Here is a 55,938-nt window from a genome sequence, read left to right as displayed (position 1 = left end):
GTCGGATAGTGCTGCCCGGCGGCGAGGTCGGAGATCTGAAGCATGAGCGCGGCGTGGAGGGAAAGGTCGTCATTTTGCCACGCGCTTGCCGCGTGCCATCGCGGCCGCGCGCCGACAACTTTTATGGAGGAACCTTGTCCAAATCGCTCGGCGATGTTTTCGAGACGCATGCGCTCGACTTTTTGCGGCGGCAACGCATGCGCTTCGTCGCGCGCAACGTGACGTGCCGCGGCGGCGAGATCGATCTCGTCATGCTCGACGAATGCGGCGCGCTCGTGTTCGTCGAAGTGCGCGCGAGAAAGGGCGGGCGCTATGCGAATGCCGCCGCGAGCGTCGATGCAAGGAAGCGCGCCCGCCTCGTGCATGCCGCGCAGCATTTCCTCGCGACATGGCGCGGCGCGTTGCCGGCCTGCCGCTTCGATATCGTCGCGTTCGATGCCGGCCGTATCGCGTGGCTGCGCGATGCGTTTCGCGCCGACGAGGCATGAGCGCGGTTCGCCGCGTGATGCATGCGGTAAACTGCGCAACAACCGGCGCCTTGAGCGTTCAAGCCACACACCGCAGCGTATGCCGCGGCCGATGATCGAGAGTCGATGTCAGTCGAACGTATTCAACAGCAATTCCGCGACAGCGCGGCACTCAAACTCGAAGCGCTCGACGCGCTGGCGGTGCCGATCGCGGCGGCCGTCGACACGCTCTTCGGCGCGCTCGCGAACGGCAACAAGATTCTCGTCTGCGGCAACGGCGGCTCGGCGGCCGACGCGCAACGTTTTGCCGCGCAACTGATCGGCCGCTTCGAGCGCGAGCGTCCGGGCTTGCCGGCGATCGCGCTGACGACCGATTCGTCGATTCTCACGGCCATCGGCAACGACTATGCGTTCGAGCAGATCTTCTCGAATCAGGTCCGCGCGCTCGGCCAGACGGGGGACGTGCTGCTGGCGATCAGCACGTCGGGGAATTCGGTCAACGTGCTCGCGGCGATTCAGGAAGCGCACGAGCGCGAGATGATCGTGATCGCGCTGTCGGGCAAGGGCGGCGGCGCGATGTCCGATGTGCTTGCCGAGACCGATATCCATATCAGCGTGCCGTCCGATCGCACGGCGCGCATCCAGGAAGTCCATCTGCTGATCATTCACTGTTTGTGCGACGGCATCGATGCGATGCTGCTCGGCGACGACTGAAACTGAAAAGGGGGAACGGAGTTGACGAACAAGACACGCGTCAAGGCGACGCTAGCCCAGGCCACGCTGGTGGTGAGCCTGTTGTCGGGAGTCGCATTGACGTTGCAGGGCTGCGCGCTCGCGGTCGTCGGCGCGGCGGCCGGCGGCACGTTGATCGCCACGGATCGCCGCACGCTCGGCGCGCAGACGGAAGACCGCGAGATCCAGATCAAGGCGACTTCGCGCATCAACGAGAATCTGCCCGATACGGCGCATGTCAACGTGACCGTCTTCAACCGGCGCGTGCTGCTGACCGGCGAAGTCCCCGATGACGCGTCGAAGCAGAAGGCCGAAGCGGTCGTGCGCGACATCAACAACGTGGGCAGCATCGTCAATGAACTGGCGATCCAGGGTGCGAGCTCGATTTCGTCGCGCGCGAACGACTCGTACCTCGAAGGCCGCGTGAAGACCGCGATGGTCGGCGAGAAGGACTTGCGCGCGAACTACTACAAGGTGGTGTGCGAACGCGGCGTCGTCTATCTGATGGGACTCGTCACGCAGGATGAAGGCGCGCATGGCGCCGATGTCGCCGCGCGCGTGCCGGGCGTCGAGCAGGTCGTGAAGGTCTTCCAGTACATCAAGCCGGAAGAGGCGCAGGCGCTCGAGGCGGCGGCCGCATCCGATGCGAGCGCGGTCTCGGCGGCGAGCGCGCCGGCCGAAGCGACGGTCGGCACGGTGCCTGATTCGGGCGTGAGCTCGCGTCCGCTGGACACGCAGTCGCCCGCGCCGGTGAAGAATTCGGATGTGCATCCGGGCAATCCCGCTCCGGCTCCGGCGGCGAAATGAGCGTGTTGCGTGTAATGTTGGGCGCGGCGGTGGTCGCCGCGTCGTTTGGCGCGGGCGCGGCGGAGCAGCCGGTTTCTTCCGCCAACGCGATGGCGATCGCGCGGGGCAATGCGTGCATGGGCTGTCACGCGATCGATCGCAAGCTCGTGGGGCCGTCGTTTCAACAGATCGCGGAGAAGTACAAGGGACAGCCGCAGGCAAGCGCGCAGCTCGAAAAGAAGGTGAAGAACGGCGGCGCGGGCGTGTGGGGGCCGATTCCGATGCCCTCGCATCCCAGAATGAACGATGCGGATATCAGGACTGTGGTCGCGTGGGTTCTGGCGGGGGCGCCGCAGAAGTGACGGGATGGGCAGCTTGCGCTGATGGCGATTTTGCTGTGGTACAATTTTGGTTCGTTGGGGGGGTAGCTCAGCTGGGAGAGCGTCGCGTTCGCAATGCGAAGGTCGGGAGTTCGATCCTCCTCCTCTCCACCACGAATTTGCTTTAGAAACAACGCACTACGTCTTGCGATGTAGTGCGTTGTTTCGCTTTCTATCGCACCTTTATGCACACGCGATGTGGCAGATTTGTGGCGTCGAGTGGTAGCGCAAGAGCCCACCGCCCACCGCTCACTGGTAGAAAACACTTCGCTTTTCTACCGAGACTTTAAAGATGCTTAAAGTCAACCTTGCATACATCAGCCAACCAACGCCGCTGTGTGCACAAATGTGACATGGCGCAAAAAACAGCCATGTCCATGCAAGCGCTACTTACGGTCGATCAACTCGCCGAGCATCTACAAAAGTCTGTCGCCAGCATCCGTAGCGATGCGACGCGAAATCCCCAGTCTCTTCCGCCAATCTGCCGACTTCCCAATACGAAACGCCTTCTTTGGCGAGCGGAAGATGTAGAAAGGTGGATTGGCCTGCACGTCGCCGATGCAGTGTCGGAGGTCGAGGTTGTTGGATTTGATGTGTCGGCGCTTGGGACCTCGGTGTGATGGGCTGGTCAGGTCGCAAAGCGGCACGTTCGACGCGGAAGCCGCGCCCGTTCGAGCTGGACATTAGAGCCATTCTGCGTGAGCGGCCGTTTGAAGCGGTCTTAGCAGCCGGTCAACCGGCGTATGTGTCGGCTCCGGAAGGTATGGATGGAATTTTGAAGGTGTATCCGGACGGTCGACGGGAGCTGGTGACATTTGACCTGCAAGGCGAGCATTTGATAGCGGTTTTGCCGAGCTATAAGGGACCGCGGCGCTATTCCGTCAAGCCCCGTCTCGGGAGACCGCCGGACGCGGCGGACGGAGGTTGACGGCCCGAAAGAAATAAGCTCCTCGGTAGAGGGGAGGGGTTGAGAACCCCACCCCTCTGCCGAGCGGCGAGCTGGATTAATAACGAAGGGTGATCGATGGTGGAGCGGGAAAAGCGTGAGCGCGTTCCTTGATTGCTGCGTCCGTCCAGAAGGACGCTGTAGACGACGCCTGTCGTTCATCTCCGCTTCGAATCGGCGTATCGACAAGGAGAAGACGGGCCCCACAGGAGTGGAGCCTATAGCAACTAACCCCGCCCCCGTACTGTCAACGTAGAGGCGGCGGCACGATTTTTCGCACGGCTCGAATCTACAACATCAAGGCGCGGTTGTTTTGGGGCTTTGGAGGCTCATGCCGGTCCCGTAAGGGCCTCGAAGCCGTGCCTCGCGGCTTGAGATTGTGCAAGAGGCCCTGAATCTGCGTGCGATGGCATCAACGGCAATGGCGCGTAAGGCCGTCAGCTCCGTTCATTGACAGTACGGGGGCGCGCGATTTATTCAATCCCGCAGACTTAGAACGGCGAGTTTGTGCGGAGCTGTAATCGAAGCGATGTGCCAGTGGACCGTGCGCAAGCGAGGCCTGACATGAACCCGGAACTAGCTGCTGAACTGGCAGAAGATGCGCAACTGAAGACGGCGATACGCGAATTGCGGAAGCTGAGGAAGGACAGCGAAGAGCTTAATCGTGCGTGGTCGGAAACGTGGGTGGCTCGTCAAAAGTACGAGCGAGACTACGCATTCATGGTCAAGCAACTCCGGGAACGGGAGGATCGTATCATGGACGAGCTCAGGCCCTATCTCGCAAAGATTGAGGAGCTTGAGAAACAAGTAAGGAAGCTGGACCGAAAAATTCGAAAGCGACACAGCAACAAAGGTCGTCCTGAAGCGGTATAGCTCTTTCAGAGTCTTACAGGCCCCCTTGCAGCTCAGCGCTAATATTCCCAGTGCTTTGGTGCTCAAACCTGGCGACAGCTTGCGACGACAGTCGCGATTCAAAGGCTAATCCTTCGCTAGTCGAACAGCGCACTGCCCTTAAGCTAATATCATGAACGCACCGCTAACGACCTACGGCCGATGCGAAGAAGCTGGCGAACTCGGCAGATTTAGCAGCTAAACTTCATTCAGCCTCGGAGGTGGACCTACTGTGAAAGACGACCAATTCAAAGGTCTGCCAGATGATACGGACGAGTGGATTCGTCTTCTGCAATCCGACGATGGCCGTGCAGCGCGCGAGCATCTTGACGCAGGAAGGGCGATTTACTACCGCGATGCGGATTCCCCTATCGGACTCTGCATTAAGAAATATCCGGACGGGCACCGGGAGCTTGTAAGATTTTCCGTGGAGCACGGAGAGCAATTCGTCTCCAGTCTTGATGTTCGCGATGACTTCAACGACCCCCTGCCGCCTGATTTACTCGACCTACTTGAGAGCGTTGCGAAATCTACAAAAGCAGCTAACGATGCTTTGGACGATGCCTTGGCTTTCATTGATGAGTCAAACGTTCGAATCGAAAGGTTATCGAAGGCAGAATGAATTCTAATGGCTGTCTCCGAGCGCCCAAACCCGATGCATCGGAGCGGGGCTGAGGCCCTTAGGTCCGCCCTGACAGTGGGTGGGCGCGTCAACCTCATTATCTGTTTCAAACACGCTGTCTCTATAGTTCTCTGTTTTGAGACCGGGGTATTGTGCGCACGTCGTGCGCACACGCCGAATGCTCGATGAGCGTTGCACCTATATGTGAGAATGTCCTTTATCGAATTAAGAATGGACTATCGAATGAGCACGACTGCTGCGCCTTCTACTCTGTTGCCTGCTCAGATCGAACGGCGTATCCGCGAGCTCGACGGACACATAGCTGAGTTGCGCGCCTTCGACGTCAGGACGTACTCCGACAACAACAGGTTCGCGCTCGTTGCTTTGCAGGCGGGGATCCGCGACACGCTTGAGAGATGCTTTGGTTACAACACTTCGCGCTACACGCACTTCCAGGCTGCTGGAAGTTTGTACGTGCCTGCGCCGCGGCCGGGCTTTTTCGCCAAGCATAGTGATTTAGAGGTGCGACTTAGGGAAGAAGTGGGCGAGAACGTAGACCGAGCTATCGGACTTCTACAGTCAGCAAGAACGTCAATGCAGGCCGAGCTCGCTGACGTCGAATATGCTCCTACTGAGGATAAGTCACGGAAGGCGCCGCTGTCGCGACGGGTATTTGTCGTTCATGGACACGACGGAGCTGCGCGCGAAACTGTCGCCCGCTTCCTCGAAAGAATTGACTTCGAGCCAGTCATCCTGCACGAACAGGCCAATCAAGGGCGCACGGTGATCGAAAAGATTGAGGCGCACGGCGATGTGCATTTCGCCGTGGTGCTGCTGACGCCCGACGATGCTGGATGCGCGAAGGGGAGCGAACCCGAGCCGCGAGCCAGGCAGAATGTCCTCCTTGAATTGGGCTATTTCATTGGGCGTCTCGGGAGGGAAAGGGTGTGTGCGCTCAAGCGCGGGACGCTGGAAATTCCCAGTGACTTTGCCGGTGTAGTCTGGGAAAAGATGGATGACAGCGGTGGCTGGAAACAGGCCTTGGGACGTGAACTTCAAGCGGCCGGCCATGAGGTTGACTGGAACAAAGTCATGCGGCTATGAACCTGCCCACCACGCTCAATGGCATCGGTGCGCCGCCTCTGGTCATTTTGGCCGGCGAGCGCGCGGGTACCGACCCGGTATTGTTGCGTTCATTCAACAGGCAGCGCTCGGCTAGTTCGGGGATTTGGAGAACCTTGCATGCCCAAAGATACCAATTCGGATAATACAAATGACCATCCGTCGCATAAAAGTCGAAAATGTAAAAGGCGCTAAAGAACTTAATATCGGCGGAAATCCTGCCAAACAAGCCGTCGCTATTAGTTGCACCAAACGGTTTCGGGAAAAGCTCTATAACGGCAGCGTTCGCGAGCTTAAACCAAGCGAGGCTGAAGTTAGACGACGACCCTCTTCATGAGGGCAACAAAGCCAATAAACCGATACTGACCATTGAGCTGAAGAGCGAAGATGGCCAAATCTGCGTTTTGACGGCGGATGAGGCGAAGAATGAAATTTCAAAAGTCCTCGACGTATATGTGATCAACAGCCGGCTACAAGCTAAAGCCGTGAAGAACAACGTAAGTGGATTCACGACTGCGTCGGCCTCGTTAAAAATAAATGAGGTGGTCCTCGTCGATAAAATTCCAGCAGCTGTGCATTTTGTTTATGGGATCGCGGAAACTCGCAAGGCATTCGGGAAGAATGGAAAATTTCTTGAGGGGATTGATTGCATATTGAATAACGCCGCCGCAATCGATGCACTTTCCAATGAGTACGCGACGCTGAACAAATTCTCTGGCGCCAGAATCCAAGATAAATGGGGAGTGATTGCAAGCGAAATTAATATCCAGAACGGGGACGCAAATGGAATTCGTGATTGGATCAAAGTAAACTGTGAAAACAGGCTCAATGAAATATCGTGCTTAAGCCGAATTGCTGATATCGTCATGCAGCATGTTCCGGAGATAAAGGAGCGCGTGGACAGTTTATTTGCTGCATATCAGCTATGTACTCTTTATGGAAAAGATCCAAAACGTTTTCAGGCCGCATGCGTGTATGCTCAATACGTGCGTGACAAAGAAGCGTACAAACAACTCATTTCCTCCTTCGATACGACGTGGAAGAAAATTAAACCGAAAGAGCGCAAGGGTATGTTGATTGTTGAATTTCCTAACGCGCTCCATATTTCAAATGGTCAACGTGATTCACTGACATTCGCGGCAATGATTCAGCGGATCAAGGGCAAAATACGTAAGCGCGATTGCGTCATCATAGTTGACGAAGTTTTTGATTATCTCGATGACGGGAATCTCACGGCTGTTCAGTATTACATATCGAATCTTATCGATGACATGAAAACGGCTGAAAAGCGGATCTACCCGCTCATTTTTACGCACTTGAATCCGGTTTATTTTAAGAATCACGCGTTCCAAGATCAAAAGATATATTTCGTCGACAAACGGGCGCCAGTTATAAACGAGCATTTAAAGAAATTAATTATTCATCGTGGCAACATTTCAATCAAGGCTGGCGTTGAAAGACACCACCTTCACTTCGATCCATCGTCAATAGACCTCCAAAAAGAATTCGCAGCCCTCGGTTTAAAAGAGACTTTGGGGAAATCGGTTAAATTTCACGCTTTCATTGCCGAGGAATGGGGAAAATATAGTAAGGGTGAGGAAAAATATGATCCATTTGCGGTCTGCTGCTACGTTAGAGTAAAAATAGAAGAATTTTATATGAGAAGATTAGCGACCCTGAATCCGGGCAAAGATTTTTAGACACAAACGGAACGCGGAAAAAACTCGATTTCGCGGTGTCTATCGGCACACACATTCCCGAAGTCGCATTTCTATTAGGCGTTATCTACAATGAGGGCTTGCATCTGAAACAACACGTAGACAATTCATCCCCTATCGTCGCAAAGCTGGAAAACTTGGTTATAAGAAAAATGATCCTTGATGCCACTAAACGTTAAGAGATTGACGGTTACATATCGGGCGCGCGCTCCCTACGCGTCATGAACGGTCGAATCAGTAGCACGATCTACAAACCGCTGTTGGTTCACACGATCTGCAAGACGTCCGATAGCTCGACTGTCTCTCGCCAAATTGCGGCGACGCTCGAGTCGTGATTTCTCAGGGCCGGCCGGTGCCCATAGGCGGCCGTAGGACCTAAACAACTCGGGGCATACGGGTACGGTCAGACCTTGGCGTGAAGAGGGGCCAGGTTTGCAGTTCCGTATGTTGGCGAATGAGGCAATCCGCCTCGTTCCACAACAGGAGTTCGATCGTGATGTCCGCAAAGACAAACGTCAGTTGCTGAATCGCTGGCTAATGGTGCGCCAGTCCACGCCACCATCTTCACCAGAGTGAACTTGCCTTGGCTTTGGGCAACGAGAATTCGACTTCCTTCGCGGCCAGCGTGTCTCGTGCTATCGCGACGCACGATGACCGCCCGCGGCGCACGCGGCGGGGCGCGGGCGGGCGCTGCATAGCCGAGGCTCGCGTTCAGAATGGGCAACCGTGAGGTTTCGGGACGTTGAGCGCTTTCTTGACTCCAAGTGAACTCTGCATCGACCAGCATTTGGGGAGCGATCCGGTGTTTGATGTAAGATCTTGTTACAAAGCGGCGCCAGGCCTGCCAAGAGCGACATCAGCTATTTTCGGCACCAAGAGAAGCACGGCTTGGGGTTGAAATTTGATGTCTACCCCGCACATCGGCGTTGCGGAAAGTTAATTTATAAGTTAAGTTCGGGGCTATGATTCGAGCACGCAAACTGACCCTAAAAGAGCTGATTGGCCTGATTGGAGACCCGGCTATCAACCTGCCAGGTCTCCAGCCGACGGCGGCGAAGCAGCGGTGGGATGTCGCCCTTATTTGTGGTGCGGGTGATTACACGGCCAGTCGTTTTTCGAAAACCGTTAAGGATTTTGTCGACTCGGCGGAGAAGAAGTCTAATTACTTGGTGATGGTGCGTGCATTATTTCATGCCGTTCAGGTCGATCATTATCAGAAAACCTTGAAGGAAGATACGCCGGTAAATGTCAAGGTCGCACATGATTTTAAGTTTCAATCCAAGACCGTAAATCTTTGGGAAATAAAGTATCAGAATAAGGATAGGATTTACTTTTATCCAGTTAGTTCTGGTGACATTAAGATAATTTTCCTGCTAATGGCATATCATAAAAAAGATCAAAATACGCCAAATGAGGTAAAGACGCCATGTACACGAGAGATCAAAGAGTTGATCACTGGTTTGGCGGAAATTAAGTTTATTTGAGAGGTGAGTAAAATGGCGAAGAGCAATGCGGAATTTGCTGCGGAAATTAAGGAAAAGGCCGCGATCTGGGGCGCTGTACGTAAACTCGATCCCATGCTTCAGCTGAAAACCGCCATGCGAAACAAAAATTTGAAGAATGTCGATATTGCGGAGCGGCTTTGCGTGTCCGAAGCCAATATTTCTCGAATTTTGAAGGGTCGGGGCAATGTGACTCTTGACACGCTTTATATGCTTGCTGATGCCGTCGAAACGGAGCTTTTCATTTCCATTGGAAATTCCGGCACTGTTGCGGCGGGCGATGGAGGGGAAACGCGCGAGGGCGACGGAGAGTTGATGACGATCGGTGCTGAAGGAAGTGGGGGTAGTGACGGAATCGAATTCTTCCAATCTCCCGATAACGTGATTAGACTGGTACCACGATGGAAGCAGGCTGAGCGTCATCGCGTACACCAAGAAACGGGTGATACGCAGGATGAAACCCGTGTTGCGTTTGGTTGAACGTGCCGAGTTTAATATGAAACCCGCTTCGCTTTCACTTGATCGGCTTGAATTCACCAAAATTCATGTCGCGGCAAATCCCAAATACGATCCCGGTTCGGAAGAAGCGAACTGTGCTTATCCACAAATTAATTTCAATTTCTCTGGAGTTAACTTCGTTCGTCGGACGCGGGTCAATTTTCCTGACGAGGAGGCAGCGGATCCGCGTCATTTCCAAGTCGTTTTTTCTATGACCGCCTTGGAAAAGGATCAAGAGAAGAAGACTCTCCCATATGAGTTTGATGTAGAAGTGATCGCCTATCTGACATATTTGGGCAGCGAAATGCATGGTGTCGATCGATTCAAGGCTGTGCGTTATTCCGCTTATCCGATGCTGTACGGTGCGATTCGGGAGATGCTCTCGACGACCAGTGCACGGAGTTCACATGGCATGTTGCAGCTTCCGAGCGCTGATTTCCGAAAGTCGGCGTTGTCCGATGCAGAGAAAGATGAAGAGCGACGCTTGGCTCTGCTGGAACCTAACGCGACGATGCCCGCTCAGGTAGCGGACTCTTCTTCGGCAGAAAAGAAAGTTGCAGTCAAGAAGTCGAGAAAAAAGCTGAGCGGGGACAAAAGTAGGAGCTGATAGCGTGGCTGTGAGCTCCAGACTTCCAAGAAGTGCAGCTTGAGGGGGACATTGCGCAGATCCACTATCACCTGTCGCTGATTAGGGATGCTGGCCTCGTCGATATTGGAGCGTGCGCCCGCTGGTCGGGTTCGGCTCCCGCACCTCGCGGGTTGGCCACGCGGCGACCGTTCGTTTCTGAAATCTGACAACGGAACTGCGACGGCTCTATCAATCGGATGGGCCGTTACGGGGGCGAAGCCGACGCCTGAACGTTCGACCGACGACGCCTGCAACCAGCGGCGTATGGCCGAATCCGCCCGACGGCGGGCGGTCCCAGCCGGTGACGCGTACATCCCTCGGTCAGATTGACACGCTAGAGGAGGAGGTCCGGCGGCTGGACCGCAACATACGCGAAGCGCAGCAAGCTGGTGAGCACAAGTCGGCCGCGCCGGCCTTACCGAGCACACGTACGCCTTCGTGCCCTTGAGCTGGTCTACTTCCCGCTGGTTATAACAGGCACGCCTGAAAGCGCAAGTATCGAGTGCTAGCCAAGAAAACGGTGGCTTTCTGAACACGGCCGAGCTATCGTCGGGTCGCCTCGTTACAGCCCATTCGTCTGTTAAAATTCCCATCAATTATTCAACGTCCGGCAACTGTCAATGAATCAACGGATCGGCTACGCCCGCGTTTCGACAGATGACCAAAACTTAGACCTGCAGCGCGACGCACTATGCTCGTCGGGGGTTGCTTCCATCTACGAAGAAAAGGCCAGCGGCACGGCCGCTGTTCAGCAGGAACTCGACCATTGTCTTAAAGCGCTGCGGGCCGGCGATACGCTCGTGGTGTGGCGGCTGCACCGGCTTGGCCGAAGTCTGCCCGACCTTGTGCGCATAGTTGCTGGATTAGCAGAGAAGGGGGTCGGCTTCGAAAGCATCACCGAAAAGGTCGAAACCTCCAGTGCGGCGGGGAAGCTGGTCTTCCATGTGTTCGCGGCGTTGGCAGAGTTCGAGCGCAACCTGATCCGGGAGCGCACACGTGCGGGCTTGAACGCCGCGCGTGCGCGAGGTCGTGCCGGTGGACGCAAGCCGAAGCTGGATGCGCGACAAATTAGGGAGATAAAGCGCCTGATGTCTGACCCGACAATTCCTGTCGGTCAAATCGCGGAGCGCTACAAGGTCTCGCGCACAACCATCTATAAGGTGGCACCCCGCATCCAGGGCGCAGCTGTTTAGCGCCTACACGAGTGCGAGCGCGGCGAGGCCTCACCGGCAAGATGTCTCATGAACAGAATAGAACGTCAGCAGGTGATCTGAAGCCGTGAAACTCATAAATAACAGTGGTTCAGACCGCGTCATCGACTTAATGCGCCCACACCTAGAGCCGGGGCATATGCTTGGCTGCGTCACGCCGTCGTTTTCGTTGTTTGCGTTTTCCGAGCTGCGCGACGCGTTGGCCAAGCTGGGTAGCGTGCAGCTCATCCTGCCTTCCGTCAATGACCAGCTCAATTTCCTTGGCGACGAGGGTGACCGCGCAGCGCGCAATCGGCTGCAATCACGCTGGCTGGCCAATCAGTGTGCACAATGGCTAGCCGGCAAGGTAGAGTTGCGCCGGGCACACAGTCGGGTGCCGCAGGGCGCTGCGGTCATGCGCGCGCCAAACGGCACTGCCGACCAAGCGGTGTTGGGTTCGTTCGCGTTCAGCACAGAGGGCTTGGGCCTGACGCCCGGCAACCCGCTGAACTTGATTCAGGCTTCCGAGTCGCCTGACGAGGCGGCTCAGCTAGCTCGATGGCTTGACCAGCAGTGGGCCTCGCTGCAGGCGCAGCCCGACAGCCGGCCAGCCTTAATCGAGGTCCTCCAAGACATGGGCCGGCACCGCGCGGCTTTTACGATATATGCCGCGATCCTAAATCACCTGTTCAGGGATCGGGGCGACGAGATGGACGAGGAGCGAATCGTCAAGTCGGCCACCGGAATCCGCAACACCGTCGTCTGGAAGAAGCTGTTTAAGTTTCAGCGCGATGGCGTCGTCGGTGCTATCGACAAGCTGGCCCGCTTCGGCGGCTGCATCATCGCGGATAGCGTGGGTCTAGGAAAAACGTTCGAGGCCTTGGCTGTCATCAAGTATCACGAGCTGCGTAACGACCGCGTGCTAGTGCTAGCGCCCAAGCGTCTGCGCGATAACTGGACGCTCTACAAGGCCAACGACAAACGGAACGCTCTAGCGGCTGACCGGTTCAATTACGACGTGCTGAACCACACCGACCTGTCGCGTGACAGCGGCAGCTCCGGTGACATCGATCTGACCCACGTAAACTGGGGCAACTACGACCTCGTAGTCATCGACGAGAGTCATAACTTTCGCAACAAGAAGTCCCCACGCCAAGGCACCGAGACCCGGTACGACCGGCTCATGCGCAAGATCGTCAAAGAGGGCGTCAAAACGCGCGTACTCATGTTGTCGGCAACGCCTGTGAACAATCGCTTAGCCGACCTGAAGAATCAGATCGCCTTTGTCACTGAGGGCGACGACACTGCGATGGCGGAGCATGGCATCGACAGCATCGAGCAGACCACTCGCCGGGCGCAAACCCAGTTTAACCGGTGGCTGGACATGGACGAGGACGAGCGCACGCCGGCCCACTTGGTCGAAATGCTGGGCTTCGACTACTTTACCCTACTGGACCACTTGACCATTGCGCGATCGCGTCGGCACGTCGAAAAGTATTACGGTACGACAGAGACCGGCAAGTTCCCGGATCGTCTGCCTCCAATTAACATCAAGGCCGACGTGGACTTGGCGGGCCAGTTCCACGCCATCAAGGACATTAACCTCGAAATCCGGCGTCTGAACCTGGCCAGCTACGCGCCGCTGCGCTATGTATTGCCTCACAAGCAAGCGGCCTATGACGCCAAATACAGCACTGAAATCAGGGGCGGCGAGAGCTTCTTCCGCCAAGCTGACCGCGAAGAGAGCCTGATCCACCTGCTGCGGGTCAATGTTCTCAAGCGCATGGAGAGTGCCGTGTCTTCGTTTTCGCTGACGCTTCAGCGACAGCTCAAAGACGTGGAAGCAGTGTTGGCTCACATCGGAAATCACGACGAAGACATCGAGGAAATCGACATCGCCGACGTGGACGTCGACGACCCCGCTTTTGAGTCCCTATTGGTTGGGCGAAAGGTCAAGGTATTGCTAAGCGACGTAGATCTGATCCGATGGAAGCAAGATCTCATAGAGGATCACAACCGCCTGGCCACGTTGTTGGCCGCTGCCCAACAGGTGGACACGGCGCGCGACGCCAAGCTGGCAAAACTGCGGGACATGATTGAGCAGAAATGCAGCCGACCCATCAACGCCGGCAATCGCAAAATCATCGTCTTCACCGCGTTTGCGGACACTGCGCAATATCTGTACGCCGACCTGGCGCCGTGGGCCAAAAGCGTGCTTGGCATCGACGTTGGCTTGGTCACTGGCGGTGCAGGTATTCAGACCACTTTGTCCGGCCTGCGCAAGAGCATGAGCAGCGTGCTTTCGGCGTTTGCGCCGCGCGCCAAGGAGAGGCCGGCCGATATGGAAGACGAGGGCGAAATCGATCTGCTTATCGCCACCGACTGCATTTCCGAGGGGCAGAACCTGCAGGACTGCGATTGGCTAGTGAACTACGACATCCATTGGAATCCCGTACGGATCATCCAAAGGTTCGGACGCATTGATCGCATCGGATCGCCTAATCAGAACATTCAGCTCGTGAACTTTTGGCCCAACATGGAGCTCGAGGAATACATTGGCTTGGAGCAGCGCGTCAGTGGGCGCATGGTGCTGCTGGATGTCTCGGCCACTGGTGAAGAAAACCTCATCGAGCAACAGTCGGGCAACCCGATGAACGACTTGGAGTATCGGCGTAAGCAGTTGCTCAAGCTGCAGGATACGGTCATTGATATGGAAGACCTGAGCAACGGCGTGTCCATTACAGATCTGACTTTGACCGACTTCCGCATCGACTTGGCGCAATACCTCAAGGAGCATCCCGGCCAGCTTGACACCCTACCACTTGGCACCTATGCCGTGACCACCAGCATTGATGCGGACATCGCTCCGGGCATAATCTTCTGCCTGCGCGCTGAGGGTGCTGTCGCCGCCAAGGGCCACCAATCGGACTACCCTTTAGCACCGATCTACTTGGCCCACGTTGGCGATGACGGCGCCGTGCTATTGCCCTATCCCCAGGCGAAGCGCATTCTGGATAGGCTCAAGCGCCTAGCGCTCGGGCGTGAGCTTCCTGACGACGGAGCTTGCGGCAAATTCGACAAGAACACCCGGCAGGGCGAGGACATGCGGCACACGCAGAAGCTACTGGCCGCCGCAGTAGCGTCCGTGGTGGGCAAAAACGAAGAGCGCGCCGTGGCTAGCCTGTTTTCTCCCGGTGGCACCCATGCGATGAGAGGCGAGTTTGCCGGTACCAATGATTTTGAGGTGGCCGCCTTCCTCGTAATTTTGCCAGAGTCAACTACATGACAGGGCAGGCGCTCACAAGCTTGCTGATTTCGGCGTTGGCGTTGCCGGTAAGTTGCCGCGTGAACCAACGTGTCCCGAAGAAGATGCTGATTGAGAATGGTGCACCGACCAGTGCCGACAAGCGTCTTATTAACGACACTATTGAGGAAGTTCAATGGGTCGCAGCGTTGAAACCGAATACGGTAGGCGTGGCCGAATATCGCGACAATGAGCGCGAATATTTGGAGGTGGCGGTGTTGAGCATTACTGCTCGTCATCCCGCGCAAGGCGACGGTAGAGGCGCAGCGAAGAGGCCCGCCAACGCGACTCGCCTGGCCGAGCTAGTGCACCGCGCCGTGCCTTATCCCGTGCTGTTACTGCTGGCCGCGCCGCAGGGCGTGTTTCTGTCTTTGGCGCACAAGCGCTGGGCGCAAAACGAGATCGGCAAAGTGGTGCTGGACGGCGAGCCAGTCACTGCGAACCTCACCCTTGATCTTGAGGCAGAACACCCCTTCGCTCAGGCTTTGGCGTTGGACCACCAACCCCAGAACAGTCTGCTGGTCCTTTATCAAGGCTGGCTCGACTGTGTGACCGACTGGCATGCCGCGCAGTACACCGGCACTTTCACGATGAGCGACACCCCCGCTCAAGCCGCTGCGCGCCGAGAAGCCCTCCGCAACTGCCAACGACTGGAATCGGAACGCGCCCGCCTGCGTTCGCTGGCAGCGAAGGAAAAGCAGATGGCTAGGCAGGTGGACCTGAACCTTGCGCTCAAGCGCGTCAATGCCGAGCTGGCATCAGCGCGAGAACAACTTTAAACACCAAGAGTATGACGAACCTGATGATGCAAAAGTTAGAAGCTACGAGCCCGGAGACCAAGTCTGCCGATTTGGTGGCTAGCAACATCGAACAGATCAAGGCGTTGTTCCCCGAACTGATCACCGAAGGCCTCCACGGCGTAGCCGTGAACGTGGATGCACTCAAGACGCTTGTGGGCGACCAAACTGTCACCGATGCTGACGAGAAGTATGGGCTGAATTGGCACGGCAAACGTCGGGCGCGTCAGCTGGCGCTGACGCCAAGCACAGGCACGCTGCGCCCGTGCCCGGATGAAAGCGTCAATTGGGACAACACCAAGAACCTGATGATCGAGGGCGACAACCTCGAAGTGCTCAAGCTGCTGCAAAAGAGCTTCTCAGGAAAGGTCAAGATGATCTACATCGACCCGCCTTACAACACTGGCAAGGATTTCGTCTACCCGGACAACTTCCAGGACAGCATCAAGAACTATCTTGAGCTAACAGGACAGGTTGACGGCGACCGAAGAATCAGCAGCAACGCAGAAACCAGCGGGCGATTCCATACTGACTGGCTAAACATGATCTACCCACGCCTCAAGCTCGCTCAGAAGCTGCTTGCCCCTGACGGAGTTATTTTCGTATCTGTGGATGATGCCGAGCAGGCCTCGTTGCGCAAATGCCTCGACGAGATTTTTGGGGAAGAAAACTTTATCGAGCAGTTTATTTGGAAGAAGAGCTACGGCGGTGGCGCGAAGGAGCGGTATGCCGTTACGCAGCACGAGTATTGCTTAATGTATGCGCGCGATATTGCATGTGTGGATCCACTCTGGCTTTCACCGGATCCAGAAGCTGAAGTGCGCTACTACGAAGGGCGAGACGAGCATTTCGAAACGAAAGGCCCGTTCCGTCTCAAGCCGCTCGAAGCAACAAAGAGTATGGATAGGCGAGAAAATTTAATCTACCCTGTACGAGCACCCGACGGCACAGAGGTTCTTCCCAAAAGGCAGTGGTGGTGGAGTCGCGCCCGAACAGAAAAAGTACAAGCAGAGGGCGGGCTTCATTTTTCTAAGCGAGCTGACGATTGGACGGTCTCCTACAAGCAATACTTGATTGGCGAAGACGGTGAGAAGCGTGGCGCAAAACCATTCTCCATCTTCGATGGACCTTACACGCAGCACGGAACAGCAGAGATACGTGCGATGTTCGATGACGAGGTTGTCTTCTCTTTCCCGAAGCCTACCAAGTTGTTGATGAAGTTGCTCGAGTTCGGCAGTGAAAAAGAAAGCATCGTTGTGGACTTCTTCGCCGGTTCTGGCTCTCTTGGTGAAGCTGTGATGGCACAGAACGCTCAGGATGGCGGCAACCGTCGGTTTATCCTGGTCCAATTGCCGGAACCGCTTGACCCCGATGCAAAGGAGCAGTCAGTTGCGGCCGCCTATTGCGACAAATTGCAACGCCCAAGAAAAATAACCGAACTCACGAAGGAGCGCCTAAGGCGTGCGGGGAGTCGAATCGCGGTTGATAACCCAATATTCACGGGGGACAACGGATTCCGGGTGTTCAAACTAGATTCATCGAACATACGAGCGTGGAATCCCAATCCTGCGGACTTGGACCAGACACTTTTCGACCATGAAGAGCATTTGATAGACGGTCGTGGCGAGGCGGATGTCCTCTACGAGCTTCTTCTAAAGCGCGGGCTTGATCTTTGTGTTCCAATTTCTTCTCACCTTGTCCACGGCAAGAATGTCTGTTCCGTGGGCGGTGGTGTGTTGCTGGCTTGCCTAGTGGCGTCAATCGGGGTTGACGAGGTGGAGGCATTGGCACAAGGCATCGTAATGCTGCACAAAGAGCTTGCTCCGGTTGGAGAGACGACTTGTGTGTTCCGCGACAGCGCATTCGCCGACGACGTGGCGAAGACCAACATCGCCGCGATCCTGGAGCAGAACGGCATCCAGAACGTGCGGAGTCTGTGAGGGGCGATCGATGAAACTACACTTCGAACCCAACCTCGACTATCAGCTTCAGGCCATCGAGGCCGTCTGCGACCTGTTCAGGGGGCAGGAGGTTTGTCGCACCGAATTCACGGTGACTATGAAGCTCCCGGATCAGCAATTGACGCTGGGTGTTGCGGAGACCGATCTTGGCGTCGGCAACCGGCTGACGCTTCTCGACGATCAACTGCTTCAGAACCTGCGCGACGTGCAACTTCGTGGTGGCTTGGCGCCATCCAGCGTGCTGACGTCTGGCGACTTCACTGTGGAGATGGAGACCGGTACGGGCAAGACCTACGTGTACCTGCGCACGATATTCGAATTGAATAAGCGCTACGGCTTCACCAAGTTCGTTATCGTCGTCCCCTCGGTTGCGATTAAAGAAGGCGTCTACAAGTCGCTTCAGATCACCGAAGACCACTTCAAGGGAATCTATGCCGGCGTGCCAGTGGACTTCTTTTTGTACGACTCCAGCAAGCCGGGACCTGTGCGCAACTTTGCCACCAGCTCCAACATCCAAGTGATGGTCGTGACGGTTGGCGCAATCAACAAGAAGGACGTTAATAACCTTTACAAGGACAGCGAGAAGACGGGCGGTGAGAAACCCATTGACCTGATCAAGGCGACGCGGCCTATCGTCATCGTCGATGAGCCGCAGAGCGTGGACGGGGGGCTGACGGGAGCCGGCAAGACCGCGCTGGACGCCATGAACCCGCTGTGCACGCTGCGCTACTCGGCCACTCACGCGAACAAGCACCACATGGTGTTCCGGCTCGATGCGCTGGACGCCTATGAACGCAAGCTGGTCAAGCAAATTGAGGTTGCTGCGGCAACCATCGAGGACGCCCACAACAAGGCTTTCGTGCGGCTGGTGTCAGTCAGCAACAAGCGTGGGACTATCAGTGCCAAGGTCGAGCTTCATGTGAAGACCGCTTCGGGGGTGAGGCCGCGCGAGGTGCTTGTCTACCACGGCGATGACCTACAGCAGTCCGCCGAGGGCCGCGAGATTTACGCTAATTTTCGCGTCGGCGAAATCAACACGGCGAAGGGCGAAGAGTTCTTGGAGCTGCGGTATCCGGGCGGCGAAGTCAAGCTGGCCGTCGGTCAAACGTTCGGCGATGTTGGTGCATTGGCGGTGCAGCGCGAGATGATTCGCCGCACCATCCGCGAACACCTAGACAAGGAGACGGTGCTCCGGCCGAAAGGTATCAAAGTACTGTCGCTGTTCTTTATCGACTCTGTGGAGCGTTACCGTCAGTACGACGCCGATGGCAATGCGGTGAAAGGCGACTACGCCCGCATCTTTGAGGAAGAGTACCGGCGCGCTGCCAAACTGCCGGCTTACCAAAGCCTGTTCGCCGAAGTGAACCTGGCCCATGCCGCAGAAGACGTGCACAACGGTTACTTTTCCGTCGACAAAAGGGGCGGCTGGTCTGACACGACCGAGAACAACGCCGGCAATCGCGAGAACGCTGAGCGGGCCTATAACCTCATCATGAAGGACAAGGAGAAGCTGCTTGCCCTCGACACGCCGCTGAAGTTCATATTTTCGCACTCGGCACTGAAGGAGGGTTGGGACAATCCCAACGTGTTCCAGATTTGCACTCTCCGAGAGATGGGCACCGAGCGCGAGCGCCGGCAGACCATTGGCCGGGGTCTGCGGCTGTGCGTGGATCAAAACGGTGACCGTGTGCACGGCTTCGAGGTGAACCGCCTGACGGTTATCGCCACGGAGTCTTACGAGCAGTTTGCCGAGAATTTGCAGAAGGAGATTGAGGCCGACACTGGCATTCGCTTCGGCGTGCTGGAGCAACATCAATTCGCCATTATCGCCGTCAAGGCGGCCGATGGCACGCTGTCGCCGTTGGGCGTCGATAAGTCCAAGTTCCTGTGGGATCACCTGAAGGCGACTGGACACATTGATGCAAAGGGCAAGGTGCAGGACTCACTGAAGCTGGCGTTGAAGAACGACACACTGGCACTGCCAGAGGCATTCGAAGCCCAGCGTGCGCAAATATCGGAAGTGCTACGCAAGGTATGTGGCCGACTCATCGTGGAAGACGCGGCCAGACGAGAAGCGGTGCCGTTGCGCAAGGGCAAGGACGGAAAGGCTGTCTATCTGTCTGAGGCCTTCAAAGCGCTGTGGGACCGCATCAAGCATCAGACGACTTACCGTGTGCAGTTCGACAACGCCAAGCTCCTCGATGACTGTATCGCCGGGCTGAAGAAGGCACCGCCGGTCGCCAGGGCCCGGCTGCAGTGGCGCAAGGCCGACATCGCCATTGGCAAGGCCGGCGTGCGGGCTACCGAGAAGGACGGCGCCGCCACCGTGGTGCTGGACGAGTCCGACATCGAGTTGCCGGACCTACTGACTGACCTTCAGGATCGAACCCAACTCACCCGCCGCAGCATCATCACCATCCTGACCGACAGCGGGCGGCTGCTTGACTTCAAGCGGAATCCGCAACAGTTCATCGAGCAGACGGCTGAGGTTATCAACCGCTGCAAGCGGTTGGCACTGGTGGACGGCATCAAGTACCAGAAGATTGGCGAGGAGCACTATTATGCCCAGGAGCTGTTCGCCAAGGACGAGCTGACGGGCTATCTGCGCAACATGCTGCTGGATGCGAAGCGCTCGATCTACGAGCACGTCATCTACGATTCGGACACTGAGCGCAAGTTTGCCGAGTCGCTGGAGACGAACGACGGCGTGGTGCTCTACGCTAAGCTGCCGGGCTGGTTCAAGGTGCCTACCCCGCTGGGATCTTACAATCCCGACTGGGCCATTCTGTTCGACCAAGACGGCGCGCAGCGGCTGTATTTCGTTGTAGAGACGAAGAGCAGTCTGTTCGCCGATGATCTGCGCAGCAAGGAGGAAGCTAAGATCGAGTGCGGCAAGGCTCACTTCGCTGCGCTGGATCAGGGCGAGAACCCTGCGCGTTATGTCGTGGCCGCTTCGTTCGGCGATGTGCTCAGGGCGATGGAGTAATCTCGTCGCTTTCAACGACTCCCCGTCCCAGCATTGGCGCGGGCATGACGCTCTGAAAGCTGTCGCGGAGTTACGACCGTCTCCTTGCTAGATCCTCGGCCCTTGGATGGTAGTAACGCATCAACATCCGAGGGTCTTTGTGGCCCGTTATCTTCGTCAGCTCGTGCATGGGAAAAATCGATGCCAAGCGAGAGGTTGCCTCGTGTCGGAGGTCGTGAAAGCGAAGGTCCGTCAGGAATTTGCCGTCGGGTCTCCGCTGGGTAGCCGTGGTCTCATCGATGTAAAGCTTTCGAGCGCGCGCTACTGCGCGCTCGAAAGCTCTCGTGACGGCGTCGCTGCGAATCTCGAACACTCGGTTGGCGTCGACTCCGTCGATTTCGCTTGTATCATCCTTGGCGCGATCCCGCGCGTCTTTCAGCGCTTGTAGAACCGCAACGGCGCGCGAAGATAGTGGTACGTCGCGGGCGTCTCCGTTTTTCGTCGACGGCAGGTGCACGACGCGTCGTTTTAGGTCCACGTTCGCCCACAATAGGGACACGATCTCACCCCGGCGCATCGCGGTTTCGACGGCCAACCAGATGATGGATGGAAGCAGCGCCGAACCGCTAGCCTTGGCGACCCGTTCGAGCTCGTCGTCTTTCGTCCCACGTTGCGAGTCAGACTCTTCTCCGTCTACTGTGCTGACAAATGCGTTGTTCACAGCAATGCGCCGTGTGCGAGCGTTGTTCGGCTGCGGCTTGCGGATCAGCTCGACCGGATTCGACAGGCTGTCCATGCCCCATTCTTTGCGGGCGATGTTGAACACATGGGACAGAACCGCCAAGCGGCGTAGGACTGTCGCGGGTTTATATTCCTTGAGCCACTCGTCCCTGAGCTTTGCTATGTCCGCGCTGCGAATCGTTGCTAGTGGCCGCTTTGCGAGGTCAAGCGCCTTGTAGGTCTTTAGAACGGACAATTCCTGCGCGGCCCCCTTCTTGGTCAGCGAGATCTCGTCCTCGTAGCGTCTCAGTGCCTCATACAGCGTTGTCGTCTCGGCCTCGCTGCGGCTAACCCATATTCCGCGCGACATTTCCGATTCGATCATTCCGGCCCAAGCTTCCGCCTCCGCCTTTGTATGGAAGGTCTTGCTTTGCGCTGGGTAGCCGCGACGGCGTACCTGCGCCTCCCATTGATATTGTCCACGCTTCCGTATGGTCGGCATTTTTCTAGGCGCTTGCTCATTCTAAGTGTGGCAAGATTGTGGCAAATATTGGTCTTTAACGCCATAAGCCATGAATAGTATAGCGCTGTTTTTACATTCGCAATGCGAAGGTCGGGAGTTCGATCCTCCTCCTCTCCACCACGAATTCTTATCTAACTGAAGAGCAAGGCAATCTTGCCCGCGTCGTCATCGGATTTGGCTTGGTGTCCCGAATGGGTGTCCCAACGCGATCCGGCGAATGGCCTTCAAACTTCCTGCACATCTTCACCGCAACCGCTACGGCACGCTGTATTTCCGGCTGACCGTTTAGACTTGCGCCCATTAATCGGACAGGCGGAGATTTACCGCAGTCTTGGCACAGCCAGCGTTCGGCATGCCGCCGATAGCGCTCAGACCCTCAGGATCGCGCTGCAGCGGCTTTTCGAGGAGTTGAAGGGGATGAGCGGGGAAGAGGTGAACGAGAACGTCCAAGCAGCGCTACGGGCAGTCATCGAGAGTCGAAAGCGGCGAGCGAGAGACATGGAGGCGCGGGAAGAACTGGAGCAGCGGATTTCTCAAATGAAGTCCGACCAGTTCCGCACAGAGGCCGAGCATCGCCGTGTGTTGGAGGTAGCGCAAGCTGCACATGCCCGCGCCGTTGTGCAAGCTATCGCATCGGCTACCGTGTCCGCCGAATCGAAACAGCGCGAGCAGCCTCGCGTCATGCTGTCGGCCGCGATCGAAGAGTTTGCTCGGTTCAAACTGGCTAAGAAAGAATGGCGAGGCAAGACGGAGGAAAAAATGCGGGCAGCGCTCGAACTGTTCCTGCGTGCGGTTGGTGACCAGCCCCTAAGCCATATCGGACAGCCGAAGGTTGTCGAATTTCTTGAGTTGCTGCGTCGTTTGCCGCCGAACCTGCAGAAACTAAGGGCGCTGGAGGGCAAGACGTTACACGAAATCGCCGCGCTGTCGTTGCCACCGATCTCTGAGAAGACTGTAGCGGATCGGTTAGACGCGGTGATTGCGTTCTTCAGGTGGTGCGTTCAGCGCGGCGACTGTAGGCTCGAACGGAGTCCCGCCGATGGTTTAGCTCTCGGGAGTCCCAAAAGCACTGAGCGGCTGCCGTTTTCGGATCAACAGTTACTGCGGCTCCTCAGTTCCGAAGAGTTTCAGCAGCGCCGGTTTCCAAACTGGTATTCGTTCTGGCTAATACCGATGGCCCTATTCACTGGCGCGAGGCTCGGCGAACTGTGCCAGCTTGAGCTAGCAAATTTCGTCTATGTCGACGACGTTTGCTGCATCGAGATAATGGATGCTGGAGAAGAGCAAACGCTAAAGAATCGCAACTCGAAAAGACTTGTCCCCCTGCATGATAAATTGATCGAGATGGGACTCATGCGGCACGTCGAAGCAGCCAAGCGTGAGGGTAAGGTCCGCCTTTTTCCGGAGCTTGACCTTAACGTAAGTGCCAGCCATGTTGCGTCGAAATTGTTTGGCCGTTACCGCGCGCGCTGCGGCGTCACGGGTGTTGAGGCGCCATTCCATTCTTTCCGTCACACGTTCATCACCCGCATCATGGACGCGGGCGGGAACCTGAGTCAGCTTGCGCCGATCGTCGGTCATGGGGAAAAGCTCATCACCGGAAATACCTATTGGAACAAGCGCGACGCGCGCGCCCGTCGCGAGGTCGTGCGGCTGCTGGCGGTTCCTGAGGAAATTGCGACGCTGCTTCCTGCGGTCGAGCAAGTGACGGTTGCGAAGTCTTCGAATTAGACCGGAATAGACGATGGTAGCCGCGCCAACACGCGCTGCAACTGTCCAAGGGTCCACCTACCGCCGCGCGCAGCCGTGACGCCGGTCCTGTTAAGCTCTTCAACGATCTGACGCTGTGTTAAACCGGCGGTGCGGTAACTCGTGATCGTGCGGGCAAGGTTCGCCGCAAACTCATCGGCCGCGCGCTGACGGTCCTGTATGTTTCGTTTAAGGTTGGCGGGGCCGGTCGCACCGAGCACCACGCCACGGGCTTTAGCGGCCGCGAGCGCATCGCGTGTTCGCTCGCTGATGCGTTTAGCCTCGTGCTCCGCAAAAGCCGCCATGATATGTATGGTCAGTTCGTTTGCCTCCGGCATGTCACACGCGACGAACCCTACCTTGCTTTCCATCATTCCCGCGATGAAGGCCACGTTCCGCGCAAGGCGGTCAAGTTTGGCAATCAAGAGCCGTGCGCCTGTCTTTCGGCAAAGCTCGATGGCGGCGCGCAGTTGAGGCCGCCTCGCCAGCGCATCCGCGCCCTTGCCGGTCTCCGTCTCTGTGAACTCCCCCACCGACTCCCACGCACCGCCATTCAGGTAGCGCGTGACTGCTTCCCGCTGCGCATCGAGACCTAGGCCGCTCACTCCCTGTCGTGCCGTCGATACCCGGTAGTAGGCGACGAATTTCCCATTTGCCATGCTCTGACCTCGTTGAAGGACGATCATCCTATGTGTACTCAATGATATCGTATTTGCCAATAAAGGCAATAATTGACGCTATAGGCAATAATTGCTATCGTCCCGATACTTACTGACTGACTTAAAGGGATTAGAAGTGACGAACGATAAGCAAGCCGACACCGAACTCGAGAGCGATCCTAAGGCGCGTGCACTTGAACTCGATGGTAAAAGGACCTTCATTCGGCTGGATTCGGCCACGTGGAAGGCTATCGACATGCTGGCAGCGCACTCATGCTGTGATTGGGATGAATGGGTGCGGCATGTTTGGGGGCAGGTGAAGGAGAAAATTGACCCGGACAAGCTCCCCTCAGTGAACCGGGCTGGCGCGCTTCGTTTCTTCGCGACGCATGGCCTCATTCGGCTGACCTCGAGCATGGCGGCAATGAATAAGCACCACCACGGAATGAGCGATGGGAAGATCGAGGTGGAGATCACGGACGGCGTTTCGCTGAGGCTCACTCGCGAGCAAGCTAGGGCCGTCGTCGAAAAGATCAGCTATTCGCTGTCCTATGGCGAGGTCGGGCGATGAAAGATAAAGCCGTAAGCTCAAGCGAGGCCGCGCACGTGGTGCGAAAGTTCATTGGACCTGTGCGAGCATGGGATGGCGCGCTGGAGGAGATGCGACGCAATGAGAGCGCCAACTATCTTGGATTGCGGCTAGAGCCATACGGCCGAATGCAGCGCCAAGGCTACCCCCGCCCAATTTACTTGCTGCGGGACGTGCTCGAATTCATTTGCCGAGCACGCGAGTTGACGACGCCACCAAGCAAGCCTGCCGAGATCGACGCCTTTGAAATCGAGATCGATCCAACGCTCCATTGCCCGTGGCGAGTGCGCACGGTGATGGCAGCGCCGCATTAAGGGTGGGGGGATGGAGCATAGCAAGTTCAAGTTCCGCGCCATGGTGGACTGGTTGAGTTTTCTCATCGAAACGACCAGTCCAACGAAGGGCGACGCCATCTATCGCCGGTTCCAATTGAAGAACTATGTGGAACCATTAGATAGAGGAGACGGCGGCGCGGCAACCCGCTTCATTGTGACCCTGCAAGATGTGCAGAGCTGGGAAGAGGCAAAAGTGCGGATAGAGTGCATCGAGAGAGCGTTCCCATTCGCCCGAGGCCCGATGCTGGTCGGATTAGAAGTGAGCTTCGACGCTCGGGCTCGGACTGCCACGAGGGACGAATTGATCGACCTTGCCGCGAATTTCTATAAATTCAGCGCCAGCGTTGTTAGTTCAAACCGGCGGTTTGGCGGACGGTTCAAGGGTGACGTGACGAGTATTACCCGGCATCGGCGCAATCGAGTCCTCATCGCCGCCGATCGGGTATTAAATATTGGCAACCAGACCGATGACCTAAGCCAGCGAGTCTATTTCAAGACCGTCGATGACAAGCAACCGCTACCGACGAGCGAACACCGTGCACGCATGGAGTTGACGCTGAAGGGCGGCGCGATGCCATTCGCCACGATTCGGGCGGCGCGTGAATTCGACTTCACGGCACTTTCCCCATATTTTAAGTTTCGCAGACTCAAGGGTCGCCTTAATCCCGTCCAAGCCATCCTTGCCGAGGCGTCACCGCAGATTGGCGAGCGGGTCTCGCGTCGCCGTCAATCGGACAGGAGCACGCGCATGTATTCAAGCATGACGCGCGCCGACAGCGCATTGAACAGCAGGGCGTGGAAAGCGCTTGATCGGCTCACCGAGCAGATGCGCGCGCCGATCTTCGAATATGAGCGGCGGCGGATTTTGCGACTTTTCGATCGGCCTAAGTCTTTGAATTGAAAGTCAGCTGCCATGTGACACTAAGACTACATCTACTGCTGTTAGTCGCCCGTTGGCGCACCTGGCCATCCCAGCGGAAACGACGAATTCACAAACGTTGGCTTGCCGTGCGAGTCGGTCCTCGCGCTACCACGCGCACATCAGGATCGGCGATACTATAATCAGACGAAAGCCGTCGGTTCGTAGACATTGCGGGGCTATTTCTGTCGCAAGCGAAACAAGCACGAAATATCAAACGCGCGCCTCCGACTTCGCAGGTGGTCACGTCCGGCTCTCGCTCGCAAGTGGCAATTGATCGCTATTACCTGACGAACGACCCGGCACAAGACATGCGCCCGGAACCAGCCAGACAAAATGCCGGCCTGCCATGAGGTAGGTGGTCTTAGAAAAATTGAGCGATGGCGCAGGGGGTCGTTAAAAATTTTTTCAGTGCCACAAAAAAAATCTTATACCGCACAACGAGGAATAGATGGCCGAGAGCTACCTGATAGTCATGGGAATTGCATTTGCCGTGTTGTTCGTGGGAGGATGCCTCAACTCAATGACCGGACAGTCGCAAGCGAAATCGTTGAATAGCAGATTCGTATCGCTGGGAAACATGGGGGGCAAGACCTACGACGACATTGTGTCGGTCGTCGGAGAGCCTAGGGCGCAGAGTTCGTCTGGCGGTATTACTGTTTGCACATGGGGCACTTCGCCGCTGCCCGGAGCGCAGCAGTATCAAGTGACGCTCGTGTTCGAGAACGACGTATTCACGCGGATCGCTGACGAGACGACTACCAGTCCATGACTCCCGCCGGGAGCAAGATCCTAGGACCGCAAGGGTGCAAGTCATGGGCGGGTGGCGTGCATCGATGGCTGACGCGTCTATTCCGCGCTATCACCTCGGGGCAACGACGACGCGAAGCGTTCCCTTTGGCGGACTATTTGGGCCGCCGCCATGACCACCTGCTTGGCCCAACGACTGGACAAGCGCATAAGTAAGCACCGTCCACGGCGTTTTCTCCCACGATTGCCCTGTCATCTGTTCGACGCCCGCATTCGACTCTCTCTCTGAAACCGAATCCGTTACGACCGTTACGCCAGCGGGCTGGCCGTCGACAGTCACGGCGGTTGGGCTTTGTAACGCGCCGGGTGATGCGCTCTGCAGAATTGGAGCGGGGGGCAACACATCCCATCGAGCGTCTTGCAAAGCGCGCCAGATTTGCTGGGCGACATCAAAACATTCTGGGTCGTCACGCAAATATACAAGTTCAACGCGTGCTTTGGGTTGGCCATTCAGAGCCGCCAAGAAAATGTCGCGTTTGAGCTGACGAGGGGCCACCTGCCTGCGCAACCGCTCCAGTCTTAATTCCGATTCCTTGGCACGTTCATTGGAACTGGCGGCCAGAGCTCTCGCTTCATCGCCTCGCGCGTTGGCTTCAGCGATCCGCTCGTCGGCGGCTTTTTGGCTGAGTTCTGACAATTGATGGCCGACAATGCCCGTGAAAAGGCCCGCGATTACGGCAATAGCCCTGCGAAACCGGAAATCCATATTCCGCAAACGCACAGTCGGTCCCAAAAATCTAGCGATTGACCCCACAGTTGCATCTTGGCGCACTCCTCTTGAACACTTGAATATCCGTCGCGACGTCGAGCACGTTCGCATTGTGTGCGGCGGTTTGGGCTAGGTTGCTGGATTGGGAGCGTCATGTTGCGGGCTGACATAGATGCTTTCGCCAAATGGCAGCCCCCAGATTTTCGATTGTGATTCGATACATGAGCCGATCTAAGGCGCTGACAAAACGTTCAGCGTCATCCAGTTTCTCACGGACGTCTTTGCAAGATATTCCAGGCAAGGTTCCCGTGTGCGCAAGCTGAGTGCGTAAGCTCCCCAATGACTTGAGCAACGCGACGGCATCTTGCTTCAAATGGGCGCTCAACTGTTGAAAAAGATCATTGATGCCCAAACGAAAAAACAGCTTTTTCAGATTGTCTTCTGACGGATATTTAAGGCTTCCATAAATATCCTTTCCAGTAATATGGGTCACAACCTTTTGATCAGTCATAATGTCCCCTGCCGATCCCTGCATCGCCGTCGTGAAATTTTTTAATAGATCTTTTTCGGAGCTGGCGGCCAGATAATTTCCGAAAATCTGTATGGCATTGGCTTTTGTCAAAAATAAGTGCGACCTAAGATTTCCTGGGAGGGAAGAACCCTTCAACGCCTTCGCCTTAATTCCTTGCGCAAATCCGGCAACAATGTCTTCGATAAAATTTTCGATCTCCGCGTGTGCAAGAAATATCGCTGCGGCAATTACATACTCCCTGATTACAGGGTCAATCACTTTCCGATCTGCAAGCTTGAGGCGATCTGAAATTTCTGAATAAACCGTGCTTAGTTGTGTCCGCGCGCGACTCTTCTTGTAGGCCATCAGTTCACTCTTATTTGGCGAACAACTTGCGAATAGCATTGACGCGGTATCTAACTTGGCTATCGTCACTAGTCGCGATGCTGATCGATTTGCGAAACTGTTCGTCCCCTTCTATCAAGCCGGCCAGCAATAGTTGCGCTTTCTTTGTCGATATCGCCGTAAGATCGTCTTTCGCCATGAGCTGAGCGACACCCAACATGAGAGCGTCATACAGAGCCGAGTTGAACGAGCTTTCTACACGAAGAGCGCGGTCGAAGATCCTAAAGGTCAAATCTCCCAGAAGCGATCTGACCGCGCCAAGAGTATTGGCAAAATTTCTTTTGAATTGCTCTTGTTCTTCGCTGGTTAGGCGTCGGTTTTTCTCTGAAAATGTGTTTATAAACGTTGCTAACGGTTTTCTGTAATTTTGAAATTCTGAATTGAGAGCCCAAAAGCGTAGCACAAGCTCCTCGGCCTTCATCCGCTTGTCGTTCTTTATTTCTAACAGAGCCAAAAGCTCACTTTCCTTTACTACCGCAGCGGCGAGCGTCATCAAATCGCCGAAATAGAGGCCATGACGTAACTCTTGTGGGGTAAGCTTTGCTGCTCCGGTATTTAGTCTTTCAAATACATCAAATTTTACTTGCGGATGCGTATCCTTCAATATGACAATGCATCGCAATGTTCGATTTTGTATGTGGCGCTGAAAGCGCGGGTCGAGTTCAAAAAATCGACTGCCTTCAAGTTCTGGGTAGGCGGTTAGCCCCTTCAACGCGAATTGATTTTCTATGAAGCGTTTGATCGTTGTAAGACGTTGATTGCCGTCAATTACGGAAAGTCGTTCGTCGTTCTCTTGATTGAGGTAAATGACAGGGATCGGGCATTGAATTATCAGCGATTCAACCAATCGGGAAGCCTGCGGTTCTGTCCAAACGTAACGCCGCTGGAAATGGGGGATATAAATGGATTCGTCCGCGAGTTTTTCCACGATAGTCTCGACGGTGAAGTCGTAGGTTTCGGTGTGAAGCTTACGTTGTTCAGGAGGAACCGAGAGTATCCCGTCTGCGAACTCTTGCTGTTCTCTAGCCTCGGGGAACAGGATATCAGCCAGTTGGTGACCGGTTTTCTTCGTGGGCATTTTTATCCAATTGTCGCCAGAAAGGGCAACGTGATTAAGTCATTGTTGCTAATTCGGAATGCAGTTCGTTTAGGCGACAGTATGCCGCGCTCGAGGGCCGGGGTCAAAGGCGTGTATTGCCATATGGCGGTGCAAGAGCAAGCGTCCACCGTGCATTAGGCGCCGTGAGCCGAGCCCATGCAGCAACACGCACAGCATGAGATTTGCTCGAACCTGAATGCGCAGGGTTGGACGTCTACGCGCCTCTGGACGGCATGTCGTCGCGTAGGCACTACAGGACTTTAATTCCCGGACAGTGCATGAGGCAGATACCCGACTAGGACTCAATCGAACGGGTAGCCGTGCGAGACGCACGCCTGCCGTAGCGCACGGAAGACCGTCGAATGGGCCGATTGGCTCCACGTGACAGGGTCGGCGTCGAGTTCTCGGCTTACGAGTGCGACAATTTGCTGATTGTCGAGATTCAGACTCAAGAGACACGTCTGTAACTGGTTGGGGCGTCGCTCGGGCGCCCCGAACATTGGCGATAAGAACAATCCGTCGACGAGACCCATGACGTAGCCCTGCTGAATGGCAGGTTGTGCGTCTCGGAACGCCTTACCTGTGAGGAAACCGCTATTGATCGTGTGAACATCGCGTGAGGGTTGCGCGAACGCCCACGTAGCAACGACAAGCGGCAGAAAAATGAATCTTTTCATTGCGGCGCTCGCTCAGAGAGTGTCTTGGGCGCAATTGTAGCGCCGAGCTCAACACGGACGAGCTCGGCGCTCGCCAGTGCCCTTGGTGTCGGCCTGCGTGGCCGGTAGAGCCGCAAGTGGGCGGGTTGTTCAATTTGGACCGGCGCAGAGCCACATATCTCTTCCAGCTATTCCCGCGCCCCCTTGCTAGAATTTCCCGTGTCGGTGTCCCAAATGGGCGCCGGCGCAGTCCAAGCCAAACGCGCGGCGCACTCGAATTAGGGATGATGGCGGAAGACATGGTCGGGAGTTCGATCCTCCTCCTCTCCACCACGAATTTCCAAGGGCCTGGCCACCCACCAGGCCCTTTTCCATTCCCGCAACACCCTCATCCCCACCCCCGTCGCGCTAAACTGCCCTCACATTCACGCGCGAGGCCCACATGCACTTCAACATCCGTGAAATCGATCACGTCGTGATTCGCTGCCTCGATCTCGACAACATGATCCACTTCTACCGCACCGCCCTGGGCTGCCCCATCGAAAAAGAGCAGCGCGACCTCGGTTTAGTGCAGATGCGCGCCGGCCGTTCGCTCATCGATCTCCTCGCCGTCGGTGCAAAAATCGATCGCCCTGAAAGCGGCGCCCCCGACGCGGGCCGCAACATGGACCATTTGTGCGTGCGCGTCGAGCCGTTCGATCCCGATGCCTTGCGCGCGCACCTCGAACAGCACGGCGCGCGCATCGGCGAAGAAGCGCGGCGGTATGGCGCCGAAGGCTTCGGCCCGTCGCTCTATCTGTTTGATCCCGAAGGCAACATGATCGAGCTCAAAGGGCCGCCCGAAGCCTGAGCGTTACTGCGCGCCGGCTTTGAGGACGTTCCAGCGAATCGCGACAGGGTCGACACGTTCGCTGCTCAGCGACGCGTCGCCGTCCTGCATCATCAACTGCAAACGCATCGTCCGTTCGGCCAGCTTGCCGAGCGCTTCGGCGACGCCATCTTCCAGCGACCAGACCGTCACGTTGCGCAAGCGCTCGACCTTGCCCTTCACGCCCTGCCACCAGATATCCGCCGTTCTGCCCGCATAAGCGATGACGATCACGCGCTCCGAGCGGCCGCTCGCCTTCGAGATGCGCCGCTCATCGGGCTGGCCGACCTCGATCCATGTCTGAATCTGCCCGGTGAGATCCTTTTGCCAAAGGTCGGGCTCGTCGGTATCGGAAAGGCCTTTGCAGAACTCGAGACGCTCGTCGGCGAAGAGGCCGAAGGCGGCGACGCGCACCATCATCCGTTCATCGGTCTCCGATGGATGACGCGCGATGGTCAGGGAATGATCGCCGTAATAGTGGCGATCCATATCGGCGACCTGGAGGTCGGCCTTGTAGATCGTGGATTTGAGAGCCATTCAGCATCGAACGCCGGTTCTTCGCCGGCGACAAGAATTGTCGATACGCACGACGACGTCGCGCGAAACCGACATTGTGCGTTGAATCGATGCTGATTTGGAAGACGCCAACGCGCGCGCCCGCTGGCGGGCACGCGGCATAGCTGACGGTTATTTATCGAATCGTCAAAAACCGCTTATTGATCGATAAAGCGAGCCGCGGTCCACATACCTTGCGTGTCGTTATTCGAGGCGTTGACGAATTCCACGTCATGTCCCACCACGCGAATCACGCGAAAATGCGATTCGACCGGAGTCGAAATGCATTCGAATCCCTCGAAAAACTGCTGCATCTTTTGATGCTCGCCGGCTCTCGCATGCTGATCGGCCGAATCGAACTTGTCTTTAGACAAGCAGCCATAAGAATTGGGCCGGAAGGTGAACGTCTGCTGAGGCTGAACGACTGCGTCCTGGGCTTGCGCTACGGAAACGACTGCAAACAACCCCATCATCGCGAAGAGAGCACTGGCGCGTTTCTGCATGTATATAGCCTCCAAACGTAACCGTTTCGACATTAGCTATGTATTTAAAAGCGGATAACCGCAAGACTCATGCTAATTGAGTATCTCGAAGTTGCAAGCATATGTTGTGTGCGATCGCAACACGTCAGAATGTCGCAGGGACGGTAACCAAATAGATCACGCTGTGGATTAAATGAAATTCGTTGAAAAGGCCGCTTTGAGCGAAATGAAAGCCTACGTTTTCGGTCGCAAAGGTGCGGCAATTTGCCTCTCGACGGAGATTGTTGCGCCGCATTAGGCGAACGTGCGCGCAAGCGAACAGGCCGCGCGACGTCAAGCTGGCTGAACGGCCTATTGCAAGCCCTGCGCGTTCGTGGATAAATCCACTCATCGAACACAGGAGACCAGCATGACCCTCGCTCAATGGCTGCCGTTCGCGATTGCGTCGGCGATTCTCGTCGCGATTCCCGGGCCGACCGTATTGCTCGTCGTGTCCTACGCGCTCGGCCACGGCCGCAAGTATGCATTTGCGACGACCATCGGCGTCGCGCTCGGCGATCTCACCGCGATGACCGCATCGATGCTGGGCCTGGGCGTTCTGCTCGCGGCATCGGCTGAACTGTTCATGATCGTGAAGTGGGTCGGCGCGGCTTATCTCGTTTATCTCGGCTTCAAATTGTGGCGCGCGCCGGTCATCGATACGGACGCCGTGCAGCCCACCGGCGAGTTGCGAACGGGCCGCATCATGGCGCATGCCTACGCCGTCACGATGCTGAATCCGAAGAGCATCATTTTCTTCGTCGCGTTCGTGCCGCAATTCGTCGATCCGCACGCGGCAAGCGTGTCGCAGATCGCGATTCTGGAAGCGACCTTCGTCGGACTCGCGGCGGCCAACGCGTTCGCGTATGCGTTGCTCGCGTCGGGCGCGCGCAAGGCGATCCGCAAGCCTTCGGTGCAGCGCGCGGTCAACCGCACGGGCGGCGCGCTCCTGATGAGCGCGGGCGTCTTCGCCGCGGCATGGAAGAAGGCGGCATGAGCACGCCCGACGACTGGAGCGCGAGCGCACGGCGCGTCTACTTCGGCTTGCTGGACGACTGGAACCGGCAGGACGCGTCTGCGATGGCGGCGCGTTTCGCCGATCGCGGCAGTCTGGTCGGTATCGACGGCAGCGCCATCGACGGGCGCGCGTGCATCGAGGCGCACCTTCAGCCGATCTTCGCCCAGCATCCGACGCCGCGTTTCGTGGCAAAGGTGCGCGAGGTGAGGCGCATGGCGAACGGGCAGACGCTGTTGTTACGCGCCGTCGCGGGCATGTGGCCGCGCGGGGCGACGGCGCTCGAACCAAGTTTGAACGCGGTTCAGACGATGGTGCTGTCGCTCTGCGATGTCGCGTATCGAATCGAGATGTTCCAGAACACGCCGGCGGCGTTTCATGGGCGGCCGGAAGAGAGCGAGAAACTCAGCGCAGAGTTGCGCGAGGTCGGCAAGCCAGACGGTGCGTAGCGCAGCGTCGCTTTATTTTCCGATACAAAAGCGGCTGAAAATCACGCCCAACAGGTCATCCGACGTGAATTCGCCCGTGATCGCGTTGAGGTTGTCCTGCGCGAGCCGCAGTTCTTCCGCGAAAAGATCGAGCACTTGCGAGTGCTGATCGGCGTGTTCCGCCGCCAGCGCGAGGTGATCGCGCGCTTCGCGCAGCGCAATCAGATGACGTTCGCGCGCGAGATAGACGCTTTCCGCGCCGGCTTGCCAGCCGGCAATCTTGAGCAGTTCGTTGCGCAGCAGCGAGATGCCGTCGCCGGTTTTCGCTGACAAATTCACTTCCCGTGCGTGACCGATGCTGTCGTGTACGGCGGCGGGCGCTCCTGCGAGATCCGTCTTGTTCATCACCCGCACGACCGGCACGCCCGATGGAAACCGCGCGGCGATCACGTGATCTTCCGGTGTTGCGCCTTCGCACGCATCGAGCAAATGCAGCACGACGTCGGCGCGTTCGATTTCGCCCCACGTGCGCTCGATGCCGATGCGTTCCACTTCGTCCTGTGTATCGCGCAGCCCGGCCGTGTCGATGATGTGCAGCGGAATGCCTTCGACCTGAATCGTCTGCGCGACTTTATCGCGCGTGGTGCCGGCAATCGGCGTGACGATCGCGAGTTCCGCACCCGCGAGCGCGTTCAGCAGCGAGGACTTGCCTACGTTCGGCTGTCCCGCGAGCACGACCGACAAGCCTTCGCGCAGCAGCGCGCCCTGACGCGCATCGGCGAGCACCGTGTCGAGCCGCTCGCGGATGCGCGCGAGCTTGCCGCGCGCATCCGCTGCTTCGAGGAAGTCGATCTCTTCCTCGGGAAAATCCAGCGTCGCTTCGACGAGCATGCGCAGCGTAATCACGTCCTCAACGAGCGCGTGAATCTCGCGCGAGAACGCGCCTTCCAGCGAGCGGCCGGCCGAGCGGGCCGCTGCTTCCGTACTCGCTTCGATCAGATCCGCGACGGCTTCGGCTTGCGCGAGGTCGAGCTTGTCGTTGAGAAACGCGCGGCGCGTGAATTCGCCGGGTTCGGCGAGCCGCAGACCGAAATCGCGGCCCGCTTCGATGGCGCGTTGCAGAATCAGTTGCAGCACGATCGGGCCGCCATGTCCCTGCAGTTCCAGCACATGCTCGCCCGTATATGAATGCGGCGCGGGGAAGTAAAGGGCGATGCCGCGATCGAGCGCTTCGCCATTGCCGTCGACGAACGGGACGTAACTCGCATGACGCGGCGCGAGCGCCTGGCCGCACAACGCGTGCATCGCCTTTTGCGCGGCAGCTTCGCCCGCCCGGCCGAACGACAGACGCACGACGCCGATACCGCCGCGTCCCGGCGCGGTGGCGATTGCGACGATCGGATCGGTGTCGTTGCTCAGCATGACGGATAGGGGGAATGGTGGCTTCGGAGTGTCGGCATTGTATCGCGGAGCCCGCCGATCGCTGCCGCGCTAGAGGCGCAAAGCGGTCGCCTTCATTATCTTTTTTGAGATAAAGTGGCGAGACGAGGCCGAAGAAGAAACGTTGCGTTGGGACGGTACGCCAGGCCCGACCAGCTTGCGAGAGCTGCGCGAAGTATGTTGCCTTAAGGCAACAATCTCTCACACTTAATGAAGATAAAAGCCGGCAGCATCGAGATAAATCGAACCTAGTTGGTTGATTTGTAAGTGGCATTTGCCTTGCACAATCCAGCCCATGCCTACACCACAAGAAAAAGCCGATTTCTCCGAGCGGCTTAAATTCTCGATGACTCGCGCGCACGAAAAAATGCGCGGCGCGACTGATCTCGCATTGCAATTCAATTTGCGCTATCAGGGCGAGTCGGTTTCGCCGCAGACCGCGCACAAGTGGCTCACCGCGCGTTCGATTCCCACCGTCGATAAGCTGCAGACGCTCGCGGAATGGTTCAAGGTCGATCTGCATTGGCTGCACTACGGGCCGCCGCCGAGTGGCAATCCACAGGCGACGCCGAAACCGCTCGCCCGCGACGAACAATATCCGGCGACAGAGGAGACGCTCGAACTAGCGACGAAGATCGAATCCTTGGCGCCGCATCATCGCTATTTACTCGAAGAGCTTGTCGAGCAGTTTTATGGGGCGGTGAAGCGGTGAATCTCCTTCAGGAGATTTTTCGTAACTTTGGGATAAATCTCCGTGGACTGAATCATCGGCCAAACCGTTACCGCGCAAGGCTCGGGACAAGCGTGGCGATTCCTGTTTGCCAAGCGGCATTTGGTGCGCCAAAAGGCTTTTGGCCGATAGAGAGAGACATTCGCGCATTCTGCACTCTATGAAACGTACTCACTCGCTTACCGTATTCAAGAAGCGGCTCCGCGAAGCGTTGATCGCGAAGCAGCCGGACTTTAATAAGCTTGCGCCTTTTCGCGGCGAAGCATTCAAACCAGGAAGCGGCAAAGCCGTGGCCACTGCCATATATGCGACGTTTGGCGTTCGACTTACGGATGCGACTGCGCAGCGCTGGATTAACGGACAGGGATTTCCGTCAGACAACAATTGGCCGCTCCTAACCGCGCTCGTTGGAAGGTCTCGTGATTGGCTCACAGGCGCATCAGACGCCTTCGGAAATGGCGTCAACACTCTTGAAGCGAGAGAGGCGGTCCATCCGTACGGCAAACTCTCCCCGAAAGAACGGCTGCTGGAGTTCCTTCGAGGGGCGACTCGCATTGTCGATGAAGAATTCTGACGTACAACAAAAACGCCCGGCAAGCCGGGCGTTTTCACATTCAAACCATTCCAACCGCAGCTTTACGCCGCCTTCACCTTGCTCTTGCCCATCATGCGCGTGATGTAATACTGCTGCGCAATCGACAGCACGTTGTTCACCACGTAATACAGCACGAGACCCGCCGGGAAGAAGAAGAACATGACCGAGAACGCAATCGGCATGAACATCATCATCTTTGCCTGAACGGGGTCCGGCGGCGTCGGGTTCAGCTTGGTCTGCACGAACATCGAGACGGCCATCAGCACCGGCAGGATGAAGTACGGGTCCTGTTGCGACAGATCGTGGATCCAGAGAATCCACGGCGCGCCGCGCATTTCCACCGACGACAGCAGCACCCAGTACAGCGAGATAAACACCGGAATCTGCACGACCACCGGCAGACAGCCGCCGAACGGATTGACCTTTTCGGTCTTGTACAACTCCATCAGCGCGGCATTCATCTTCTGCGGATCGCTCTTCAGGCGCTCGCGGATTTGCTGCATGCGCGGCGTGATTTCCTTCATGCGCGCCATCGACTTGTAGCTCGCCGCCGACAGCGGGAAGAACACCGCCTTGATCAGCACCGTGAGCAGCACGATCGCCCAGCCCCAGTTGCCGACATAACCGTGGATCTTTTCGAGCAGCCAGAAGAGCGGCTTGGCGATGATCGTCACCATGCCGTAGTCCTTCACGAGCTCCAGACCCGGCGCGATGCCTTCGAGCATGCGCTCTTCTTCCGGACCGGCGAAGAGGCGCGCATCGACATTCACGCTCTGTCCCGGCGCGACCGTCTGCGCCGGCAGCGTGACGCCCACGCGATACAGATCAGGATCGATCTTCTGCACGTAGATGTCGCGCTTCACGCCCTGCTGCGGAATCCACGCGGACGCGAAGTAGTGCTGCACCATCGCGATCCAGCCATTGTCCGAAGACGGCTCGAACGATGCCTTGTTCTTGTCGATGTCGGAGAAGTCGATCTTCTGGAAGTGCTTCTGCTCCGTATAGACCGCCGGCCCGATGAACGTATGCGAGAAACGCGGCGTCTCGACCGGCGTGTTGTCGCGCACGAGCTCCATGTAGAGCTTGGGCGAGACCGGCGCGGTGCCGACGTTCTCGATCTTCGTGTCGACGTTGATCACATAGCTGCCGCGCGTGAACGTGTAGGTCTTGATGACCTTCACGCCGCCCTTCACCGGCGATTCGAACGCGATCTTCAGCGTCTTCTCGTCGCCCGTCAGCGAGGTCTGGCCGGGCACCGGCGTGAAGACGTCGTTGTGGTTCGGGAAGTCGCCGCCGAGCAGGCCCGTGCGCGCGAGGTACGTGTGGTTCGCCGTGTGATCGAACAGCGTGATGTACAGGTCGGGCTGCTTGCCGTCGCCTTCCTTGATCAGCGAAAGCTTCGAAAGCGTGCCGCCGCGCGTGTCGATTTCACCGGAGTACACGTCCGTCGTGAATTTGACGAGTTGGGCCTGCGCCGTGGCGGGCGGCGTCGCCGTGCCCGGAGCGGCTGTGCCCGCGGGCGCGTTCGGCAGCTCGGACGGCTGCGCGCCCGGCGTGGCGGAACCCGGTGCGGGATTGCTGGCGGTCTTAGCCGGCTGCGTCGCGCTCGGGAAGAACATCGACGGGCGCCCGTGGTCGCGTTGCCAGTTGTCGAACAGCAGGACAACTGACACGAAGAAGATGACCCATAGGACGGTGCGTTTGATATCCATGCGTTGTCTCAGTGTCGATCGGAAAGCGCTTCAGCGCCGTTTAGTGTTGAAAGCTTGTCTTGCTCGGGGCTTTTAGCGTCCGCGCGCGATTCATGTGCGTTGGGAGGCGGCACGAGATCGACGCCGCCGGCCGAAAAAGGATGGCAGCGGCAAAGCCGCTTCACGGCGAGATACGTGCCATGCGCGGCGCCATGATACTGGATTGCTTCGCGCGCGTAGTCGGAACAGGAAGGATAAAAGCGGCACCGGTTGCCGAGCAGAGGGCTCACAGCAACCTTGTAGAAGCGCAACAACGCGATGAGTGCCGTTTGCATAAGCTTCGCGCCGCGCGCCGGAATCGCGATCCGTGGAAGGCAAATCCGGCGCAGTCCGCGCTTCATGACCCAGACGGGCCGGGTGTTTCGTCGACGGCGGGCGCATGAGGCGCCGCCACGGGTTCGGCCGAGCGGCGCAGCGCTTCGCGCACGGCACGGTCGAGCAATGCCTCCAGTTCGCCGCCGATGAGCGCCCGAAGCGGCGGTGAGCTTGCGCTCGGCATCGCCTTTCGGTCGATCTTCATGTGCAGCCGAATGAGGATATCGAATCCGTTCAACTGCCCGCGGCGCAACCGGAACGCCTCGCGCGCAAGCCGTTTTATCAGATTGCGCGTGACGGCGCGCGGCGCCTGCTTCTTGCCGATCACCAGACCGAGCCGCGCTTGCATCCCCGACGGCTTGCCGTACAGAACGAAGTGCGGCGAGCGACGCCAGGGGCGCAAACGAAAAACGGATGAGAACTCATCCGTTTTCAGCAGCCTTGCGGCCTTGGGGAACGCGGCCTGCGCCGGCAACTGAACGATGTCCTGTCTCAAGACTTCTGTGCGGCGCGTGAGCGGCTCGCTGACTGATGAATCCGACCGCGAGCTGCCATCGGCAGGCTTAGACTGCCAGGCGCTTGCGGCCCTTCGCGCGGCGAGCGTTGATGACCTTGCGGCCGCCAGCGGTCTTCATGCGAACGCGGAAACCGTGGGTGCGCTTGCGGCGCGTAACGGAAGGCTGGTAAGTACGTTTCATGGTGCTCTCACTTGAGTTGATCGACCGCGCGGGCTAAGGCTCCAGTGGGGTCACTGCAAGCGCGATGGCCGGAGGTTCAGGAATTCTGTTTTCGCGGAACCCGCTATTTAAACCGTTTTCCTATTGACCGTCAATAGTTTAGCCCCAGCGAACCCATATTCCGATACAAATCCGTCCCGCGCGGCGCGTTGATTTGACCCTGTGGATAACTCGCGCGACACCCTCGTTTGGCGTTAGAATCTCGCCTTACTCCCAAATATCCGCCCGCTGCTTCGGCCCGCCAGTCGCCCGCAAACCCTTGCGGCGTAAGCCTCCGGAGCATGCCTGCTCGGCTGTGCCGGGACTTGCCGAACGTTCGGCAAGCACGGCCCGCAGGTGCGGAGCAACCATAACGACCGCATTCGATGAACGATTTCTGGGAACACTGTTCCGCACTGCTCGCGCGCGAACTCACGCCGCAGCAGTACGTCACGTGGATCAAGCCGCTGACCCCGGTCGACTTCGATGCCGACGCGAACACCCTGCGCATCGCCGCTCCCAATCGCTTCAAGCTCGACTGGGTGAAGAGCCAGTTCTCGGGCCGCATCACCGATGTGGCGCGCGACTTCTTCAGCGCGCCCATCGACGTGCAATTCGTCCTCGATCCGAAAGCCACCGCGCGTAACGCGATCGGCGGCGGCCCCGCCGCGGCGCCGCGTCCGACCGCGAGCGCACCGGTTGCGCCGCGCGCCCCGGCGCCGTCGGCGGCCGCGCCGCAGCCGCCGAGCGTCGTCGCACACGCGAACGCCACCGCGCACATCAACGCGCTCGCAGCCGAGGCGGCCCAGCAAGCCGCCCAAGCCACGCAGGAAGACCAGGCCGATCTCGACCTCCCGAGCCTCGACGCGAACGAAGCCGCCGCGGGCCGGCGCACGTGGCGCCCGGGCGGCGCGCCGTCGTCGGCCGGCGGTGAAACCGATTCCGCCTACGAGCGTTCGAAACTGAATCCGGTGCTGACCTTCGACAATTTCGTCACCGGTAAGGCGAACCAGCTTGCCCGCGCTGCCGCGATTCAGGTCGCGGACAACCCCGGCATTTCGTACAACCCGCTCTTTCTGTATGGCGGCGTGGGTCTCGGCAAGACGCACCTGATCCACGCCATCGGCAATCAATTGCTGATGGACAAGGCGGGCGCGCGCATTCGCTACATTCACGCGGAACAATACGTGTCCGACGTGGTGAAGGCGTACCAGCGCAAGGCGTTCGACGACTTCAAGCGCTACTACCATTCGCTCGATCTGCTGCTCATCGACGATATTCAGTTTTTCTCCGGCAAGTCGCGCACGCAGGAAGAGTTCTTCTACGCGTTCGAGGCGCTCGTCGCGAACAAGGCGCAAGTGATCATCACGAGCGATACGTATCCGAAGGAAATCTCCGGCATCGACGATCGCCTGATCTCGCGCTTCGATTCCGGCCTGACGGTCGCGATCGAGCCGCCCGAGCTGGAAATGCGCGTGGCCATTCTCATGCGCAAGGCGCTCTCCGAAGGCGTGAGCCTGTCCGAAGACGTGGCGTTCTTCGTCGCGAAGCATCTGCGCTCGAACGTGCGCGAGCTCGAAGGCGCTCTGCGCAAGATCCTCGCGTACTCGAAGTTCCATGGCCGCGACATCACCATCGAGCTGACCAAGGAAGCGCTGAAAGACCTGCTAACGGTGCAGAACCGGCAGATTTCCGTCGAGAACATTCAGAAGACGGTGGCCGATTTCTACAACATCAAGGTCGCCGACATGTATTCGAAAAAGAGGCCGGCTAACATTGCGCGCCCGCGCCAGATCGCGATGTATCTGGCAAAGGAGCTGACGCAAAAGAGCCTGCCGGAGATCGGCGAGCTTTTCGGCGGACGCGATCACACGACCGTGCTGCACGCGGTGCGCAAGATCGCGGCGGAGCGGGGCAACGACGCGCAACTGAACCACGAACTGCACGTGCTCGAACAGACGCTGAAGGGCTGACGAACGCGCGGGGCGGCGTCGAGAACGCACGCGTCATTTATTGCGCCCGAAAGGCTGTTTTTTGACGAAAACGTCCCCATTTTTAGGGAGCGGTTCCGTTTTGAGGCACAATATAGGTTTAGCCGTCCAAGGCCTGGGCGGCTTTCGAGCGCAAAGCTTTCGCGAGTGACCGGCGGGGGGCCGGCAACGCGTGTTACGAGGTTGTCCGTCGGGCAATTCTGGTGGCGAAACCGGCGGACAGGCCGTCACATCAACGAAGGAACTCTATGCAACTGGTCAAGACCGAACGAGATAATCTTCTAAGGCCGCTGCAAACCGTGAGCGGTATCGTAGAACGCCGCCATACGTTGCCGATCCTCGCAAATCTGCTCATTACCAAGAACGGCGCCGACGTGTCGTTCCTCTCGACCGACCTCGAACTCCAGATCACGACCCGCGCCGATTTCGGCGTCGGCAGCGACCAGGTCGCCACCACGGTCGCCGCGCGCAAGCTGCTGGACATTCTCCGCGCGATGCCTTCGGGCGAAGTCGTGCTCGACCTCTCCGACAAGCGCCTGACCGTGCGTTCCGGCAAGAGCCGCTTCGCGCTGCAGACGCTCGCCGCCGACGAATTTCCCACCGTCAACCAGGCTACTGACTTCGGCGCGAGCCTTTCGGTTCCGCAGAAAACGTTCCGCCAGTTGCTCGGCATGGTCTATTTCGCCATGGCGCAGCAGGACATCCGTTACTACCTGAACGGCATGCTGCTTGTGGTGGACGGCGACCAGCTCATGGCGGTCGCGACCGACGGCCACCGTCTCGCGTTCTCGTCGATGAAAATCGAAGGCTCGTTCGCGCGTCAGGAAGTGATCATCCCGCGCAAGACGATTCTGGAGCTCCAGCGCCTGCTCGAAGACATCGACGACGAACTGAAGATCGACATCGCCGCGACGCAGGTGAAGTTCAGCTTCGGTCAGGTCGAACTCGTGTCGAAGCTCGTCGAGGGCAAGTTCCCCGACTTCCAGCGCGTGATTCCGAAGGCGCACAAGAACTCGTTCGAAATCGGCCGCGAGGAATTGCAGCGTTCGTTGCAGCGCGCGGCCATTCTGACCTCCGACAAGTTCAAGGGCGTGCGCTGCCTCGTCGAGCCGGGCCAGCTCAAGATCATGTCCACGAACGCGGATCAGGAAGAGGCGCAGGAAGAACTCGAGATCGCTTATCAGGGCGATACCGTCGATATCGGATTCAACGTCACGTATCTGCTCGACGTGCTCGCGAATCTGAAGGTCGATACGCTCCAGGTGAGCCTCGGCGACGCCAATTCCAGCGCGCTGATCACGATTCCCGAGAACGAGGAATTCAAGTATGTGGTGATGCCGATGCGCATTTGAAGCGCGCAATACCGAAAACACTCCAAGGGGCGGCGCGCCCCTTTGGCGTTTTTAAGGTGTTTTGAAAAGTTCGAGCAGTAATCGCAGCAGTGTCGAAGCAGTGACGCAGAACCGGAAAAATTCCATGACTGAAAACACAAATTCGCAACCCGACAACAAGCCTGACAACAGCTACGGCGCCTCGTCGATCCAGATCCTCGAAGGTCTGGAGGCTGTGCGCAAGCGGCCGGGCATGTATATCGGCGACACGTCGGATGGCACCGGTTTGCATCACCTCGTTTTCGAAGTGCTGGACAACTCCATCGACGAAGCGCTGGCGGGCTATTGCGACGACATTCACGTCGTCATTCACGCGGACAATTCGATTTCCGTCACCGATAACGGCCGCGGCGTGCCGACCGGCCTCAAGCGCGACGACAAGCATGATCCGAAGCGCAGCGCCGCCGAAATCGTCATGACGGAGCTGCACGCGGGCGGCAAGTTCGACCAGAACAGCTACAAGGTGTCGGGCGGCCTGCACGGCGTGGGCGTGTCGTGCGTGAACGCGCTGTCGGAATGGCTGCGCCTCACCGTGCGCCGCGACGGCAAGAAGCACTTCATGGAGTTCGCGCGCGGCGTCGTGCAGAACCGCGAGATCGTCGAGGAAGACGGCGTGCAGTATTCGCCGATGCCTGTTGTCGGCGACACGGAAAACCGCGGCACCGAAGTGCACTTCCTGGCGGACGCGACCATCTTCGGCAATGTCGAATTCCACTACGACATTCTCGCCAAGCGCATGCGCGAGCTTTCGTTCCTGAACAACGGCGTGCGTATCCGCTTGACGGACCAGCGCACCGGCAAGGAAGACGATTTCGCGTTCGCGGGCGGCGTGAAGGGTTTCGTCGAGTACATCAACAAGGCGAAGCAGGTGCTGCATCCGACCGTGTTCCACGCGATCGGCGAGCGCGAGAACGTGACCGTCGAAGTGGCGATGCAGTGGAACGACAGCTTCAACGAAAGCGTGCTCTGCTTCACGAACAACATTCCGCAGCGCGACGGCGGCACGCACCTCACGGGCCTGCGCGCGGCGATGACGCGCGTCATCAACAAGTACATCGTCGATAACGAGATCGCGAAGAAGGCGAAGGTCGAGACGACCGGCGACGACATGCGCGAAGGTCTTTCGTGTGTGCTGTCGGTGAAGGTGCCGGAGCCGAAGTTCAGCTCGCAGACGAAGGACAAGCTGGTGTCGTCGGAAGTGCGCGCGCCGGTGGAGGAAATCGTCGCGAAGGCGCTCGAAGATTATCTGCAGGAAACGCCGAACGACGCGAAGATCATCACGGGCAAGATCGTCGATGCGGCGCGTGCGCGTGACGCGGCGCGCAAGGCGCGGGAAATGACGCGCCGCAAGGGCGTACTCGACGGCATCGGCTTGCCGGGCAAGCTCGCGGATTGCCAGGAGAAGGACCCGGCGAAGTCGGAGATTTATATCGTCGAGGGCGATTCGGCGGGTGGATCGGCCAAGCAGGGGCGCGACCGCAAGTTCCAGGCTATTTTGCCGTTGCGCGGCAAGGTGCTGAACGTCGAGAAGGCGCGCTTCGACAAGCTGATCTCGTCCGAGCAGATCGTCACGCTGGTGACGGCGCTGGGCTGCGGCATCGGCAAGGACGATTACAACCTCGACAAGCTGCGTTATCACCGCATCATCATCATGACCGATGCGGACGTCGACGGCGCGCACATCCGCACGCTCTTGCTGACGTTCTTCTATCGGCAAATGCCGGAGATCGTCGAGCGCGGGTATATCTATATCGCGCAGCCGCCGCTTTACAAGATCAAGGCGGGCAAGGACGAGCGGTATATGAAGGACGCGCACGAGCTGAATCAGCATATGTTGAGGCTCGCGCTGCAAGGGTCGGAACTGACTGCGAGCGAGGGCGCCGATCCTATTTCCGGCGACGCGCTCGGTGAGTTGGCGCGCGCGTACTTGCTGGCACAAGCGGTGGTTGACCGCCTGAGCCGTATTTACGACGCAACGGCGTTGGAAGCGGTGATGGACGGCGTGATCATCGATTTGTCATCCGAGGAAGCGGCGGCTACTTCGGCGAAGCGGCTGGAAGAGCGCTTGCGTGCCGATCCGCTGAAGCCGGAAGTGTCGGTGGAGGCCGCGTACGATCAGGTGCGGGAACTGCGTTCGCTGCGTATCAAGCGGCGTCATCATGGCAACGTGAAGGTGTCGGTGTTCGATGAAGACCTTCAACTGACCGCCGACTACAAGCAACTCGTTTCGACGGCGGATACGTTCAAGGGATTGATCGGCGAAGGCGCGTTGATCAAGCGCGGCGAGCGGTCGATGGCCGTGAACGACTTCAAGAGCGCGATGAAGTGGCTGATCGCGGATGCGGAGCGGAATGTTTCGAAGCAGCGCTATAAGGGTTTGGGTGAGATGAACCCCGAGCAGCTGTGGGAAACGACGATGGACCCGAACGTGCGGCGTCTGTTGCGCGTGCAGATCGAAGACGCGATTGCGGCGGATGGTATTTTCACTACGCTCATGGGCGATGACGTGGAGCCGCGCAGAGCGTTTATCGAGAGTAATGCGTTGCGGGCGGGGAATATTGATGTTTGAGGCGTAAGTCTCTCCGCTCCATCAGACCCGTGTTCGCGAAGAGCGTCACGGGTTTTTCTTTGTCGTCGATGGCTTGTTCGACTAATGAGCACCTCCAGTCTTCCGGAAGTTCTTCAGCGTTTCGCGCATCTGAATACCTGGCAACGCCAGGGCGAGCGCGCGCCTCATAAGCCGCTTCTTGTTTTGCTGGCGCTCGGTTTGTTCGCCCGAGGTGTCAAGGATGTTCCCTTCCGCGAGTTCGAGGGCAAACTGTGCGAGCTTCTTCGCGAATTCGCGCCCGCACGTCGCACGCTCTATCCCGAGATGCCGTTCGTTCGGTTGAGGAACGACGATGTCTGGGAGGTGACGGTCGACACGGCCCCCGAGGTCATCGCGCGCCGAAATGATCTGACGAAGACGCAACTGCGCGGAATGAACGCGACCGGACACTTTTCGGACGACGTACAGCAACTTCTCCAGCATGATCCGAAGGCGATCAATGCGATCGCCCGCTTGCTGCTCGCCGCGCACTTTCCCGAGAGCATTCACAACGACATTCTGGATGCGGTCGGCCTTGCGCTCGATGACGAAGCAGCACTTACGGCCTGCGATGGCATCAACGTCGCACGCCGGCGACGCGATCCCGAATTCCGCAGCGACGTGCTCACTGCGTATCAATATCGATGCGCGTTATGCGATCTGGATCTGCGCATCGGGAACATGACGATCGGCCTGGAAGCGGCGCACATCATGTGGCATCAGGCGAACGGGCCGGACGTCGTGGAGAACGGCATCGCGTTGTGCTGCCTGCATCACAAGCTCTTCGATATCGGCGCGTTCACGTTGAGCGATGATCTTCGTGTTCTCGTTTCAGAGAAGGCGCACGGCAGCCAGCGCTTCGACGAGGTCTTGCTCAGACACCACGGCAGGCCACTGAACGCGCCCGTGCGACGGGAGCACCACCCGGAACAGCGCTTCATCGATTGGCATCGCGAGCAGGTGTTCAAGGGCGGTGCGCGGCCGCTCTGACGTTACGCGGCTTGTTTCAACCCCACCCAAATCTCCGTCACCAAATCCGCCGGTGCCGTCTCCCTCGGATCGTTGACGTACACCTCGAAAACCGGCGTCTCACCCGTCTCGCGTCCCGACTTCGGCAGCCATTCCCCATACAGCCACTGATACGCGAAACAAAGCTGCGCATACGGCCCGACGTGCGTCAGCACAGCGAACTCACCGCCCGCGACCTCCACGCGCGACACCGGCGCTTCGAATGTCACGTCGCCGGGAGAGAACAACTCGCAACACGCCATCGAACGCAGATCGTCTTCGGCAACCGCCGCCGGATCGTCGAAGTAAATGCCGAGCGAGCGCGCCCGAGGGTCCACCAACCCGCGCACGGCGAGCCAGTGGAACAGCATCTCGAACGCGCGCCCGATTTCCATGTACGAGCCGCGATGCTCCATCGCCGCGACGGTAAAAGCCTCTTGAGTGCGAATATCAACCTGATGCATCGCCGTATCTCCTGATCGAAAGTCATCGAAAGAAACGAACATCGACGCGCCGCCTTCGTTGCGAAACTGCCCCGGCGCCATCCTGTAGCTCGCCTGAAACGCCCGCGAAAACGCCTGCACGCTGCTGTAACCGGCGCGTTCGGCAATCGAATCGATCGGCACCGCGCCGTGCACGAGTTCATTCGCCGCGCGATGCAGCCGCAGCCTGCGCACCGTCGCCGCAGCCGTTTCGCCGTAGAACGCGTGATAAATCCGATGCCAGTGATACGGCGACAAACACGCCACCTCCGCGAGCCGATTGAGATCGAGCGGGTCATCGAGATGATCGTGGATATATGCGACCACGCGCGCGAGCCGCGTCTCGTAAGGCTTTTCGCTCATCGCCAGCTCCGAAGAATTTCAACTCGACTGGCAAGCAAAGTAGCACGACACGCTTTAGCTTTTCTTGCGGACTTTGCGGAACACGGCGCGCTTGCTCTCAGGCCGCGGCCGCTCCCGATGCGAACCGCTCGCTGGCGAACTGCTCGGCAGGCAGGTTCGATGCAGCGGCCAACTGCTCGGCCGCCCGGATCAACGCGGGTGGTCCGCAGACGTAAATATCGGGCTGAGCATTCGCGCTGGCCAACGCCGCGTGCAGCGCATCGACCGGCGTGCCGCGAAAACCTTGCCACGCATCGCCCGGCCTCCAGACGCACAACTCGACCGAAAGTTGTGGCATCAGCGTACGGAGTTCTTTGAGTTCGTCTTCGAGGAACAACTCGCTTTCCTCGTTCACGCCGAAAAATAGCCGCGCGTCCTGGATCTCCTGAAAGTCGGCCATGCGCCGCAGCATCGAAAGCATGGGCGCCACGCCCGTGCCGCCGGCGACGAACCAGCGCGGTCGAAGACTGCCCTCGCGGATGCCGAAGCCGCCCAACGGACCGCGCACGACGATCTGCTCGCCGAGCCGCGCGCGCTTACGCAGAAAAGTGGAGAAGCGTCCGTCCGGCTGCAATCGGATCATGAATTCGAGCCGTCCCTCCCAATTGCTCGTGTTCGCGAGCGAATAAGGACGACGTTCGTCGGTGCCCGGAATTTCCAGTTCCATGAACTGCCCGGCTTCGAACTCGGCCGCGCAGCCGCCCTCCGCGTCCGGGGAAATTTCGAGCACGAGGCGCACGGTGTGCCGCGCAATCGTGTCGAGGCTCACGATCGTCGTCGTCCGGCGCGGCACTGGCTGGCGCAGCACTTTCGTGTGATCGTAGGGCAGGCTGACTTGCAGATCGCTACATGGCATCGTTCTGCACATGAGCATCGCGCCGGCTTGATCGCGCGAAAGTGCCTCGGCGCTGTGGTCGCCCATGCGGAAATCGCCGTGCGTCACGACGGCATGGCACGCACCGCAACTGCCTTTCCTGCACTGCGAGGGCAGCACGATATCGGCCGCCGCCGCGGCGGTGAGCAGGTCTTGATCGGGCGCGCAGTCGAAGCTCAATCGCTGCGCGTCTCGTGCCGTCAAATCGATGCGGAAGGTCATAGCAACGCGATAGGAATAGCCGGACGCGTATGCCGCATCCGGCGAGGGGCTTACGCGGCCTTGGCGGAAAGCGCGGCAGCGAGGTCGGAGCGCGCATCGCCGATCGGCTGAATGGCGAACTTGTCGACGAGAATCGCGAGCATGTTCGGCGTCAGGAACGCGGGCAACGTCGGCCCGAGCCGGATATTCCTGATTCCCAGTGCGAGCAGCGTCAGCAGGACGGCGGCCGCCTTCTGCTCGAACCACGAAACGATGAGCGACAGCGGCAAGTCGTTGACGCCACATTCGAACGCGTCGGCAAGCGCGGTCGCGATGCGGATCGCGGAATACGCGTCGTTGCACTGGCCGAGATCGAGCAGCCGCGGAATACCGCCGATATCGCCGAACGCGTGCCGGTTGAAGCGATATTTGTTGCAGCCGAGCGTCATCACGACGGTATCGTCCGGCGTCTGTTCGGCAAACTCGGTGTAGTAGTTGCGGCCGGGCGCGGCGCCGTCGCAGCCGCCGATCAGGAAGAAATGTTTGATGGCGCCGGTTTTCACGGCGTCGATCACCTTGTCGGCGACACCGAGCACCGCGTGGCGTCCGAAGCCCACGGTGATGGTCTGCTCCGGCGCGGTGTCCGCGAATCCCGGCAACGCCTTCGCAGCCTGAATCAGCATCGAGAAATCGTGGTTCTCGATATGGCGCACGCCAGGCCAGCCCACCGGTCCGGTCGTGAAGATGCGCTGACGATACTGAGGCCGCGGCTCGATGATGCAGTTGGACGTCATCAGGATCGGGCCGGGGAAATTCGCGAAATCCGACTGCTGATCCTGCCACGCGCCGCCATAGTTGCCCGCAAGATGCGCGTATGACTTGAGCCGCGGATACGCGTGCGCGGGAAGCATCTCGCCGTGCGTATAGATCTGAACACCGGTTCCTTGCGTCTGCTCCAGCAGCGCGTGCAGGTCGCCGAGATCATGACCGGAGACGAGAATCGCCTTGCCCGCGACCGGTGTCACGCGCACCGCGCCCGGCTCCTGAGGCCCGAAGCGGCCCGTGTTCGCTTCATCGAGCAGCGCCATCACGTCGAGATTCACGGTGCCGAGTTGCAGCGCTTGCGCGAGGAGCGCATCGACATCGACGGGATCGGTGGCGAGGAAGCAAAGCGCCGCCTCGACACCCGCGTAGATCGCGTCGCTTTCCTTGCCGAGCACCTGCGCGTGATGGGCGTAGGCGCTCACGCCCTTAAGCCCATAAAGCACCAGCGCACGAAGACCGATGACATCCGCGCCGACCGTCTCGATGCAGGCGTCGATCCCCACGGTCTGTGCCTGTGCGAGCAGGCCCGCCAGGTCGTCGGCCGGCTGCCATGCGGCTGCGCCCGTCGGAGTCTGAACCGGTCGGCCCGCCGCACCGGCGATGTTTTCGTACGACGCCCGCACGCGGTCGCGGTGCTGCGCCGCTTCTCGAAGCAAGACGACGAAGCGCGCGGCATTGAAGTTGACGTTCGTGAGCGTCGTGAACATCGCGTAGAGCATGAAGCGATCGGCTTCGCGGTCGACATGACCCATTGCACGGGCCAGGCTGGTGTATTGCGCGATCCCCTTCACCGCATGCATGAGCAGGTCCTGCAGATCGGCCGTCGTCGCATCTTTTCCGCAATTTCCCTTCGCGGAGGCGCAACCCGGCTGCGCGCCCGTCCGGTCAGTCTGCTCACATTGATAACAAAACACGGTGACTCCTTTTTCATGTCAGTCGTTGATCGGGCAACGAATCACGTCGCAGTAAGAGGTATGGTAAATGCATCTTTAAGTGCGATGACCGCGTGTCGGCGCTTCAATGACGGCCGTCATCGGAAGCGATAAAAATCTGTGACACAACGGCGCGGGCACGCTGGCCGCCGACCCCGCGTACACTCTCGCCTTTGAACCGATCAAACGCGTCACGCATGGAAGAGAGCCACCAAATGTTCACTTGTCGAAATCAATCCTGCGGCGCGGAATGGGAACTATCGGACGTCGTCATCAAGAACGAGGGCCAGGGATTGCTGTTCCGTTGCCCGATGTGCGGCGCGCGTAACTACGTGACGCGCCACACGGCCGACGACGGCGCGACCACGTACGAGCAGATCACCGACATCCCGCCGCACGGAACACGCTGAAATCATGACGACCGACACCTCCTTCGCCAGCCTGCCGCTTTCGCCCGCGATGCAGTCGAACCTGCAGCAACTCGGCTATCTGTCGATGACGCCGATCCAGGCCGCGAGCCTGCCGCCCGCGCTCGCGGGCCACGATCTCATCGCGCAGGCGAAAACCGGCAGCGGCAAGACGGCGGCGTTCACGCTGCCGCTGTTATCGAAACTCGATTCGAGCCGGTTCGCCGTGCAGGCGCTCGTGCTCTGCCCGACGCGCGAACTCGCCGATCAGGTCACGCAGGAAATCCGCCGCCTCGCGCGCGCGGAGGACAACGTGAAAGTGCTGACGCTATGCGGCGGCACGCCGATGCGCCCGCAGATCGCGAGTCTGGAGCATGGCGCGCATATTGTCGTCGGCACGCCGGGCCGTATCATGGATCACTTGCAGCGCGAGACGCTCTCGCTCGATGCCGTGCGCACGCTCGTTCTCGACGAAGCCGATCGCATGCTGGACATGGGCTTCTTCGACGACATCGCGTCCGTCGCGCGGCAGTGTCCGAAGGAGCGTCAGACCTTGCTGTTCTCGGCGACATATCCGGAAGGCATCGCGAAACTGAGCCAGCAGTTCCTGCGCAATCCGCGCGAGGTCAAGCTCACCGAACAGCACAGCAACGCTAAGATCAAGCAGCGCTTCTATCAGGTCGAGGATCACGAGCGCCTGCATGCGGTGGGGTTGCTGCTCGATCACTATCGCCCGGTGAGCACGCTTGCGTTCTGCAACACGAAGCAGCAATGCCGCGATCTGCTCGACGTGTTGCGCGCGCAAGGTTTCGAGGCGCTGACTCTGCATGGTGAGCTGGAGCAACGCGAGCGCGATCAGGTGCTCGTGCAGTTCGCCAACCGGAGTTGCTCCGTGCTCGTTGCCACCGATGTCGCCGCGCGCGGTCTCGACATCGCGCAGCTGGAAGCGGTGATCAACGTCGACGTAACGCCCGACCCGGAAGTGCATGTGCACCGCATCGGCCGGACGGGGCGCGCGGGCGAAGAGGGCTGGGCGCTGTCGCTCGCGAGCATGGACGAGATGGGCCGCGTCGGCGCGATCGAAGAGGCGCAGCGCAAGGAAGTGGAGTGGCATCCGCTCGACGAGCTGACGTCGGCGGAACCGGGACACCTGAAGCCGCCGATGGCGACGCTGCAAATCCTCGGCGGCCGCAAGGACAAGATCCGCCCGGGCGACGTGCTCGGCGCGCTCACCGGCGAAGCGGGCTTCGACGGCAAGCAGATCGGCAAGATCAACGTGATGGACATGGTCACGTACGTGGCCGTCGAACGAACCGCCGCCGATGACGCCGTGCGCAAACTGAGCGTGGGGAAGCTAAAAGGCCGCAAGGTGAAAGTGCGGCGCATGTGAGCTTCACGCCTTCCGGGAAGGCTCCACCGCGATTTTCTCCGATGCCGCCTGCGACGGCTCGCGCGTGACGAGCCGCAAGCCGCTCGCGACGCTGCCCGCGCCCGCGAACGCCGCACCGAGCGAGAGCGCGAGCGTCGGACCATGCTTTCCCGCGATGCTGAAGCACAACGCGACGAGCGCCGCGCCCGTCGCTTGCCCGATCAGACGCGATGTCGCGATCGTGCCGCTCGCGCCGCCGCTTCGTTCGCGCGGCGCGCTCGACATGAACGCCTTCAGGTTCGGCGACTGAAAGAAGCCGAAACCCGCGCCGCAAATCGCCATGCGGATGCAGATTTCCAGCGCATGCGGCTCGGCGGGCAACATCGCGAGCGACACCATCCCCACGCACAGAATGGCCAGTCCGACGCCGCCCAGCAAACCGGGCGAGTGACGATCCGACATGCGTCCCGCGATCGGCGCCATCACCGCGACGAGCGCGGACCACGGCGTCATCAGGAACCCGGTTTCGACCTGACTGCGGCCCAGCACGCTTTCGAAGAAAAACGGCAGCGACACGAACGCGAGCCCCTGCGCGGCGAACGAGCAGATGGCGGTCATCGTCGAGAGCGCGAACATCGGACGGCGAAAGAGATCGACGGGGAGCATCGGCGCGGGGTGGCCGCGTTCGCGTCGCAATAGCAGCGCGCCGGCGACGACCGCGATGCCGAACGACGCGAGCACGATCTGCGTGCTCGCGCGCTGTGCCGCCTCGCCGAGCGCGAAGATCAGCGACGCGAACGTGACCACGTTGAGCAGCGCCGCGATGCGATCGAAGCCGTGGGCGGCGCGCTTGGTCTGCGGCAGCGAGCGCCACGCGATCATCAGCGCGAATATGCCGACGGGCAGATTGACCGCGAAGAGCCACGGCCAGGTGCCGAGCGAGAGGACGATCGACGCGACCGTCGGCCCGACCGCGAACGCAATGCCGACGACGAGCGCGTTCAGCCCGACGCCGCGTCCGAGCCGATGCGGCGGAAAGATCGCGCTGATCAGCGCCGCGTTGACGCTCATGATCGCGGCGGCGCCCAGGCCTTGCAGCAGGCGCGCGGCGACGAGCGTCGGCAGCGACCACGAGAACGCGCAGACCGCCGACGCGACGAGAAACACGATGAGCCCGGCGAGATACACCCGCCGATGGCCGAGAATGCCGCCGAGCGCGGCGAGGGGCAGCAGCGTCGCGACCATCGCGAGCTGATACGCGTTGATGATCCAGACGGAGGCGGCGGGCGTCGCGTGCAGATCGGCGGCGATCGCGGGCAGCGCGGTGTTGGCGATGGCGGTGTCGAGCGTCGCGAGCGAGACCGAGAGCAGGATCGCGGCCATGCCGCGGCGCTCGAGCGGGGTCATCGGCGCGTCGGGATCGCGGGCGGAAGTGTGGGGGCGTTCTTCGATGGGCACGGCGGCGATTCGGATGTAAGCGGAAGGAGAATAATCCGAAACGATACGGGAAGTTCGTGCGGTCCGCTGAGCGTGAGCGCGGGAGCTTTCAAAGCGATATCAGCGGTTATGCTGTGGCGTGCCTGTTTATCGAAGGAGACCGATGATGGCGATACGAATCGTGCGGCTCGGGACGCCGCGCGCGGAGAACGAGGGCTTGCGGATCGGCACGGTACGCCGGCCGCCGCGCGGGGTGCCCAAGGCCGAGTTTGCCAAGCGCGATTTTTATGACGTGTGGTATCCGGTTTTGTCGCCGACGCAGGCGTTGGTGACGGAAGCGCTGCACGCGGAGAGCGATAAGGACTGGCGCGCGTTCGTGAAGAAGTTCAAGGCGGAGATGGCGGAGCCGGATGCGAGCAGGACGCTGGATTTATTGGCGGCGTTGTCGCATGGCGCTAACTTTTCGGTGGGGTGTTATTGCGAGGATGAAGGGCGGTGTCATCGGTCGGTGTTGCGGGAGTTGTTGGTGGGGCGGGGGGCGGAGGTGGTGGGGTGATGGTTGAATGCCTTAGTATGTCTCGTCGGCGCGTGCCCTTAACGAATTGGTGAGCAGGACACCGAAAATATCTTTCCTTCACCCTTTGCGCGCGTCGTAGGATCATTGCCTTTGTTCTATCGTATTGGATGATTTTGGCCTATCAACATGGCTTTCTTCGTTAATCTGTTCAGCCCCGAAACACACGCCGCCTTTGCCGCTTCTAACCGAAGCGTTTCGGGATTTCGTGAATCCCGAAAAGGGTCGGCGCAGAAGGTGAAAAAGGGCGACGTGTTCGTGTGCTATGTGACAACTGCGTCTCGCTGGTGCGGGTTGTTAGAGGTTGTTGACGGTCCTTTTGAAGATCACACTCCGCTCTTCCTGGCGTCGGACGATCCATTTTCTGTCCGCTTTCATGTGCGGCAATTAGTCTGGCTGGATATTGAACGTTCGATTCCCGTTCATGACTCTGCGCTTTGGAGCAATCTCTCGTTCACACGAAGACTTGCGCTCGACTCGCTGAAGTGGACCGGGACCATCCGCGCAAGTCTCACACGCCTGACTGACGACGACGGCATCAAGCTCACAAGAGGCCGTGCAGGCGCAAGCTATCTCCCAGCTCGTTTATGAACTCGACGATTCACTCAAACGCAAGATCGAGACGCACCGTGTTAACCGAGCCGACAAGGTAGTGACGGTGAGCGTCCCGCAGAAGGTCGATGAGGTTGACGGCAACGAGACTGCTCCAGTTCAGACGCTAAGGGAATCGCATCAAATTCAAGCGTTGCTGGCTAAAGTCGGTGCGCAGATGGGAATGTCGATATGGGTACCTGTGAATGACAGAGCGCCCGTTCTGTCCGAACAGCCCGAAGTTCGTCGATCCCTGCTTGAGCGACTTCCGCTTAACTACGATTCGACCACGTTAAGAACGATCGAGCAGATAGATGTGCTGTGGATTCGCGGACGCTATATCGTTAGGGCATTTGAAGTCGAGCATACGACCTCGGTGTATTCAGGCATCTTGCGAATGGCGGATCTGCTTGCGCTTCAGCCGAACGTAGATATCCGGTTGCACATTGTCGCGCCGCTTGAGCGTCGTGAAAAAGTGTTTCAGGAAATTCGGCGGCCAGTCTTCTCGTTGCTGGAGAAGGGCCCTCTGGCGGAAAGCTGCACCTATATTTCGTACGACAGCCTGCGCGAACTCGCCTCGCAGAAGCACCTCGCTCACTTTTCCGATTCGGTTCTCGACGAATACGCGGAGGGCGAGGACGAATAGCAGAGGAGACAAAGCAAAAAACCCGGTCAGCTTTCGCTAACCGGGCTTCCAAATACTTGGTGGGGCGTGAGTGACTCGAACACTCGACCTACGGATTAAGAGTCCGCTGCTCTACCAACTGAGCTAACGCCCCAACAGAAGCGAAATTATAGCGTCTGCTTTTACAGATGCGCAAGCCCCCGCAACGAAAATTCTTAACTTTTTGAAGAACCCCTCCTACACAACCAACGAGCAGCTCCTCGACGGCCCGGTATCATGGCGCATCCAACCCGGCACACAAAAATGGACGAAACCGCAATCCGCGCCTTGCTCGACAGCATCCTCGCCCCGTGGGTCAAAGAGTTGCAGCTCGCCCCCGAATCCGTCGGCGAAAACACCGTCACGCTGCGCCTGCCTTACTCCGACCACCTGCGCCACGCAGGCGGCGTCATCTGCGGTCAGGTGTTCATGGCCGCGGCCGACACCGCGATGGTCGTCGTCGTCTCGCATGCAATGGGCGGTTTCCAGCCGATGACCACCGTCTCGCTCAACACGACTTTCATGCGCCCCGTGAAAGCCGGCGACGTCCTCGTGACCGCGCGCATCCAGCGCCGCGGCCGCAATCTCGTCTTCGGCGATATCGAACTGCGCGACGCGCAAGGCGAACTCGCCGCGCACGCCACGACAACCTACGCGCTCATCGCCAAGTAAATGTTCGATCAGGTCGTATTCGCCGGCGGCGGCAACCGCTGCTGGTGGCAAGCCGGATTCTGGGACGTCATCCAGCCGGAGCTGAATCTCAGGCCGCGCATCATCGCGGGAATATCGGCGGGCGCGGCCACGGCCTGCATGCTCTACACGAACGAATCGCGCTGGGTCATGCGCTACTACGCCGAGGCGCTGCGCGAGAACAAAAGAAACGCCTACTGGGGCAATTTGCTGCGCGGGCAATCGGTGTTTCCGCATTACCGCATCTATCGTCAGGCCTTGCTCGATATCTTCGCGGACCGCTTTCACGATCTCGCGAAAGCGCCCGAGATCCGTATCGGCGTGTCGCATCTGCCGCGCTGGCTCGGCGCGCGCAGCGCGGTCGCCGCGGGTCTGATCGCGTACAA

General features: G+C 58.8%; 57 protein-coding genes, 2 tRNA genes and 1 pseudogene (2 of these 60 running past the window's edge). 41 read left to right on the top strand and 19 right to left on the bottom strand.

The window, feature by feature from the left end; all coding sequences use genetic code 11:
- Nucleotides 1-44: the beginning of a 16S rRNA (cytidine(1402)-2'-O)-methyltransferase gene (rsmI, locus tag AWB70_RS02680; RefSeq protein ID WP_053567235.1), read on the bottom strand. The gene continues 847 nt to the left of window position 1, outside the view; the window shows 44 of its 891 coding nt (coding positions 1-44); it begins with the start codon at nucleotides 42-44; its stop codon lies off the left edge, out of view.
- 30 nt (nucleotides 45-74) lie between these two features.
- Between rsmI and AWB70_RS02675 the strand changes: the two genes are divergently transcribed.
- From AWB70_RS02675 to AWB70_RS02585, 19 genes are all read left to right on the top strand, one after another.
- Nucleotides 75-488, top strand: a complete 414-nt coding sequence (locus AWB70_RS02675; protein WP_053567572.1) for a YraN family protein — start codon at nucleotides 75-77, stop codon at nucleotides 486-488.
- Between the two features lie 105 nt (nucleotides 489-593).
- Complete coding sequence (locus AWB70_RS02670; protein ID WP_045451627.1) at nucleotides 594-1,181, top strand: phosphoheptose isomerase; 588 nt, start codon at nucleotides 594-596, stop codon at nucleotides 1,179-1,181.
- Nucleotides 1,182-1,202: 21 nt separating this feature from the next.
- Complete coding sequence (locus AWB70_RS02665; RefSeq protein WP_053567236.1) at nucleotides 1,203-2,006, top strand: BON domain-containing protein; 804 nt, start codon at nucleotides 1,203-1,205, stop codon at nucleotides 2,004-2,006.
- Nucleotides 2,003-2,347: a c-type cytochrome gene (locus tag AWB70_RS02660; RefSeq protein ID WP_053567237.1), complete on the top strand. Its 345-nt coding sequence runs from the start codon at nucleotides 2,003-2,005 to the stop codon at nucleotides 2,345-2,347. Before AWB70_RS02665 ends, AWB70_RS02660 begins: the two co-directional genes overlap by 4 nt.
- A 56-nt stretch (nucleotides 2,348-2,403) precedes the next feature.
- Nucleotides 2,404-2,479: transfer RNA gene (locus AWB70_RS02655), tRNA-Ala, on the top strand.
- Between the two features lie 239 nt (nucleotides 2,480-2,718).
- Nucleotides 2,719-2,985, top strand: a complete 267-nt coding sequence (locus AWB70_RS02650; RefSeq protein ID WP_143281600.1) for a hypothetical protein — start codon at nucleotides 2,719-2,721, stop codon at nucleotides 2,983-2,985.
- 890 nt (nucleotides 2,986-3,875) lie between these two features.
- Nucleotides 3,876-4,184 (top strand): hypothetical protein, encoded by a 309-nt coding sequence (locus tag AWB70_RS02645; protein WP_053567238.1) that lies wholly within the window; start codon nucleotides 3,876-3,878, stop codon nucleotides 4,182-4,184.
- A gap of 250 nt (nucleotides 4,185-4,434) precedes the next feature.
- Nucleotides 4,435-4,824 (top strand): hypothetical protein, encoded by a 390-nt coding sequence (locus tag AWB70_RS38935; protein ID WP_063786665.1) that lies wholly within the window; start codon nucleotides 4,435-4,437, stop codon nucleotides 4,822-4,824.
- 243 nt (nucleotides 4,825-5,067) lie between these two features.
- The gene (locus AWB70_RS38930) at nucleotides 5,068-5,928 is read left to right on the top strand and encodes a TIR domain-containing protein (protein WP_053567573.1); all 861 of its coding nucleotides are present in this window, start codon (nucleotides 5,068-5,070) and stop codon (nucleotides 5,926-5,928) included.
- Between the two features lie 169 nt (nucleotides 5,929-6,097).
- Nucleotides 6,098-6,283, top strand: coding sequence for a hypothetical protein (locus tag AWB70_RS38175; RefSeq protein WP_143281599.1), 186 nt, complete (start codon nucleotides 6,098-6,100; stop codon nucleotides 6,281-6,283).
- 148 nt (nucleotides 6,284-6,431) lie between these two features.
- Nucleotides 6,432-7,646: a hypothetical protein gene (locus tag AWB70_RS02630; RefSeq protein WP_143281598.1), complete on the top strand. Its 1,215-nt coding sequence runs from the start codon at nucleotides 6,432-6,434 to the stop codon at nucleotides 7,644-7,646.
- Nucleotides 7,647-8,626: 980 nt separating this feature from the next.
- The gene (locus AWB70_RS02625) at nucleotides 8,627-9,148 is read left to right on the top strand and encodes a hypothetical protein (protein ID WP_053567240.1); all 522 of its coding nucleotides are present in this window, start codon (nucleotides 8,627-8,629) and stop codon (nucleotides 9,146-9,148) included.
- A 12-nt stretch (nucleotides 9,149-9,160) separates the two neighbouring features.
- Entirely contained in the window at nucleotides 9,161-9,646 is a 486-nt protein-coding gene (locus AWB70_RS02620) for a helix-turn-helix domain-containing protein (RefSeq protein WP_053567241.1), read from the top strand.
- Nucleotides 9,621-10,271, top strand: coding sequence for a hypothetical protein (locus AWB70_RS38170; protein WP_152979130.1), 651 nt, complete (start codon nucleotides 9,621-9,623; stop codon nucleotides 10,269-10,271). The genes AWB70_RS02620 and AWB70_RS38170 overlap by 26 nt, the downstream gene beginning before the upstream one ends.
- Nucleotides 10,272-10,912: 641 nt before the next feature.
- On the top strand, nucleotides 10,913-11,485 hold the full coding sequence (locus AWB70_RS02605; RefSeq protein ID WP_053567244.1) for a recombinase family protein: 573 nt from the start codon (nucleotides 10,913-10,915) through the stop codon (nucleotides 11,483-11,485).
- Between the two features lie 85 nt (nucleotides 11,486-11,570).
- A complete protein-coding gene (locus AWB70_RS02600) occupies nucleotides 11,571-14,768 on the top strand; it encodes a helicase-related protein (protein WP_053567245.1) in 3,198 nt (1,065 codons plus the stop codon).
- Nucleotides 14,765-15,565, top strand: a complete 801-nt coding sequence (locus AWB70_RS02595) for a DUF4391 domain-containing protein (protein WP_053567246.1) — start codon at nucleotides 14,765-14,767, stop codon at nucleotides 15,563-15,565. Before AWB70_RS02600 ends, AWB70_RS02595 begins: the two co-directional genes overlap by 4 nt.
- Nucleotides 15,566-15,588: 23 nt before the next feature.
- Complete coding sequence (locus AWB70_RS02590; RefSeq protein WP_200826396.1) at nucleotides 15,589-17,523, top strand: site-specific DNA-methyltransferase; 1,935 nt, start codon at nucleotides 15,589-15,591, stop codon at nucleotides 17,521-17,523.
- Between the two features lie 10 nt (nucleotides 17,524-17,533).
- Entirely contained in the window at nucleotides 17,534-20,530 is a 2,997-nt protein-coding gene (locus AWB70_RS02585) for a type III restriction-modification system endonuclease (protein ID WP_053567247.1), read from the top strand.
- Nucleotides 20,531-20,600: 70 nt separating this feature from the next.
- Here AWB70_RS02585 and AWB70_RS02580 read toward each other — a convergent pair whose 3' ends face one another.
- The gene (locus AWB70_RS02580; protein WP_053567248.1) at nucleotides 20,601-21,731 is read right to left on the bottom strand and encodes a site-specific integrase; all 1,131 of its coding nucleotides are present in this window, start codon (nucleotides 21,729-21,731) and stop codon (nucleotides 20,601-20,603) included.
- Between the two features lie 216 nt (nucleotides 21,732-21,947).
- Between AWB70_RS02580 and AWB70_RS39675 the strand changes: the two are divergent.
- A pseudogene (locus AWB70_RS39675) lies at nucleotides 21,948-22,154 on the top strand (DUF6538 domain-containing protein); the annotation flags it as partial.
- A 15-nt stretch (nucleotides 22,155-22,169) separates the two neighbouring features.
- A complete protein-coding gene (locus tag AWB70_RS02575; RefSeq protein ID WP_143281596.1) occupies nucleotides 22,170-23,483 on the top strand; it encodes a site-specific integrase in 1,314 nt (437 codons plus the stop codon).
- Here the strand turns inward: AWB70_RS02575 and AWB70_RS02570 are convergent.
- On the bottom strand, nucleotides 23,480-24,160 hold the full coding sequence (locus tag AWB70_RS02570) for a recombinase family protein (RefSeq protein WP_053567575.1): 681 nt from the start codon (nucleotides 24,158-24,160) through the stop codon (nucleotides 23,480-23,482). The two genes, AWB70_RS02575 and AWB70_RS02570, sit on opposite strands and share 4 nt — an antisense overlap.
- Nucleotides 24,161-24,296: 136 nt before the next feature.
- Between AWB70_RS02570 and AWB70_RS02565 the strand changes: the two genes are divergently transcribed.
- From AWB70_RS02565 to AWB70_RS02550, 4 genes are all read left to right on the top strand, one after another.
- A complete protein-coding gene (locus tag AWB70_RS02565) occupies nucleotides 24,297-24,731 on the top strand; it encodes a hypothetical protein (RefSeq protein ID WP_053567250.1) in 435 nt (144 codons plus the stop codon).
- Nucleotides 24,728-25,063: a hypothetical protein gene (locus AWB70_RS02560; RefSeq protein WP_053567251.1), complete on the top strand. Its 336-nt coding sequence runs from the start codon at nucleotides 24,728-24,730 to the stop codon at nucleotides 25,061-25,063. The genes AWB70_RS02565 and AWB70_RS02560 overlap by 4 nt, the downstream gene beginning before the upstream one ends.
- A gap of 10 nt (nucleotides 25,064-25,073) precedes the next feature.
- The gene (locus tag AWB70_RS02555; protein ID WP_053567252.1) at nucleotides 25,074-25,985 is read left to right on the top strand and encodes a hypothetical protein; all 912 of its coding nucleotides are present in this window, start codon (nucleotides 25,074-25,076) and stop codon (nucleotides 25,983-25,985) included.
- A 469-nt stretch (nucleotides 25,986-26,454) separates the two neighbouring features.
- On the top strand, nucleotides 26,455-26,775 hold the full coding sequence (locus tag AWB70_RS02550; RefSeq protein WP_053567253.1) for a hypothetical protein: 321 nt from the start codon (nucleotides 26,455-26,457) through the stop codon (nucleotides 26,773-26,775).
- A gap of 90 nt (nucleotides 26,776-26,865) precedes the next feature.
- Here the strand turns inward: AWB70_RS02550 and AWB70_RS38165 are convergent, their stop codons facing one another.
- From AWB70_RS38165 to AWB70_RS02535, 4 genes are all read right to left on the bottom strand, one after another.
- Complete coding sequence (locus AWB70_RS38165) at nucleotides 26,866-27,528, bottom strand: hypothetical protein (protein WP_143281595.1); 663 nt, start codon at nucleotides 27,526-27,528, stop codon at nucleotides 26,866-26,868.
- A gap of 145 nt (nucleotides 27,529-27,673) precedes the next feature.
- The gene (locus tag AWB70_RS02545; protein ID WP_053567254.1) at nucleotides 27,674-28,399 is read right to left on the bottom strand and encodes a HEPN domain-containing protein; all 726 of its coding nucleotides are present in this window, start codon (nucleotides 28,397-28,399) and stop codon (nucleotides 27,674-27,676) included.
- Nucleotides 28,400-28,409: 10 nt separating this feature from the next.
- Nucleotides 28,410-29,516: a DUF262 domain-containing protein gene (locus AWB70_RS02540; RefSeq protein ID WP_053567255.1), complete on the bottom strand. Its 1,107-nt coding sequence runs from the start codon at nucleotides 29,514-29,516 to the stop codon at nucleotides 28,410-28,412.
- A gap of 323 nt (nucleotides 29,517-29,839) precedes the next feature.
- The gene (locus AWB70_RS02535) at nucleotides 29,840-30,214 is read right to left on the bottom strand and encodes a Rap1a/Tai family immunity protein (RefSeq protein WP_053567256.1); all 375 of its coding nucleotides are present in this window, start codon (nucleotides 30,212-30,214) and stop codon (nucleotides 29,840-29,842) included.
- 421 nt (nucleotides 30,215-30,635) lie between these two features.
- On the opposite strand from AWB70_RS02535, the gene AWB70_RS02530 reads away from it, so the two are divergent.
- Nucleotides 30,636-31,043, top strand: coding sequence for a VOC family protein (locus tag AWB70_RS02530; protein WP_053567257.1), 408 nt, complete (start codon nucleotides 30,636-30,638; stop codon nucleotides 31,041-31,043).
- Nucleotides 31,044-31,046: 3 nt separating this feature from the next.
- On the opposite strand, the gene AWB70_RS02525 is transcribed toward AWB70_RS02530, so the two are convergent.
- Both AWB70_RS02525 and sap1 read right to left on the bottom strand, forming a co-directional pair.
- Nucleotides 31,047-31,598 carry a YaeQ family protein gene (locus AWB70_RS02525; protein WP_045451732.1) on the bottom strand — a complete coding sequence of 184 codons (552 nt, stop codon included), beginning with the start codon at nucleotides 31,596-31,598 and terminating at the stop codon, nucleotides 31,047-31,049.
- A 176-nt stretch (nucleotides 31,599-31,774) separates the two neighbouring features.
- Nucleotides 31,775-32,119, bottom strand: a complete 345-nt coding sequence (gene sap1 / locus AWB70_RS02520; protein ID WP_014192781.1) for a surface attachment protein Sap1 — start codon at nucleotides 32,117-32,119, stop codon at nucleotides 31,775-31,777.
- Nucleotides 32,120-32,507: 388 nt separating this feature from the next.
- On the opposite strand from sap1, the gene AWB70_RS02515 reads away from it, so the two are divergent.
- On the top strand, nucleotides 32,508-33,134 hold the full coding sequence (locus AWB70_RS02515; protein WP_014192782.1) for a LysE family translocator: 627 nt from the start codon (nucleotides 32,508-32,510) through the stop codon (nucleotides 33,132-33,134).
- Nucleotides 33,131-33,601: an SgcJ/EcaC family oxidoreductase gene (locus tag AWB70_RS02510; protein ID WP_053567576.1), complete on the top strand. Its 471-nt coding sequence runs from the start codon at nucleotides 33,131-33,133 to the stop codon at nucleotides 33,599-33,601. The genes AWB70_RS02515 and AWB70_RS02510 overlap by 4 nt, the downstream gene beginning before the upstream one ends.
- 12 nt (nucleotides 33,602-33,613) lie before the next feature.
- On the opposite strand, the gene mnmE is transcribed toward AWB70_RS02510, so the two are convergent.
- Nucleotides 33,614-35,002 (bottom strand): tRNA uridine-5-carboxymethylaminomethyl(34) synthesis GTPase MnmE, encoded by a 1,389-nt coding sequence (gene mnmE, locus AWB70_RS02505; protein ID WP_053567258.1) that lies wholly within the window; start codon nucleotides 35,000-35,002, stop codon nucleotides 33,614-33,616.
- A gap of 313 nt (nucleotides 35,003-35,315) precedes the next feature.
- On the opposite strand from mnmE, the gene AWB70_RS02500 reads away from it, so the two are divergent.
- Complete coding sequence (locus AWB70_RS02500; RefSeq protein WP_041730866.1) at nucleotides 35,316-35,732, top strand: helix-turn-helix domain-containing protein; 417 nt, start codon at nucleotides 35,316-35,318, stop codon at nucleotides 35,730-35,732.
- A gap of 178 nt (nucleotides 35,733-35,910) precedes the next feature.
- Nucleotides 35,911-36,324, top strand: coding sequence for a hypothetical protein (locus AWB70_RS02495; protein ID WP_053567259.1), 414 nt, complete (start codon nucleotides 35,911-35,913; stop codon nucleotides 36,322-36,324).
- A 62-nt stretch (nucleotides 36,325-36,386) separates the two neighbouring features.
- Here AWB70_RS02495 and yidC read toward each other — a convergent pair whose 3' ends face one another.
- The 4 genes from yidC to rpmH form a co-directional block, all read right to left on the bottom strand.
- Nucleotides 36,387-38,057 carry a membrane protein insertase YidC gene (gene yidC, locus AWB70_RS02490; RefSeq protein WP_053567260.1) on the bottom strand — a complete coding sequence of 557 codons (1,671 nt, stop codon included), beginning with the start codon at nucleotides 38,055-38,057 and terminating at the stop codon, nucleotides 36,387-36,389.
- 8 nt (nucleotides 38,058-38,065) lie between these two features.
- Nucleotides 38,066-38,371, bottom strand: coding sequence for a membrane protein insertion efficiency factor YidD (gene yidD / locus AWB70_RS02485; protein ID WP_053567577.1), 306 nt, complete (start codon nucleotides 38,369-38,371; stop codon nucleotides 38,066-38,068).
- 62 nt (nucleotides 38,372-38,433) lie between these two features.
- Complete coding sequence (gene rnpA, locus AWB70_RS02480; RefSeq protein WP_321166994.1) at nucleotides 38,434-38,886, bottom strand: ribonuclease P protein component; 453 nt, start codon at nucleotides 38,884-38,886, stop codon at nucleotides 38,434-38,436.
- An 88-nt stretch (nucleotides 38,887-38,974) separates the two neighbouring features.
- Nucleotides 38,975-39,109: a 50S ribosomal protein L34 gene (rpmH, locus tag AWB70_RS02475; protein WP_006998755.1), complete on the bottom strand. Its 135-nt coding sequence runs from the start codon at nucleotides 39,107-39,109 to the stop codon at nucleotides 38,975-38,977.
- Between the two features lie 404 nt (nucleotides 39,110-39,513).
- Here rpmH and dnaA point away from each other — a divergent pair, with 404 nt between their 5' ends.
- The 4 genes from dnaA (at nucleotide 39,514) to AWB70_RS02455 (ending at nucleotide 46,086) form a co-directional block, all read left to right on the top strand.
- Entirely contained in the window at nucleotides 39,514-41,100 is a 1,587-nt protein-coding gene (gene dnaA, locus AWB70_RS02470; protein ID WP_045450135.1) for a chromosomal replication initiator protein DnaA, read from the top strand.
- 266 nt (nucleotides 41,101-41,366) lie between these two features.
- Complete coding sequence (gene dnaN, locus AWB70_RS02465) at nucleotides 41,367-42,470, top strand: DNA polymerase III subunit beta (RefSeq protein WP_014190082.1); 1,104 nt, start codon at nucleotides 41,367-41,369, stop codon at nucleotides 42,468-42,470.
- A 124-nt stretch (nucleotides 42,471-42,594) separates the two neighbouring features.
- Nucleotides 42,595-45,078, top strand: a complete 2,484-nt coding sequence (gyrB, locus tag AWB70_RS02460; RefSeq protein WP_053567261.1) for a DNA topoisomerase (ATP-hydrolyzing) subunit B — start codon at nucleotides 42,595-42,597, stop codon at nucleotides 45,076-45,078.
- Between the two features lie 84 nt (nucleotides 45,079-45,162).
- Nucleotides 45,163-46,086: a phosphorothioated DNA-binding restriction endonuclease gene (locus AWB70_RS02455; protein WP_053567262.1), complete on the top strand. Its 924-nt coding sequence runs from the start codon at nucleotides 45,163-45,165 to the stop codon at nucleotides 46,084-46,086.
- A gap of 2 nt (nucleotides 46,087-46,088) precedes the next feature.
- Here AWB70_RS02455 and AWB70_RS02450 read toward each other — a convergent pair whose 3' ends face one another.
- From AWB70_RS02450 to hcp, 3 genes are all read right to left on the bottom strand, one after another.
- Entirely contained in the window at nucleotides 46,089-46,949 is an 861-nt protein-coding gene (locus AWB70_RS02450) for an AraC family transcriptional regulator (RefSeq protein ID WP_053567263.1), read from the bottom strand.
- Nucleotides 46,950-47,046: 97 nt separating this feature from the next.
- A complete protein-coding gene (locus tag AWB70_RS02445; protein ID WP_053567264.1) occupies nucleotides 47,047-48,084 on the bottom strand; it encodes a 2Fe-2S iron-sulfur cluster-binding protein in 1,038 nt (345 codons plus the stop codon).
- Between the two features lie 50 nt (nucleotides 48,085-48,134).
- Nucleotides 48,135-49,802 carry a hydroxylamine reductase gene (gene hcp / locus AWB70_RS02440; RefSeq protein WP_053567265.1) on the bottom strand — a complete coding sequence of 556 codons (1,668 nt, stop codon included), beginning with the start codon at nucleotides 49,800-49,802 and terminating at the stop codon, nucleotides 48,135-48,137.
- 233 nt (nucleotides 49,803-50,035) lie between these two features.
- On the opposite strand from hcp, the gene AWB70_RS02435 reads away from it, so the two are divergent.
- Together AWB70_RS02435 and dbpA are read left to right on the top strand one after the other, a co-directional pair.
- Nucleotides 50,036-50,230: a hypothetical protein gene (locus AWB70_RS02435; RefSeq protein ID WP_053567266.1), complete on the top strand. Its 195-nt coding sequence runs from the start codon at nucleotides 50,036-50,038 to the stop codon at nucleotides 50,228-50,230.
- Nucleotides 50,231-50,234: 4 nt separating this feature from the next.
- Complete coding sequence (gene dbpA / locus AWB70_RS02430) at nucleotides 50,235-51,617, top strand: ATP-dependent RNA helicase DbpA (RefSeq protein WP_045450139.1); 1,383 nt, start codon at nucleotides 50,235-50,237, stop codon at nucleotides 51,615-51,617.
- 3 nt (nucleotides 51,618-51,620) lie between these two features.
- Here dbpA and AWB70_RS02425 read toward each other — a convergent pair whose 3' ends face one another.
- Complete coding sequence (locus AWB70_RS02425; RefSeq protein ID WP_053567578.1) at nucleotides 51,621-53,003, bottom strand: MFS transporter; 1,383 nt, start codon at nucleotides 53,001-53,003, stop codon at nucleotides 51,621-51,623.
- A gap of 196 nt (nucleotides 53,004-53,199) precedes the next feature.
- Between AWB70_RS02425 and AWB70_RS02420 the strand changes: the two genes are divergently transcribed.
- The 3 genes from AWB70_RS02420 (at nucleotide 53,200) to AWB70_RS02415 (ending at nucleotide 54,844) form a co-directional block, all read left to right on the top strand.
- The gene (locus AWB70_RS02420; protein ID WP_053567579.1) at nucleotides 53,200-53,589 is read left to right on the top strand and encodes a DUF488 domain-containing protein; all 390 of its coding nucleotides are present in this window, start codon (nucleotides 53,200-53,202) and stop codon (nucleotides 53,587-53,589) included.
- A 147-nt stretch (nucleotides 53,590-53,736) separates the two neighbouring features.
- A complete protein-coding gene (locus tag AWB70_RS38155) occupies nucleotides 53,737-54,198 on the top strand; it encodes an EVE domain-containing protein (protein ID WP_143281594.1) in 462 nt (153 codons plus the stop codon).
- Nucleotides 54,164-54,844, top strand: a complete 681-nt coding sequence (locus tag AWB70_RS02415) for a type II restriction enzyme NmeDI-related protein (protein ID WP_053567267.1) — start codon at nucleotides 54,164-54,166, stop codon at nucleotides 54,842-54,844. The genes AWB70_RS38155 and AWB70_RS02415 overlap by 35 nt, the downstream gene beginning before the upstream one ends.
- Before the next feature lie 57 nt (nucleotides 54,845-54,901).
- On the opposite strand, the gene AWB70_RS02410 is transcribed toward AWB70_RS02415, so the two are convergent.
- Nucleotides 54,902-54,977 (bottom strand) — tRNA-Lys (locus tag AWB70_RS02410).
- Between the two features lie 149 nt (nucleotides 54,978-55,126).
- On the opposite strand from AWB70_RS02410, the gene AWB70_RS02405 reads away from it, so the two are divergent.
- Both AWB70_RS02405 and AWB70_RS02400 read left to right on the top strand, forming a co-directional pair.
- Nucleotides 55,127-55,534, top strand: coding sequence for a PaaI family thioesterase (locus AWB70_RS02405; protein ID WP_014190091.1), 408 nt, complete (start codon nucleotides 55,127-55,129; stop codon nucleotides 55,532-55,534).
- On the top strand, nucleotides 55,535-55,938 hold the start of the coding sequence (locus AWB70_RS02400) for a patatin-like phospholipase family protein (RefSeq protein ID WP_053567268.1). It continues 466 nt past the right edge of the window; only the first 404 of its 870 coding nucleotides appear in the window; its start codon is at nucleotides 55,535-55,537; its stop codon lies off the right edge, out of view.

The sequence above is a fragment of the Caballeronia cordobensis genome (assembly GCF_001544575.2).
Taxonomy (GTDB): domain Bacteria; phylum Pseudomonadota; class Gammaproteobacteria; order Burkholderiales; family Burkholderiaceae; genus Caballeronia; species Caballeronia cordobensis.
This window is presented reverse-complemented; position numbering and strand designations above follow the sequence as displayed.

Excerpts from the sequence above, each read along its gene's own strand:
- AWB70_RS02545 (WP_053567254.1), bottom strand. The coding sequence starts at position 28,399 with ATGGCCTACAAGAAGAGTCGCGCGCGGACACAACTAAGCACGGTTTAT.
- AWB70_RS02435 (WP_053567266.1), top strand. The coding sequence starts at position 50,036 with ATGTTCACTTGTCGAAATCAATCCTGCGGCGCGGAATGGGAACTATCG.
- AWB70_RS02590 (WP_200826396.1), top strand. The coding sequence starts at position 15,589 with ATGATGCAAAAGTTAGAAGCTACGAGCCCGGAGACCAAGTCTGCCGAT.
- AWB70_RS02550 (WP_053567253.1), top strand. The coding sequence starts at position 26,455 with ATGGCCGAGAGCTACCTGATAGTCATGGGAATTGCATTTGCCGTGTTG.
- gyrB (WP_053567261.1), top strand. The coding sequence starts at position 42,595 with ATGACTGAAAACACAAATTCGCAACCCGACAACAAGCCTGACAACAGC.
- dnaA (WP_045450135.1), top strand. The coding sequence starts at position 39,514 with ATGAACGATTTCTGGGAACACTGTTCCGCACTGCTCGCGCGCGAACTC.
- AWB70_RS38155 (WP_143281594.1), top strand. The coding sequence starts at position 53,737 with ATGGCTTTCTTCGTTAATCTGTTCAGCCCCGAAACACACGCCGCCTTT.
- AWB70_RS38170 (WP_152979130.1), top strand. The coding sequence starts at position 9,621 with ATGAAACCCGTGTTGCGTTTGGTTGAACGTGCCGAGTTTAATATGAAA.
- AWB70_RS02515 (WP_014192782.1), top strand. The coding sequence starts at position 32,508 with ATGACCCTCGCTCAATGGCTGCCGTTCGCGATTGCGTCGGCGATTCTC.
- AWB70_RS02580 (WP_053567248.1), bottom strand. The coding sequence starts at position 21,731 with ATGCCGACCATACGGAAGCGTGGACAATATCAATGGGAGGCGCAGGTA.
- AWB70_RS02500 (WP_041730866.1), top strand. The coding sequence starts at position 35,316 with ATGCCTACACCACAAGAAAAAGCCGATTTCTCCGAGCGGCTTAAATTC.
- AWB70_RS02585 (WP_053567247.1), top strand. The coding sequence starts at position 17,534 with ATGAAACTACACTTCGAACCCAACCTCGACTATCAGCTTCAGGCCATC.
- AWB70_RS02525 (WP_045451732.1), bottom strand. The coding sequence starts at position 31,598 with ATGGCTCTCAAATCCACGATCTACAAGGCCGACCTCCAGGTCGCCGAT.
- AWB70_RS02405 (WP_014190091.1), top strand. The coding sequence starts at position 55,127 with ATGGACGAAACCGCAATCCGCGCCTTGCTCGACAGCATCCTCGCCCCG.
- dbpA (WP_045450139.1), top strand. The coding sequence starts at position 50,235 with ATGACGACCGACACCTCCTTCGCCAGCCTGCCGCTTTCGCCCGCGATG.
- AWB70_RS02510 (WP_053567576.1), top strand. The coding sequence starts at position 33,131 with ATGAGCACGCCCGACGACTGGAGCGCGAGCGCACGGCGCGTCTACTTC.
- AWB70_RS02595 (WP_053567246.1), top strand. The coding sequence starts at position 14,765 with ATGACAGGGCAGGCGCTCACAAGCTTGCTGATTTCGGCGTTGGCGTTG.
- rpmH (WP_006998755.1), bottom strand. The coding sequence starts at position 39,109 with ATGAAACGTACTTACCAGCCTTCCGTTACGCGCCGCAAGCGCACCCAC.
- AWB70_RS02620 (WP_053567241.1), top strand. The coding sequence starts at position 9,161 with ATGGCGAAGAGCAATGCGGAATTTGCTGCGGAAATTAAGGAAAAGGCC.
- AWB70_RS02445 (WP_053567264.1), bottom strand. The coding sequence starts at position 48,084 with ATGACCTTCCGCATCGATTTGACGGCACGAGACGCGCAGCGATTGAGC.
- AWB70_RS38175 (WP_143281599.1), top strand. The coding sequence starts at position 6,098 with ATGACCATCCGTCGCATAAAAGTCGAAAATGTAAAAGGCGCTAAAGAA.
- AWB70_RS02425 (WP_053567578.1), bottom strand. The coding sequence starts at position 53,003 with ATGACCCCGCTCGAGCGCCGCGGCATGGCCGCGATCCTGCTCTCGGTC.
- sap1 (WP_014192781.1), bottom strand. The coding sequence starts at position 32,119 with ATGCAGAAACGCGCCAGTGCTCTCTTCGCGATGATGGGGTTGTTTGCA.
- AWB70_RS02650 (WP_143281600.1), top strand. The coding sequence starts at position 2,719 with ATGGCGCAAAAAACAGCCATGTCCATGCAAGCGCTACTTACGGTCGAT.
- dnaN (WP_014190082.1), top strand. The coding sequence starts at position 41,367 with ATGCAACTGGTCAAGACCGAACGAGATAATCTTCTAAGGCCGCTGCAA.
- AWB70_RS02555 (WP_053567252.1), top strand. The coding sequence starts at position 25,074 with ATGGAGCATAGCAAGTTCAAGTTCCGCGCCATGGTGGACTGGTTGAGT.
- yidD (WP_053567577.1), bottom strand. The coding sequence starts at position 38,371 with ATGCAAACGGCACTCATCGCGTTGTTGCGCTTCTACAAGGTTGCTGTG.
- AWB70_RS02540 (WP_053567255.1), bottom strand. The coding sequence starts at position 29,516 with ATGCCCACGAAGAAAACCGGTCACCAACTGGCTGATATCCTGTTCCCC.
- AWB70_RS38930 (WP_053567573.1), top strand. The coding sequence starts at position 5,068 with ATGAGCACGACTGCTGCGCCTTCTACTCTGTTGCCTGCTCAGATCGAA.
- AWB70_RS02660 (WP_053567237.1), top strand. The coding sequence starts at position 2,003 with ATGAGCGTGTTGCGTGTAATGTTGGGCGCGGCGGTGGTCGCCGCGTCG.
- mnmE (WP_053567258.1), bottom strand. The coding sequence starts at position 35,002 with ATGCTGAGCAACGACACCGATCCGATCGTCGCAATCGCCACCGCGCCG.
- AWB70_RS02575 (WP_143281596.1), top strand. The coding sequence starts at position 22,170 with ATGAGCGGGGAAGAGGTGAACGAGAACGTCCAAGCAGCGCTACGGGCA.
- AWB70_RS02570 (WP_053567575.1), bottom strand. The coding sequence starts at position 24,160 with ATGGCAAATGGGAAATTCGTCGCCTACTACCGGGTATCGACGGCACGA.
- AWB70_RS02560 (WP_053567251.1), top strand. The coding sequence starts at position 24,728 with ATGAAAGATAAAGCCGTAAGCTCAAGCGAGGCCGCGCACGTGGTGCGA.
- AWB70_RS02495 (WP_053567259.1), top strand. The coding sequence starts at position 35,911 with ATGAAACGTACTCACTCGCTTACCGTATTCAAGAAGCGGCTCCGCGAA.
- AWB70_RS02420 (WP_053567579.1), top strand. The coding sequence starts at position 53,200 with ATGGCGATACGAATCGTGCGGCTCGGGACGCCGCGCGCGGAGAACGAG.
- AWB70_RS02455 (WP_053567262.1), top strand. The coding sequence starts at position 45,163 with ATGAGCACCTCCAGTCTTCCGGAAGTTCTTCAGCGTTTCGCGCATCTG.
- yidC (WP_053567260.1), bottom strand. The coding sequence starts at position 38,057 with ATGGATATCAAACGCACCGTCCTATGGGTCATCTTCTTCGTGTCAGTT.
- AWB70_RS02450 (WP_053567263.1), bottom strand. The coding sequence starts at position 46,949 with ATGAGCGAAAAGCCTTACGAGACGCGGCTCGCGCGCGTGGTCGCATAT.
- AWB70_RS02535 (WP_053567256.1), bottom strand. The coding sequence starts at position 30,214 with ATGAAAAGATTCATTTTTCTGCCGCTTGTCGTTGCTACGTGGGCGTTC.
- AWB70_RS02530 (WP_053567257.1), top strand. The coding sequence starts at position 30,636 with ATGCACTTCAACATCCGTGAAATCGATCACGTCGTGATTCGCTGCCTC.
- AWB70_RS02605 (WP_053567244.1), top strand. The coding sequence starts at position 10,913 with ATGAATCAACGGATCGGCTACGCCCGCGTTTCGACAGATGACCAAAAC.
- AWB70_RS02670 (WP_045451627.1), top strand. The coding sequence starts at position 594 with ATGTCAGTCGAACGTATTCAACAGCAATTCCGCGACAGCGCGGCACTC.
- AWB70_RS02645 (WP_053567238.1), top strand. The coding sequence starts at position 3,876 with ATGAACCCGGAACTAGCTGCTGAACTGGCAGAAGATGCGCAACTGAAG.
- AWB70_RS02625 (WP_053567240.1), top strand. The coding sequence starts at position 8,627 with ATGATTCGAGCACGCAAACTGACCCTAAAAGAGCTGATTGGCCTGATT.